The organism is Limnobaculum eriocheiris (assembly GCF_021010575.1).
GTDB lineage: Bacteria > Pseudomonadota > Gammaproteobacteria > Enterobacterales > Enterobacteriaceae > Limnobaculum > Limnobaculum eriocheiris.
Genome location: NZ_JAJNAG010000003.1, coordinates 1 through 57,671, shown reverse-complemented (window position 1 = coordinate 57,671; position 57,671 = coordinate 1). Strand labels below are relative to the sequence as shown.

42 protein-coding genes and 1 pseudogene (1 of these 43 running past the window's edge) are annotated in these 57,671 nt (G+C 46.4%); 21 read left to right on the top strand and 22 right to left on the bottom strand.

Going from position 1 to position 57,671, the window contains the following annotated elements; all coding sequences use genetic code 11:
* Positions 1-447, bottom strand: partial view of a rod shape-determining protein MreB gene (gene mreB, locus LPW36_RS02430; RefSeq protein ID WP_108900499.1) — the 5' portion only. It extends 597 nt beyond the left edge of the window; 447 of the gene's 1,044 nt are visible here — the first part of the coding sequence; it begins with the start codon at positions 445-447; the stop codon falls past the left edge of the window.
* A 269-nt stretch (positions 448-716) separates the two neighbouring features.
* A complete protein-coding gene (gene csrD, locus LPW36_RS02425) occupies positions 717-2,654 on the bottom strand; it encodes an RNase E specificity factor CsrD (RefSeq protein WP_230608024.1) in 1,938 nt (645 codons plus the stop codon).
* Positions 2,655-3,023: 369 nt separating this feature from the next.
* Between csrD and acuI the strand changes: the two genes are divergently transcribed.
* The 13 genes from acuI (at position 3,024) to LPW36_RS02360 (ending at position 15,608) form a co-directional block, all read left to right on the top strand.
* Positions 3,024-4,001, top strand: a complete 978-nt coding sequence (acuI, locus tag LPW36_RS02420) for an acrylyl-CoA reductase (NADPH) (protein ID WP_230608023.1) — start codon at positions 3,024-3,026, stop codon at positions 3,999-4,001.
* Positions 4,002-4,175: 174 nt separating this feature from the next.
* Positions 4,176-5,177: a protein-methionine-sulfoxide reductase catalytic subunit MsrP gene (msrP, locus tag LPW36_RS02415; protein ID WP_230607906.1), complete on the top strand. Its 1,002-nt coding sequence runs from the start codon at positions 4,176-4,178 to the stop codon at positions 5,175-5,177.
* Positions 5,177-5,791: a protein-methionine-sulfoxide reductase heme-binding subunit MsrQ gene (gene msrQ, locus LPW36_RS02410; RefSeq protein ID WP_230607905.1), complete on the top strand. Its 615-nt coding sequence runs from the start codon at positions 5,177-5,179 to the stop codon at positions 5,789-5,791. Before msrP ends, msrQ begins: the two co-directional genes overlap by 1 nt.
* Before the next feature lie 220 nt (positions 5,792-6,011).
* A complete protein-coding gene (aroQ, locus tag LPW36_RS02405) occupies positions 6,012-6,455 on the top strand; it encodes a type II 3-dehydroquinate dehydratase (protein ID WP_230607904.1) in 444 nt (147 codons plus the stop codon).
* A gap of 40 nt (positions 6,456-6,495) precedes the next feature.
* Complete coding sequence (gene accB / locus LPW36_RS02400; protein WP_230607903.1) at positions 6,496-6,954, top strand: acetyl-CoA carboxylase biotin carboxyl carrier protein; 459 nt, start codon at positions 6,496-6,498, stop codon at positions 6,952-6,954.
* 23 nt (positions 6,955-6,977) lie between these two features.
* Positions 6,978-8,333, top strand: coding sequence for an acetyl-CoA carboxylase biotin carboxylase subunit (gene accC / locus LPW36_RS02395; protein ID WP_230608022.1), 1,356 nt, complete (start codon positions 6,978-6,980; stop codon positions 8,331-8,333).
* Positions 8,334-8,533: 200 nt separating this feature from the next.
* Entirely contained in the window at positions 8,534-8,779 is a 246-nt protein-coding gene (locus tag LPW36_RS02390) for a YhdT family protein (RefSeq protein WP_230607902.1), read from the top strand.
* Positions 8,769-10,217 carry a sodium/pantothenate symporter gene (gene panF / locus LPW36_RS02385; RefSeq protein ID WP_230607901.1) on the top strand — a complete coding sequence of 483 codons (1,449 nt, stop codon included), beginning with the start codon at positions 8,769-8,771 and terminating at the stop codon, positions 10,215-10,217. The genes LPW36_RS02390 and panF overlap by 11 nt, the downstream gene beginning before the upstream one ends.
* Before the next feature lie 47 nt (positions 10,218-10,264).
* Entirely contained in the window at positions 10,265-11,155 is an 891-nt protein-coding gene (gene prmA / locus LPW36_RS02380) for a 50S ribosomal protein L11 methyltransferase (RefSeq protein WP_230607900.1), read from the top strand.
* Between the two features lie 343 nt (positions 11,156-11,498).
* Positions 11,499-12,506 carry a tRNA dihydrouridine synthase DusB gene (gene dusB / locus LPW36_RS02375; protein WP_230608021.1) on the top strand — a complete coding sequence of 336 codons (1,008 nt, stop codon included), beginning with the start codon at positions 11,499-11,501 and terminating at the stop codon, positions 12,504-12,506.
* A complete protein-coding gene (gene fis, locus LPW36_RS02370) occupies positions 12,488-12,784 on the top strand; it encodes a DNA-binding transcriptional regulator Fis (protein ID WP_029096993.1) in 297 nt (98 codons plus the stop codon). Before dusB ends, fis begins: the two co-directional genes overlap by 19 nt.
* A gap of 1,063 nt (positions 12,785-13,847) precedes the next feature.
* Positions 13,848-14,783 carry a LysR family transcriptional regulator gene (locus LPW36_RS02365; RefSeq protein ID WP_230607899.1) on the top strand — a complete coding sequence of 312 codons (936 nt, stop codon included), beginning with the start codon at positions 13,848-13,850 and terminating at the stop codon, positions 14,781-14,783.
* A 291-nt stretch (positions 14,784-15,074) separates the two neighbouring features.
* Positions 15,075-15,608, top strand: a complete 534-nt coding sequence (locus LPW36_RS02360) for a hypothetical protein (protein WP_230607898.1) — start codon at positions 15,075-15,077, stop codon at positions 15,606-15,608.
* Positions 15,609-15,732: 124 nt separating this feature from the next.
* On the opposite strand, the gene LPW36_RS02355 is transcribed toward LPW36_RS02360, so the two are convergent.
* The 10 genes from LPW36_RS02355 to LPW36_RS02310 form a co-directional block, all read right to left on the bottom strand.
* Positions 15,733-17,718, bottom strand: a complete 1,986-nt coding sequence (locus tag LPW36_RS02355) for a BCCT family transporter (RefSeq protein WP_230607897.1) — start codon at positions 17,716-17,718, stop codon at positions 15,733-15,735.
* Between the two features lie 333 nt (positions 17,719-18,051).
* Positions 18,052-18,339, bottom strand: a complete 288-nt coding sequence (locus tag LPW36_RS02350) for a transposase-like zinc-binding domain-containing protein (protein ID WP_230607896.1) — start codon at positions 18,337-18,339, stop codon at positions 18,052-18,054.
* 103 nt (positions 18,340-18,442) lie between these two features.
* Positions 18,443-20,614 (bottom strand): TolC family protein, encoded by a 2,172-nt coding sequence (locus LPW36_RS02345; RefSeq protein ID WP_230607895.1) that lies wholly within the window; start codon positions 20,612-20,614, stop codon positions 18,443-18,445.
* Positions 20,615-20,624: 10 nt separating this feature from the next.
* A complete protein-coding gene (locus LPW36_RS02340; protein ID WP_230607894.1) occupies positions 20,625-21,881 on the bottom strand; it encodes an HlyD family type I secretion periplasmic adaptor subunit in 1,257 nt (418 codons plus the stop codon).
* A 102-nt stretch (positions 21,882-21,983) separates the two neighbouring features.
* Positions 21,984-24,146 carry a type I secretion system permease/ATPase gene (locus LPW36_RS02335; RefSeq protein WP_230607893.1) on the bottom strand — a complete coding sequence of 721 codons (2,163 nt, stop codon included), beginning with the start codon at positions 24,144-24,146 and terminating at the stop codon, positions 21,984-21,986.
* 432 nt (positions 24,147-24,578) lie between these two features.
* Positions 24,579-25,556, bottom strand: a complete 978-nt coding sequence (locus LPW36_RS02330; protein ID WP_230607892.1) for an OmpA family protein — start codon at positions 25,554-25,556, stop codon at positions 24,579-24,581.
* Between the two features lie 83 nt (positions 25,557-25,639).
* Complete coding sequence (locus LPW36_RS02325) at positions 25,640-38,035, bottom strand: Ig-like domain-containing protein (protein WP_230607891.1); 12,396 nt, start codon at positions 38,033-38,035, stop codon at positions 25,640-25,642.
* A 908-nt stretch (positions 38,036-38,943) separates the two neighbouring features.
* A complete protein-coding gene (locus LPW36_RS02320; RefSeq protein WP_230607890.1) occupies positions 38,944-40,593 on the bottom strand; it encodes a Na+/H+ antiporter in 1,650 nt (549 codons plus the stop codon).
* Positions 40,594-40,836: 243 nt separating this feature from the next.
* Positions 40,837-42,180 carry an NCS2 family permease gene (locus LPW36_RS02315; RefSeq protein WP_230608020.1) on the bottom strand — a complete coding sequence of 448 codons (1,344 nt, stop codon included), beginning with the start codon at positions 42,178-42,180 and terminating at the stop codon, positions 40,837-40,839.
* 241 nt (positions 42,181-42,421) lie between these two features.
* A complete protein-coding gene (locus LPW36_RS02310) occupies positions 42,422-42,748 on the bottom strand; it encodes a 1,4-dihydroxy-2-naphthoate prenyltransferase (RefSeq protein WP_230607889.1) in 327 nt (108 codons plus the stop codon).
* Between the two features lie 320 nt (positions 42,749-43,068).
* Here LPW36_RS02310 and LPW36_RS02305 point away from each other — a divergent pair.
* Positions 43,069-43,608 (top strand): annotated as a pseudogene (locus LPW36_RS02305) (potassium-transporting ATPase subunit KdpA); the annotation flags it as partial.
* A 4-nt stretch (positions 43,609-43,612) separates the two neighbouring features.
* Here the strand turns inward: LPW36_RS02305 and LPW36_RS02300 are convergent.
* The gene (locus LPW36_RS02300) at positions 43,613-45,076 is read right to left on the bottom strand and encodes an aminotransferase-like domain-containing protein (protein ID WP_230607888.1); all 1,464 of its coding nucleotides are present in this window, start codon (positions 45,074-45,076) and stop codon (positions 43,613-43,615) included.
* Between the two features lie 145 nt (positions 45,077-45,221).
* On the opposite strand from LPW36_RS02300, the gene LPW36_RS02295 reads away from it, so the two are divergent.
* Entirely contained in the window at positions 45,222-45,836 is a 615-nt protein-coding gene (locus LPW36_RS02295; RefSeq protein ID WP_230607887.1) for a LysE family translocator, read from the top strand.
* Here LPW36_RS02295 and LPW36_RS02290 read toward each other — a convergent pair whose 3' ends face one another.
* Positions 45,837-46,610 carry an AraC family transcriptional regulator gene (locus LPW36_RS02290; protein ID WP_230607886.1) on the bottom strand — a complete coding sequence of 258 codons (774 nt, stop codon included), beginning with the start codon at positions 46,608-46,610 and terminating at the stop codon, positions 45,837-45,839. It lies immediately after the preceding gene.
* Between the two features lie 130 nt (positions 46,611-46,740).
* Between LPW36_RS02290 and LPW36_RS02285 the strand changes: the two genes are divergently transcribed.
* Together LPW36_RS02285 and LPW36_RS02280 are read left to right on the top strand one after the other, a co-directional pair.
* Positions 46,741-47,652, top strand: a complete 912-nt coding sequence (locus LPW36_RS02285) for a DMT family transporter (protein ID WP_230607885.1) — start codon at positions 46,741-46,743, stop codon at positions 47,650-47,652.
* Positions 47,653-47,772: 120 nt separating this feature from the next.
* Complete coding sequence (locus LPW36_RS02280; RefSeq protein WP_230607884.1) at positions 47,773-48,102, top strand: hypothetical protein; 330 nt, start codon at positions 47,773-47,775, stop codon at positions 48,100-48,102.
* A gap of 58 nt (positions 48,103-48,160) precedes the next feature.
* On the opposite strand, the gene LPW36_RS02275 is transcribed toward LPW36_RS02280, so the two are convergent.
* From LPW36_RS02275 to LPW36_RS02255, 6 genes are all read right to left on the bottom strand, one after another.
* A complete protein-coding gene (locus LPW36_RS02275) occupies positions 48,161-48,670 on the bottom strand; it encodes a deoxycytidylate deaminase (protein WP_218467812.1) in 510 nt (169 codons plus the stop codon).
* Between the two features lie 71 nt (positions 48,671-48,741).
* Positions 48,742-48,876 (bottom strand): hypothetical protein, encoded by a 135-nt coding sequence (locus LPW36_RS17740; protein ID WP_268991454.1) that lies wholly within the window; start codon positions 48,874-48,876, stop codon positions 48,742-48,744.
* Between the two features lie 172 nt (positions 48,877-49,048).
* Positions 49,049-49,351: a type II toxin-antitoxin system RelE/ParE family toxin gene (locus tag LPW36_RS02270; RefSeq protein WP_230607883.1), complete on the bottom strand. Its 303-nt coding sequence runs from the start codon at positions 49,349-49,351 to the stop codon at positions 49,049-49,051.
* Complete coding sequence (locus tag LPW36_RS02265; RefSeq protein ID WP_230607882.1) at positions 49,339-49,596, bottom strand: type II toxin-antitoxin system Phd/YefM family antitoxin; 258 nt, start codon at positions 49,594-49,596, stop codon at positions 49,339-49,341. Before LPW36_RS02265 ends, LPW36_RS02270 begins: the two co-directional genes overlap by 13 nt.
* Positions 49,597-49,792: 196 nt before the next feature.
* Entirely contained in the window at positions 49,793-50,299 is a 507-nt protein-coding gene (locus tag LPW36_RS02260) for a single-stranded DNA-binding protein (RefSeq protein ID WP_130592791.1), read from the bottom strand.
* Between the two features lie 182 nt (positions 50,300-50,481).
* Complete coding sequence (locus LPW36_RS02255; RefSeq protein ID WP_230607881.1) at positions 50,482-51,132, bottom strand: tellurite resistance TerB family protein; 651 nt, start codon at positions 51,130-51,132, stop codon at positions 50,482-50,484.
* Between the two features lie 319 nt (positions 51,133-51,451).
* Between LPW36_RS02255 and uvrA the strand changes: the two genes are divergently transcribed.
* The 3 genes from uvrA (at position 51,452) to LPW36_RS02240 (ending at position 55,991) form a co-directional block, all read left to right on the top strand.
* Positions 51,452-54,283: an excinuclease ABC subunit UvrA gene (gene uvrA / locus LPW36_RS02250; RefSeq protein WP_230607880.1), complete on the top strand. Its 2,832-nt coding sequence runs from the start codon at positions 51,452-51,454 to the stop codon at positions 54,281-54,283.
* 191 nt (positions 54,284-54,474) lie between these two features.
* Positions 54,475-55,092: a LemA family protein gene (locus LPW36_RS02245; RefSeq protein ID WP_230607879.1), complete on the top strand. Its 618-nt coding sequence runs from the start codon at positions 54,475-54,477 to the stop codon at positions 55,090-55,092.
* 2 nt (positions 55,093-55,094) lie between these two features.
* Positions 55,095-55,991: a TPM domain-containing protein gene (locus tag LPW36_RS02240; protein WP_230607878.1), complete on the top strand. Its 897-nt coding sequence runs from the start codon at positions 55,095-55,097 to the stop codon at positions 55,989-55,991.
* Positions 55,992-56,151: 160 nt separating this feature from the next.
* Here the strand turns inward: LPW36_RS02240 and LPW36_RS02235 are convergent, their stop codons facing one another.
* Entirely contained in the window at positions 56,152-56,697 is a 546-nt protein-coding gene (locus LPW36_RS02235) for a bactofilin family protein (protein ID WP_230607877.1), read from the bottom strand.
* A 481-nt stretch (positions 56,698-57,178) separates the two neighbouring features.
* Positions 57,179-57,517, bottom strand: coding sequence for an MmcQ/YjbR family DNA-binding protein (locus LPW36_RS02230; protein ID WP_230607876.1), 339 nt, complete (start codon positions 57,515-57,517; stop codon positions 57,179-57,181).
* 81 nt (positions 57,518-57,598) lie between these two features.
* Between LPW36_RS02230 and LPW36_RS02225 the strand changes: the two genes are divergently transcribed.
* Positions 57,599-57,671, top strand: a 73-nt coding sequence (locus tag LPW36_RS02225) for an IS1 family transposase (protein WP_338085959.1), incomplete at its 3' end; no start/stop codon positions are given.

Genomic DNA, 57,671 nt, shown 5'->3' with positions numbered 1-57,671 from the left:
GATAGCAGCAGCCATTGGCTCTTCAATCAGGAATACTTCACGGGCACCAGCCCCTTGAGCGGATTCACGAATTGCACGGCGCTCAACCTGAGTAGCACCTACCGGCACACACACCAGCACACGCGGACTTGGGCGTAAAATGCTATTGCTGTGAACCTGACGAATAAAGTGCTGTAGCATCTTCTCGGTTACAAAGAAGTCTGCAATTACACCATCTTTCATTGGGCGAATCGCAGAGATATATCCAGGAGTACGACCTAACATCTGCTTGGCCTCATGGCCTACAGCAGCAACACTCTTTTGCGAGCCAACTCTATCCTGACGAATGGCAACCACAGAAGGTTCATTCAATACGATTCCTTGTCCTTTTACATAGATCAGGGTATTTGCGGTACCAAGGTCAATGGACAGGTCATTAGAAAACATGCCACGAAATTTCTTAAACATTCTAGAAAGTAATCCTGAAAGCTGAGACGGTATATTAATCCGCCTACTTTACCAACCACGAAGGACGGCTACAAGGCACAAAAAAGCGTCCATTTAATGAACGCATCCAACGTGAGCTCAATGCGCAGGTTTGACTCAACTTCAACCAAACACACGCCACATAAACTTTTCCACTCGATTTAATGATTTACGCGCACTGTTAATACAGGCAAACAGAAACCAATAAGTAGGAAACGCTATTCTACGTGAAAATCATCAACATTTCAGAGTTAATAATGATGATTTTTACTACTATTTTTCTCTTTAGGAGGTGGAATCAATACTAGCGAGGCAAAAAACTCTCCCTGACCGCCACCAATTCCGCGAAAACGCAGGGTTTCCCATTCGAGATGTGTTCTTACGCTCACGGCCATCACCACCACATTTGTTCCTTCGCAGGCGCTGATAAGACTGTCAACGAATAGCTGATTTTCCGGGCGCCGATCGATATTACGTACCAGACCCGGATGAAGTTTGATCACTTCAATCGGCATGGTTTTAATATAAATGGTACTCACTACCGTCAATCCTGCCTGAATAATGCCTAAACGGCAGCCTAACAAATGCAATAATCGAATCACCGGACGTAAGCGATCGCTATATTGACAAACATCTGCCTCTGCAAGTTCAAATATAATTCGCTTTCGATACGATTTTTCTTTTTCCAACAGGTTATCCCGCAGCCACACTTGAAAAGAGTGTTTCAGCAGGGAATCGACGGTAACCGATACCGCAATGGTATCATTTGGCCAACAGTCAAGCAGAGGTAAGGTTTTACTCAATACCAAACGGTCAAAACGTTCGGTTAAACCAAATTGTTGTATCAACGGCATAAACTCTGCCGGCTGTAGCTCATCATTACCATCGTGGATACGTAGTAATATCTCCCGATGGTTCAATTCACCTTTTACCGTTACTGCCGGTTTGTAATAAATATCCGGCCCGCCCTTATCCAACATCTGTTCTAACAGAGTTCGCCAGCGAACGCTGCCTCGGGCGGCGCTGGTCACCTGATTATCATAAATAAACCAACCGTTGCCGCCCTGTAATACTGCGGTGCGGGCTGCCTGTTCGGCATTATCCATAATCTGTTCTGGCGTCTGCCCTACATGATACAAGCAGATACCAATATGAATCAGGGACTCTTTTTCAATGCCGGATGATACCGGCAGCATATCCACCGCATTCACCAATTGAGCGGCAATAGCATCGGCTTCTTTTAATGAACGGTGAGGTAACATAACGCTGAAGTCATTATCAAAATAGCGAGCCAGTAATGCCGCCGGATGGCGCATAATAAAGGTCGATAGCATATTCACCAGCGTATACAGCAAATCGTCAATCACATCTTTGCCGTGCTCACTCGCCATCAACTCTAATTCAGGCAGGCGAATCATCATGATGACGCCATGAGCATTCGGCTCTTCAAGCTGAGTCGCCAGTTGATTATCAAAAAACAGGCGGTTATTAAGCCCGGTTTGTGCATCCTGAGCGGCAAACGAGCGAATCAATTTATCTACCCTGACGCGTTCATTGCTCATATTACTCAGTTCAGACAACAATCGGTTAATGGCTGCGCTGGTATTTACAGGCCACTCTTTTTCATCCGCAACTTCAGCGCCCTCTCTCTCACCGGCTAAAATTCGTTGGGAACGCTCTTCCAGTAACAGCAAGCCTTTGAACTGCTGTTTAAGCCAGTGAATCCACCAGAACATGATCAAACCAATAAAAACAATGACGGTGATAATGGCTAACAGAATTGGTAATGAAAAGAGTGTGCTGAGAATCGGATTAACATAAAGGATCTGCATGCGATAACCGGGATGCTGAGGTAGTTCCAGATCGATATCGCTAAGGGTGTGAACTTTTTCCCAGAAACCGAGGCGGTTATCACTACTATGGGTATAAATAGTTGTATCTTTTTCGTCTTTAATCGTCAGATGGCGCACCCCCGTTGCATACATCACAACCGGAAGCCAGCGGTCATAAGCGCTTGGCGATTGATAAATCAACGCCTGATCTACCGTAGTGGCAAGCGCATACCAATGCTTCTCCATTTTTTCCTCGCCTACAAAATAGACACTTAACATACTGGTCATCAGTGCCAAAATCATGGTGAGAAAAACTAATAAAGAAATAAAAATAGATAATCTGGCGGTAAATCTCATTCCCATAGTAAATTATTCTAATATGCTGGAAAGCAATACAAAGTTTGCAGAACGGATGTTCTACATCGCAACCTAATTCACCGACATTTTAGCAGACTTTATCAAAACGAGGGGCTTAACGTCATATTTTAATAAGATTTAGACACTCTTTTATCTACAAAAGGTGATAGTCATTTTCTGAACAATAGAGCAATATGCTCAATAACAACTTTGCTTTATTTCAGTAACCATCACAAAAATGTCAGCCCCTTATCGATTGCCCCGGGAACAACAAAAGAGAATAATAACGACAATAATTCCGTTGCTCTGAATGAAGTAATGGTTATTTCATTCACCCCCTTTCACTTTCAGATAAGAGTAAAAACAATGATTAAAGCTCTGGTTCTTGAACAACAAGATGGACAAACACTGGCATCCGTAAAGGGTGTCACCCTTGAACAGTTGCCTGAGGGCAATGTCACCGTTGATATCAATTGGTCCGGCATCAACTATAAAGATGCTTTGGCGATTACCGGCAAAGGCAAAATTATTCGTAATTTTCCTATGGTACCCGGTATTGATTTTGCCGGTACCGTTCATAGTAGTGATGACCCACGCTTCACCCCGGGACAAAATGTATTACTCACGGGTTGGGGGGTTGGTGAAACCCATTGGGGCGGATTAGCAGAACAGGCACGCGTTAATGGTGACTGGCTGGTTGCCATGCCTGAAGGGTTGGATCAACGTAAAGCAATGATCATCGGTACCGCTGGCCTGACCGCAATGCTGTGTGTGATGGCATTAGAAGAAGGCGGTGTTCTGCCTGAAAGCGGCGAAGTATTGGTTACCGGTGCCAGCGGTGGTGTCGGCAGTACTGCCGTTGCGCTACTGCATCAACTGGGCTATCAGGTTTCTGCCGTCAGTGGTCGTCAACATAATGCTGAATATCTGTTATCACTTGGCGCAAAAAACGTACTGGAAAGAGAGAGTTTTAGCGAAACGGCTAAACCGCTGGAAAAACAGCGTTGGGCAGGCGCAGTGGACGTTGCCGGTGGAGAACTGCTGGCAAAAGTTATCGCCCAAATGAATTATAACGGTACTGTTGCTGCCTGCGGTCTGGCTGGCGGATACCAACTGCCAACCACCGTTATGCCATTTATTCTGCGCAATGTACGTTTACAGGGTGTGGATTCCGTTATGATCCCGGCAGAGCGTCGGGCCGAAGCCTGGAAACGACTGGCTAAACTGCTGCCGGAAAACTTCTATCAGCTAGCCACCAGCGAAATTGCCCTCAAAGATGTTCCTGTCACGGCGGAAAACCTACTGTCAGGTAAAGTAACCGGTCGGGTTCTGGTAAACATCGCCTGATGGCGCAACGTCATGATGATACCCCACGTTTTTTCTCCGTGGGGTAAATCTGAACGACGCCCTTCTGCACTTCTGTATCGCAATATTCTCCATCTAATTTCTGGCAAAACAGGACAATCGGGACAATGATTTGTCTAATCATCCATAATACTTTCTGCTGTCAGAGTCACTATCATGGTCAGAAAAACACGCTTAACTGAAAACGCAATAACGCCTGAGACACTGTTTTATCAACGCCGCAAAATTTTACAGGCGTTGGGTATCAGTGCCGCGGCATTAGCGCTTCCTCATCACGCTCAGGCAGAACTACTCTCATGGCTGACCGGGGGTGATAAACCTAAAACGCCCGCCGGTAAAGCACTCACTTTTACCCCTTCGGCCAACTACCATCCTAATCTACCTTTGACTCCGGAGGAAAAAGTCACCGGATACAATAACTTTTATGAGTTTGGTCTGGACAAAGCCGACCCCGCAGCCAATGCCGGAACGCTAAAAACCGAAGGATGGAAAATTCGAATCAGCGGGGAAGTAGCAAAACCGATCACACTGGATATGGATCAGCTCCTTAAACGCTTCCCTCTGGAAGAACGTATTTATCGCCTGCGCTGTGTGGAAGCCTGGTCGATGGTGATCCCCTGGCTTGGTTTTGAACTGAATAAACTGCTCAAACTGGCTGAACCAACCAGTAAAGCGCGCTATGTGGCCTTCCAGACCCTTTACGATCCGGAAAACATGCCGGGACAAAATAGCCGCTATATTGGCGGGGGGCTGGACTATCCTTACGTTGAAGGCTTACGTATGGACGAAGCAATGCATCCGCTAACTCTGCTAACGCTTGGAGTGTACGGCAAAACGCTGCCAAACCAGAATGGTGCTCCTGTCAGACTGATTGTCCCCTGGAAATATGGTTTTAAAAGCATTAAATCCCTTGTTGAAATTAAACTGGTGGAACAGCAGCCACCCACCACCTGGAATTTAAGCGCACCGGATGAATACGGTTTTTATGCTAACGTAAACCCTCAGGTGGACCACCCTCGCTGGTCACAGGCAACAGAACGCGTCATTGGCAGTAGTGGTCTGTTGGATGTCAAACGCCAACCCACACTCTTGTTTAACGGATATGGCGATCAGGTGGCCTCGCTCTATCAGGGATTAGATTTGCGGAGCAACTTTTAGTGAAAATCAGGTCAGAGAATATTAAATGGTTCAAGCTACTGCTCCATCTGCTGGCATTTACTCCTCTGCTATGGCTCATTCTCTCCATTAATCAGGGGTGGTTGAGTGCCGATGCGGCAAAAGACATTCAGCATTACACCGGCAGAATGGCTCTTAAGCTATTACTGGCCACCCTGCTGGTAACGCCATTGGCCCAGATGCTCCATCAACCTATACTGATTCGCTGTCGGCGATTGCTTGGATTATGGTGTTTTGCCTGGGCAACTTTACATCTGATTTGTTACAGCGTTTTAGAGTTAGGTTTAGACATCTCTTTGCTGTTGCAGGAACTGATTAAACGCAACTACCTTATTCTGGGTATTATCAGTTGGCTTATATTATTGATAATGGCATTAACCTCAACACAGAACTTCCAGCGAAAACTGGGTTCTAACTGGCAAACTATCCATAACTTTATCTATGCAGTAGCGATACTGGCGCCAGTACATGCTCTGTTATCCACTAAAGTGCTGTCTCCAGAGCTGGCAGTCTATGCAGTAATCTCACTATTACTGCTGACATATCGCTACAAAAAGCTGCGAAAGTGGTGGGAAAAGAAAAAAAGAGGCCGATGATTTTATCTGTCAAACGCTTACCCGCCAAGGCTTGGCCCTATATGGTCTAAACCATCTTCGCTGATAAGACCAGTAAACAGCTGCTAATTTCGGCGAAATAGATATAATGGCGCACTTTAATTTGATCCGTTCGTACAATTTCACAAGAAGAAGAGTGACAATTGGCTGACATCGAGTTATTTTTACCGATTATTGTTTGATTGCCGGAGATGTCAGCACAATGACGAAGAAAGCGCACATTTTGCTGTTAAATGGCCCTAACCTGAATCTATTAGGGGCGCGTGAACCTGATAAATATGGACATACGACCCTGACTGACATCGTGACCAAATTAGAGAATGAAGCTCTGCGCTCAGGCGTGGCGTTTTCTCATCTGCAATCAAACGCCGAGTACGAGATTATTGATGCGATTCATCAGGCTCGTGGCTCAGTTGACTTTATTCTGATTAACCCGGCAGCATTCACCCATACCAGCGTAGCAATTCGGGATGCGCTGCTGGCCGTCAATATTCCATTTATTGAAATCCACCTGTCTAACGTCCATGCTCGTGAGCCATTCAGACACCACTCTTATCTCTCTGATATCGCAGTAGGTGTGATTTGTGGCCTCGGTGTTGACGGTTATGACTTTGCTCTGCAAGCTGCCCTGCGCCGTTTGCAATAATTATTTATTCCACGTAACAAGAGAATACGGAATCACACCTATGGATATTCGTAAAATTAAAAAACTGATCGAACTGGTTGAAGAGTCTGGCATCAATGAGCTGGAAATCTCTGAAGGCGAAGAGTCAGTACGTATCAGCCGCGGCCCTGTTGCCGGTAGTTATGCAGCGCCAATGCAGCAATATGCTCTGCCTCAGGCACCGGTTGCGCAACCTGCTCCTGTCGCAGCTGCGCCAGTTGAAACGGCTGTTCCAGCGGCTATCAGTGGTCACATCGTTCGTTCGCCAATGGTAGGGACTTTCTACCGCACGCCGAGCCCGGACGCGAAAGCCTTTATTGAAGTGGGTCAAACCGTTTCTGTTGGCGATACCTTATGTATCGTTGAAGCCATGAAAATGATGAACCAAATTGAAGCTGATAAATCAGGCGTGGTAAAAGCGATCCTGTTAGAAAGCGGGCAGCCGGTAGAATTTGACGAGCCGCTAGTCATCATTGAATAACGAGGCGAGCTATGTCTAAAAAAATGGACAAAATCGAGAAAGTTGTTATCGCGAACCGGGGTGAAATCGCCCTGCGTATTTTGCGTGCCTGTAAAGAGTTGGGCATTAAAACGGTAGCGGTTCACTCCAGCGCCGATCGCGATTTAAAACATGTACTGCTGGCAGATGAGACCGTTTGTATCGGCCCTGCTCAGTCAGTCAAAAGTTATCTGAATATCCCTGCGTTAATTGCCGCTGCCGAAATTACCGGTGCCGATGCAATTCACCCGGGATATGGTTTTCTGTCTGAAAACGCAGACTTTGCTGAACAGGTAGAACGTTCAGGTTTTATCTTTATCGGCCCTAAAGCCGATACCATTCGTATGATGGGTGATAAAGTTTCCGCTATCCACGCCATGAAGAAAGCCGGGGTTCCTTGTGTTCCTGGTTCTGATGGCCCACTGGATGATGATATGGTGAGAAACCGTGAGCTGGCTAAACGCATCGGTTATCCGGTTATCATCAAAGCTTCCGGTGGCGGTGGCGGTCGCGGCATGCGCGTAGTACGCAACGACAAAGATCTGGAAGAGTCCATTATCATGACCCGTGCGGAAGCCAAAGCAGCTTTCAATAACGACATGGTATACATGGAAAAATTCCTGGAAAACCCACGCCATATCGAAATTCAGATTATGGCGGATGGTCAGGGCAATGCGGTATATCTGGCAGAACGTGACTGTTCGATGCAACGTCGCCACCAGAAAGTGGTTGAAGAAGCACCAGCACCGGGTATCACTGAAGAGTTGCGTCGCAGCATCGGTGAACGTTGTACCAAAGCCTGTGTGGAAATCGGCTACCGTGGTGCAGGTACCTTTGAATTCCTGTACGAAAACGGCGAGTTCTATTTTATCGAAATGAACACCCGTATTCAGGTAGAACACCCGGTTACCGAAATGATTACCGGCGTTGACCTGATTAAAGAACAGCTACGTGTGGCAGACGGTCAAAAACTGTCTGTCAAACAGCAAGATGTTCAGGTACATGGTCATGCCATTGAGTGCCGTATCAACGCAGAAGATCCGGGTAACTTCCTGCCTTCTCCGGGCAAGATTACCCGTTTCCATGCTCCGGGCGGTTTTGGTATTCGCTGGGAATCTCATATCTATGCCGGCTATAGCGTACCACCATACTATGACTCCATGATTGGTAAACTGATTGCTTACGGTGAAACCCGTGAAGTCGCTATTTCCCGCATGAAGAATGCGCTGGCTGAACTGATCATTGATGGCATCAAAACCAACGTTAGCCTGCAACTGCGGATTATGAATGACAAAGGGTTTGAGAAAGGCGGAACCAACATTCACTATCTGGAAAAAATGCTGGGTATTCAGGAGAAATAATCCTCCCGAAACGACCGATCCGGAAAGGCCGATAATTATCGGCCTTTTTTCTACCTGAAGCATATCGCCCATCCCTGTCACTGGCCTGAACGGTGGGTTTGCCTCGCAACACAAAAAAGTCCTAGGCAAACGTGTTCGTTTCCGTACAATTCTACCCTTTGGCCTATAACCTCTGACTGTTTAACGTGATGGAGTACATATTGGATCCTCGTTTTCTTCAGGCTCATAAAGAAGCGCGCTGGGCGGTATGGCTAACCATAGCCTATCTGATAGCCTGGACGCTGGCGGCCTATCTGCCAGATTCACAACAGGGAATAACCGGGTTACCTCACTGGTTTGAGATGGCCTGTTTACTGGTTCCGCTGGTTTTTATTCTCTTATGCTGGTTTATGGTGCGCTTTGTCTTCCGGGATATTCCGCTGGAGGATAATAACGATGCATCTTGATATCGTACTGCCGCTGGCGGCCTATCTGATACTGGTTTTTGGGCTGTCGATATACGCCTATACCAAGCGGCAGAAAGGAAATTTCTTAAATGACTATTTCCTTGGCGATCGCTCCATGGGTGGCTTTATTCTGGCGATGACCCTGACAGCCACCTATATCAGCGCCAGCTCATTTATCGGTGGTCCCGGCGCTGCCTATAAGTACGGATTGGGCTGGGTACTGTTAGCCATGATTCAACTGCCAGCGGTCTGGCTGTCACTCGGCGTATTGGGTAAAAAGTTTGCCATTTTAGCCCGACGTTACAATGCCGTAACCCTGAATGATGTTCTGTATGCCCGCTACCAAAGCAAAACGCTGGTCTGGTTCGCCAGTATCAGTTTGCTGCTGGCCTTTATTGGTGCAATGACGGTGCAATTTATCGGTGGTGCCCGTCTGCTGGAAACCGCCGCAGGCGTACCTTACGACATAGGCTTGCTGATATTTGGCGTCACCATTGCGCTGTATACTGCTTTTGGTGGCTTTCGCGCCAGCGTACTAAACGATGCCCTGCAAGGGATGGTGATGTTGATTGGCGCCATTTTGCTGCTGGTTGCCGTTATCTATGCCGCCGGGGGATTGGGCCATGCCGTAGATAAACTACAGCAAATCGACCCTAAACTGCTCTCACCAACCGGTGCCGATGACTTTTTGTCCCTGCCGTTTATGGCTTCCTTCTGGATACTGGTGTGTTTTGGTGTCATTGGCCTGCCGCACACGGCAGTGCGCTGTATCGCCTATAAAGACAGCAAAGCCGTGCATCGCGGTATTATTATTGGCACCATCATTGTAGCTATCCTGATGTTCAGCATGCATCTGGCCGGTGCTTTGGGGCGGGCAATTATGCCTGACCTGACAATTCCTGACCTGGTGATCCCAACCCTGATGATTAAGGTTCTGCCGCCAATGGCCGCCGGTATCTTTCTGGCAGCGCCGCTGGCGGCGATTATGTCCACCATTAATGCCCAGTTGCTTCAGTCATCGGCTACGTTAATCAAAGATCTCTACCTCAGTCTGAAACCCGAACAGGCCCGCAATGAGCGTCGTCTGGCTCGTATATCCAGCTGTGTAACCTTTATTCTCGGGCTGCTGTTGATTCTGGCGGCCTGGCGTCCACCAGAAATGATTATCTGGTGGAACCTGTTAGCCTTTGGTGGGTTAGAAGCCGTGTTTCTGTGGCCGTTAGTATTAGGATTATATTGGGAGCGGGCTAATGCTCAGGGAGCGCTATGCTCAATGATATGTGGAGCAGTGTGCTACGCGGTGCTGGCTACCCTGAAAATACAGATTTTTAACCTTCACCCTATTGTTCCTGCTTTAAGCGTAGGCATTATTACCTTCCTGATAGGTAATAAACTGGGTGAACGTGCCGTCAATGCACCGGTAATACCGGCAAAATAAACATTACACAACCGGGATAATCCGTTTATCCCTTAAAGAGAATTGCTATGCCCTGGATACAGTTAAAATTAAATACCACCGGTGATAAAGCGGAAGAGATTGGTGATGCACTGATTGAGAGCGGTGCAGTATCTGTCACTTTTCAGGATACCCATGATGTACCGGTGTTTGAACCCCTACCGGGAGAGACGCGTCTGTGGGGGGATACCGATGTTATCGGCCTGTACGATGCTGAAACGGATATGAAGCAGGTGGTTGCCGTGCTGGAATATAACCCACTGCTGGGCAGCCATTTTGTACATAAAATCGAGCAACTGGAAGATAAAGACTGGGAGCGGGAATGGATGGATAACTTCCACCCAATGCGCTTTGGTGAACGGCTGTGGATTTGCCCAAGCTGGCGTGAAGTTCCTGATGTAAATGCCGTTAACGTTATGCTCGATCCGGGTTTAGCCTTTGGTACCGGCACTCACCCCACCACGGCACTTTGCCTGCAATGGCTGGATGGACTGGACCTGACCGGAAAAACGGTTATCGATTTCGGCTGTGGTTCCGGTATTTTAGCCATCGCCGCCCTTAAGTTAGGGGCAGCAAAAGCTATTGGCATTGATATCGATCCACAGGCTATTCTGGCCAGCCGCGATAATGCGCAACGTAATGGCGTCTCAGAGCGTTTGTCACTCTATCTGTCCAAAGACCAGCCTCAGGACCTGCAGGCCGATGTGGTGGTTGCTAACATCCTTGCTGGCCCATTAAGAGAACTGGCCCCCATTATCAGTCAGCTACCGGTCGTTGGCGGGCATTTGGGTCTGTCAGGCGTGTTAGCCACTCAGGCTGAAGGAGTGGCTCAGGCCTATCAGGAGATGTTCCTGCTCGATCCGGTCGCAGAAAAAGAAGAGTGGTGCCGCATCACCGGCGTAAAAGCAAAAACCAACTAATTTGGTTAAAAAGTTAGCATAAGCAAGGGGTTGTCTGGTAATACAGACAGCCCCTTCTGCTTTTACGCTTGCTCAAACACTAACTCACAGTTGCCCGCCAGTGCACGCCAATAACCAGCGAAAGCGTTTTTCCGTTAACCTATAGTGCGGAATTTTTGTAAATGCCCCTCAAAAAGCCAATTACAATAACTCTTTGTTAAATATGATGAATAAAGCCTGAATCACTTCAGCAGTTTTATTTCTTTGATTTTAGTCGTCGATTGTTCAAAGTTTGTCCTTTCATCTGATTCAAAAAATGCGTAATATACGCGCCCTTGCAGACATATTATGGTCTTCGTTGTCGATGCGCATTGGTAACCTTCAGCTAACAAATCGTTTAATTGCCGCTCCAATGGCGGGAATAACAGATCGTCCTTTCAGAACGATGTGTTATGCGATGGGAGCTGGAATGACCGTTTCGGAGATGCTCTCTTCCAACCCGGAAGTCTGGCGTACCGATAAGTCGAGATTGCGTATGGTACACCTTGATGAGCTCGGTATTCGGGCTGTCCAAATCGCCGGATGCGATCCGGAAGATATGGCAGCAGCGGCGCGCATTAATGTGGAAAATGGAGCACAGCTTATTGATATCAATATGGGCTGTCCGGCCAAAAAAGTTAACCGCAAGCTGGCAGGATCTGCACTGTTGCAGTATCCGGAGTTAGTTGGGAAGATTCTTAATGCTGTCGTGAACGCCGTTGACGTTCCGGTCACATTAAAGATCCGTACCGGCTGGGATCCGGAAAACCGTAACTGTGTTGAAATTGCCCAACTGGCAGAACGCAGTGGTATTCAGGCCATTACTATACATGGACGTACTCGTCGTTGTTTATTCAACGGTGAGGCTGAATATGACAGCATTCGATCGGTTAAACAGAACGTAGATATTCCGGTTATCGCTAACGGGGATATCACCGACCCGCATAAAGCCAGAACCGTTTTGGACTATACCGGAGCCGATGCTCTGATGATAGGACGAGCGGCTCAGGGAAGACCTTGGATCTTCCGGGAAATCCAGCATTATCTGGACACTGGGGAGCTGTTACCACCAATGCCACTCGGCGAAGTGGAACGCTTGTTAACCTCGCATGTGAGAGAATTGCACGACTTTTACGGTCAGGGCAAAGGACTCCGCATCGCACGTAAGCACGTCTCCTGGTATTTACAGGAACATGCCCCAAATGACCAGTTTCGGCGCACCTTCAATGCAATCGAGAATGCCAATGAGCAACTGGATGCACTGGGGGCATATTTTGAAATTTTGCCTAAACAGATAGAAGAGCTAACAGAACTATGTTCGAACAACGCGTAAATTCTGACGTACTAACAGTCGCTACCGTAAATTCACAAGACCAGGTCACTCAAAAACCTCTGCGTGATTCGGTTAAACAGGCATTAAAGAACTACTTTGCTCAGCTTAACGGTCAAGACGTTAACGATCTTTATGAACTGGTACTGGCCGAAGTTGAACAACCTCTGTTGGATATGGTTATGCAGTACACTCGCGGTAACCAGACCCGTGCTGCAACCATGATGGGTATCAACCGTGGTACTCTGCGCAAGAAACTGAAAAAATACGGTATGAACTGATACCAGTCAGTTAACTGATTTCAGAAGGCGCTTATGCTGTTTGGGTAAGTGCCTTTTTTATTATTTATTAAGCATACCATGCTATTAATACCGCATTAGAATACCGACAAGCCATATTATGACTCAGAGGTAGCAAACGCATTATCAATCCTGAACCTAAATACAAAGCAGTTGAGTAATTTATCAGTTTTATACTCTTACAACTGCTTTGGTAACTATTATCTATTTCACACGCCAGCAATATTGTTCATTCATAATTCAGTACTGACATTAAAATCAACTGAATCCATATCAATAGAACAATAAATTAGCATACATATAATCACTCAAAAATAATAAGTTAGAAAGTATCGGATCACCACTATCTTTTGAATGCCATAATAAAATTCAAATACTTCATTTTTGTTAATTGTAGAAGTCATATCGAAAAATCAACCCATAAATCAAAATGATATATTCCTTTATTAACAATCAATTAATGAATTAAATTTATATCTATATCTGAATTTTTACACGTTAGAACTTATAATACGCAGTATTAATTACTATAATAATTGTTATCATTATAAATAATTATTATTATTTATAATTATCCTGTATCTTATATACCTGTTATATAATAACCACACAAAAACTGGATTATTTCAATGGACTTAATTTATATAATGAAATTGTTTTTCAATAGTAAAATTTCACTACAATATTAATAAACCAAAGACATAAATTTATTAATATGAATTCTTTATAACTCTTTAGATAATGATCTAAACAATAATTAGCTTAACCTAAAAATCAAAAGATCTGTTAGTGAGCCTAATTAAAAACATCAAAAAACCTTAAAATAAGATCAGAGCTCAGCCTTTAATCCAACTAATAATAAAAATTATTTCGAAAAAATGACACGCATCGAACATAAGAAACAGTGTCATAAGTTAAACACACAGTGATTCTTTAGAAAAGATAATTGTTCTATCGTGAAAATTTCTGGAGAATAATAGTTTAAGAATACGCTTATAATGAATATAGCATTCTTTATATAATAAATTCTAAAAGGTGCCTCATCATGCAACAAAGTAGCCTTTCACGCATAATAAGAAGCGACATTAACCTGTTGGTCACACTTTATTTTTTACTTAAAACTAAACAAGTTAGCAAGGCTGCACGGCAGATGCATCTTGGTCAACCAGCAATAAGTCACCAGTTAGCTCGCTTGCGAGAATTATTTGACGACCAATTGCTTGTGCGTAGTGCAAACGGAATGAAACTCACCCCATTTGCAGAACGACTGTACCCTGAATTAGAGATTGTTTTGGCAAACCTGGAAGTGTTACTTGATAAACGCAGGGAAGTTAAACCATGCTCACCACAAAAAGAGGTTTACCGGGTATGTGTGCCTGAAGATATCTATATTAATGATGTGTCGGTACTTTTTTATAATTTTGTAAAACGTGAATGTATAGAACAAGCAGTGACTTTTGAGGTCTTTACACGTTATAACCAATGCATAACCGATCTGAAAAATGGAAATATTGATTTTTTCTTTGGGCAATGTAACGCATTGTCAGATGATATTTGCCAAAGTGAGCTGATTGAGATGGAGTATTTTCTGGCGGTAAGACAAGGTCATCCACTGGCAGAAAAAGTTGTGGATTTCAATGAGATAGCTCAATTTCCGTGGATAGAAGTATTATTTCGTGAGCAAATACAAGTTTTAGCGGAAAAGCTCTGGGGTGAAGCCATCTTAAACATGAAATCTGTGTTGAAAACATCTTCAACCAGCGCTGCTGTGACACTTTTGCGCCAATCGGATGCGGTATGTTTGTTTACAGAAGACCTGGTAAATAAAGAGAATTTGTCAAAAATCAAAGTAAAAGGAGAAAAACTTACAATGATGAGTTATATGTACTGGCACAAGGCAATGAATAATGACAGTTTTCATAAATACATACGGGAGCATATTATTCATAGATATATATCCGAACATGTCCTGCCAAAATAATATATAACTGATTATTAGGTAGCATCATATGCTGAATGTTTTATATATTTTTTGAAAAAATAATAAAAATCATAATAAGATATTTAATCTTAATTATTAAACCCAAATTAATACAGGTGAAGCTTATTCATTGATGAGCATCTTCATCAAAATTAACATATCAATTTAGAACATTAAACAATTACTAACCAATATATAAATAACCAAATTAATCAATAAGATAACAAGAGTCAAATCTACAATATTAATCACATAGGGATATGTGGTTAATTGTTAAAAAGGCATTACATCATGAATATTAATAAATTAATTCATACACTATCTAATGTATTTTCAATTTTCTATGATAATAAATATAAAAGAATAATTCTATTACTGATTTTCAGTTCTTTCTTCATGCTTCAATACACAGTATTTGCAGAAGAATATAATCATCATTCTCCTCTTCATGCGACTAAAAACACTAATAAAAACAAAACACTTGCCTCAACTACAACAGATCAAAATGGAATAAGGATCATGCCTCCGACTATTTATGCTCAGTCATTTTCAGAAATATCTGATGAGGATTTTGATCTGTTGTACGCCGCAATAAAACAACACTATCAATTATTTGAATCAACAGTGTCTGAGGTCATTATCGATGGTTACAGAATCATTGAGTTAAGGATAGCAATACCCGTAGATGGTTCGAAAATTATACATGCTATGATTTTTACTAAATTAAATGGAAAATTAGCTACAGTATCCTTTACAACAGCAGAGGATACGGCAGATCAGGACTTTTCTGATAAAAGAGCATCGCTAAAGAAGATGTTTAATTAGAATTATTTATTGTTCAAACATCCCAAAAATCATTTAAACCAAACAATATCAGACTTTTTATTAGTATAATACCCGCCTGTTATGCTTAACTGGCGGGTATTAGTGTAACAAATGGAGTTAATTTTTAACGAACAAGATGTAAGAAATGAAGATGCTTTTCATACTGATCTAAAATATCGTGAATGATCTGCTCTTGATTCCATCCCATAAGATCATAATCCTGCCCTCCTTCTTTCAAATATACATCCGCCCGGAAATATCGATGTTGTTCAGTCTGAAGCTCATCATTTTCCAATCCTGACATAGCGAAAGTTGGGGGGTTATATCCACGCAATCGAACTTCATAAATAAAATTGAGTTCATTTCCGAGATCGACTTCGAAACTAATTCTGTCGTCCTTAGTCATATCAATAACGCTTCGAGTATTTTGTTTTACCAGTTCAGTTTCAACTAATGCCATAGAAGGTTGAACAACTTCATCAATAAATCGTTTTACTTGTGAGCGTTTTGGATGATAAGCAATATTACGTAACCGGCGTTGCCATGATATCGGATTTCTGGCTGCGGTAGGTGCTATAGTGGCCATTGTTTGGCTATCGCGTTTAGTAATATCAACTCGCAATGCTTTTAAAAGCCCGTATATTGAAATCAATAATATTATTGAAAATGGAAAAGCACTGGCTATCGTCACCGTCTGTAATGCGCTTAATCCACCGGCAAGAAGAAGGGTAATCGCCACTACGCCCATTAACCCTGCCCAAAAGATTCGTTGCCAGACCGGGGTTTTATCTGAGCTTCCTGATGCCAGAATATCGACAACCATCGCGCCGGAATCAGCTGAAGTAACAAAAAAGACCACGACCATTACTATGGCAATAAATGATAAAATCGTAGACAGAGGAAAATGTTCAAGGAAATTAAAAAGGGCCAGTGCCGTATCTTGCTGCACTATTGCAGCCAGATCATTAGCGTTTTGATACATAATCATGTTTATCGCACTATTTCCGAAGACCGTCATCCATATAAGCGTAAAGCCCGTAGGAACAAATAATACCCCTGTGACAAACTCTCTTATAGTACGTCCACGTGAAACTCTGGCAATAAACATTCCAACAAACGGTGACCAGGATAACCACCATCCCCAATAAAGTAATGTCCATCCCCCTAACCAATTACTGGATTTAGGTTCATAAGCATACAAATTGAAAGTTTTACTAACGATTTCAGATAAGTATCCTCCGGTATTTTCAACAAAAGATTTCAACAATAAGACCGTAGGACCTAATATTGCAACCAGCACCAAAAGAAGCACGGCCAACCCAAGATTAAGTTCCGAAAGTATCCGAATGCCCTTATTTAAACCTGAAACAACAGAGATCGTTGCAAGCGCTGTAATGGCAATAATTAAAATAACCTGCACAGTTTCATTGATGGGTAAACCAAAAAGATGATTCAAACCGGCATTTACTTGTAGAACACCATATCCAAGTGAAGTAGCAACACCAAGAACAGTACCAATTACAGCGAAAATATCTACAGCATGCCCTAAAGGCCCATAAATTCGGTCGCCTATAATAGGAAATAGGGCAGATCTTAGGGTAAGAGGTAAACCATGACGATAGCTAAAATAGGCCAGAATTAATGCAACAATGGCATAAATAGCCCACGCATGAAGCCCCCAGTGAAAGAAAGTGAGGCGCATGGCCTCTTTAGCAGCCTGAACTGTCTCAGGCGTTCCAACAGGTGGTGACAGATAGTGCATTACCGGTTCGGCAACACCGAAAAACATCAGTCCAATTCCCATACCAGCCGAGAAAAGCATCGCAAACCAGGAATGATAGCTAAAGTCTGGTTGGGCATGATCCGGACCCAGTTTGATACTGCCATAACGTGAAAGTCCGAGAAAGGTTACGCTTAATAAGATCAAAGCTACCGCCAGAATATAAAACCAGCTGGCATTAGTAAAAATCTGTTGTTGTAACGCCTTAAATTGTTGGTTCGCCACGTCGGGAAAAACGACGGAAAAAGTAACCAGACAAAATATCAGAGCCGCTGATATATAAAAAACGGGAGGGTTAATATGACTTGGCTTGGCTTTGTTTTGACTCATAATTTTCCTACTTAACTATTGGTCCTGAACGCTAAAGGATATTTAACCCATGGATAGAATGGTGCTCTTTTACTCGTTACGTATGCCTGACGTTTCTTAATCTCTTGTCATTTGGTTCGGATTTGCTGTTAACCCAATGAAATAACTCAATGATAGTGCACATTGTATGAAAAATTCGGAAACAGCGCGGTAATGCGCTAAATCCTTTTGTTCCTGACATATGGGTTTAATAAACGCCTATGAATTGAAAAAATTAACAGCATCACCGGTAGATTAAAGCGTTTGTTTTAATGAATCCAAAACATACATATCAATATTTCTATTGGATTTTCATCAATTGGTATTTTCTAACTCTTTAATATGGGCCTTCACTCTCGATAAACGGACCTGCATTTCAAAGCTGATCTGTTCTGGGGTATGATTTTGCTCCCACAAACGTTCTATCTGAACAGCAATATTTTGTTCTTTTCCTTTATATATATAAGTGGTCTGAAAAGTTTTACGGCAATTCACGCAATAATAACGCTGAAGCCCAGCCTTACCTACGCCATGCTTTTTAGTGCAATCGTTACCACCACAATAGTGGCAAATAGGTGCTATTTTCTTTAAGCAATTATTCATATTCAGCTCCAAACTTACTTATAAGAAGATTCCTTTTAATTCATTGATATAAATTAATTAAACGTCGCTATTATCAATCGTTACAACATCAAAAGCCGCTGGCTCAATAAACCGGCATATTCAACCAACCCAGCAGCATTGCGGACTCCGCCATAATGTTGATATTGGCGGTATAACCATCGAACTCATTGTTGATAGCCGATATCTGATTGTTAAAATGTTCATTTTCTGCCGTCAGTACATCCAGTAATGACCGCTTACCCAGGTAATACCATTGTTCATAGAACATGGTTCTTACCCGATCCGTCTCTGACGATAAATCCCGATACTCTTTCGCCCTTTCAAAAGCTGAGTCTCGTACCTGGATCATGCTGCGGATTTTGTATTTCAGCTCCAATACGGTGGTTTCAAACTGCATTTGTGTGGCCTGTGCACGCTGTACAGCCGCCTGCTGAGAAGCCGACGCAGAACCACCAGTAAACAAATCCCACTCCACATTTATTCCCGTGTACCAGGACTGCTCATCACCATAGATATCTTTGGCCGTGCTTTTTGACACCACCCAGTTAATGTTGGGATAAGAAGAAGATTTGATAGCATCAGCCTTATGCAGACTGGCCTGCACTTCTGCTTTAGCACGTTGAATTTGTGGATGGTTATCCAATGAAGCCAGAATGCTACCTGAACTAATATTGGACTCATCCCAAACCAAACTTTCTGGTAAATGCACTTCACGCCCCAGCAAACGAGTCATTTTGATTTGGGTATCCCGCCAGTTACTTTCCAGTTGCTGCACGTTAGTCTGAGCCTGTAAGAGCTTAGAGCGCGCCTGTACCAGTTCACTACCACGGCCTTTGTCTGTCTGGGTGATTTGTGACAGCATATTCACCAGATCGGACATCCGCTTTTCATAAGTTTTCGCTACTTTGATGTCTTTCTGGTACTTATCCAGTGTCAGTAGTCCTTCAATGACTTGATACGCGATTTGATTGCGGGTCAGCTTCACCATCTGTAAAGTTGATTTGGATAACTCCTCCGCACTTTGAATACCACTGCCGGTTTTACCAAAATCATAAACAGTCGTAGTCACTGACACCGAACCGCTAGTATCGTTAATACCCGAAGAGTTACTGTTGTAAGTACCGCTACCAAAGTTGGATACCGGCGAGTTAGTACCCACTTTTACCTGCGGCCAGCGAGTACCTTTGATTTCATCTACATCATATTTTGCCGCCGTGAATGAAGCCTGAGCGTTACGAATTTCCGGACTGAAATTCAGTGCCTGGCGTACCGTACTTTTTACAAACTCAATGGATGGAATCCCTTCGCTGGCAACCGGAGGCTTATTGGCATAGCCCTGCGCTTTAGACGAAATGACTATATTTTGTCTGCTGCCCGGTGTCGTCGACGAGATATCACTGGCATCCCAGTTGAGGATATCCTGCTGAACCTTTTCATCTGCTTTAGTCAAAGTGCTATCAGTTTTACTTACAGAGGCAGGCCGGGTATCCGTCGGTAAGGTTACCTGCTTACCTTCATCTGGTTTTATCGGCGTTGATACCGTCATCGGTTCGGTATCCGATAAAATGGCAGTAAAGATCAGTTGTTCTGCATCAGGCTTCTGAGGAGCTGCTACCATTTTATTTTCAGGCACTGCTGCCAATGGCTTAATTTCCGGCACAGACTCAACAATAGCAATGGGTTCCTGTACTACCGGTTTCGGATTCTGTGCACTTATGATTCGTTGAGGCTCTCCGCCAGTATCTGGAGCGCCGACAGCCATTGCATGAGAAACAGAATCGAGCTCTTCAATATCCATAAGCTCAGGTCCCTGTGAATCAGGAACAGATTTCACAACGGGTAGTATCGACTGACGTGCAGGTTTTGGTTGAACAGAGCGGTCTTGTACCCACCCCTGATTGTTTGTTACTGGCTTTTCTACTACCGGCCAATCGTTACCATCACGACCTACGGTTGCTACCGGTGCCGGTGGCGGCACAATAATCGCAGGGGTAACATCACGGGCCGGTGACGCAGAACGCGGGAGCGGAGTAATAATCACTGCTTCAGCTTCAGCCTGCACCAAATCCTGATTATCACCAGAGGCTGGTACAACCGTTTTAGATTTTTCAGCCGATGGTGGCTGATTAACTACGCCCGCGCGTCGACCCGGCTGTAGCGCCTGTAACAGCTTTTCATCCACCTGGGCTGACATGGCGGCAGTAATCGTCACGGATAAAGATAATGTCAGCAGGGCAAGTTGTTTGATCTTCATAATATAAACCTTACCGTTCCCGGAACGCTTCTCTGGCCTTTAAGACCGGTTTCAGGATGTAATCCAGTATGGTTTTCTCTCCCGTTCTGATTTCAACCGTAGCTATCATTCCCGGCATAATCGGGAATACCTTACCTTTAACAGTCAGTGCCGCTTTGTTAGTACGTACTAACACCCGGTAATACGTGTTATCACCACGACCCTGACGCATTTTGTCTTCATCTTTCAGCGTGTCAGCACTGATATGTTCCAGCGTGCCGTCCAGACCACCGTAAATCGCATAGTCATAAGCTGTAATTTTTACCGTCGCGGGTAAACCCGGATGTAAGAAAGCCACATCTGAGGGCTTAATCTTTGCCTCTACCAATAATTGATCTTCCAGTGGGATAATCGCCATAATTTCGCCCCCCTGCTGAATAACGCCGCCGACGGTGGTCACTTTGATGTTATTCACCGTGCCCCTTACCGGCGCCACAATGGTAGTACGGTTCATCACGTCTTCTCGTGCCGCTACGTTCTCTAAGCTCTGGGCCAGCTCACTCTCAAATTTGTTTAATTCGGCGTTAGCTTCAGAACGGAATCGGTTCTGACGTTCGGAGATTTGCAGGCGAAACTCGTTAGCCTGACGGCGCATTCTCAACAGCTCGACTTCTGACATCAGGCCCTTTTTCATTAATGGTTCGGACAGATTAATTTCGTCTTCTGCCAGCTTCAGGCTGATTCTCAAGGTTTTCACACTCTCATCCAGCGTTTGCTTACGAGAGTTATAAGCCTGAGTTTCATCTTTCAATACCGACGGTACAGCCATCACATCTGGCGGAAATTCCAGCGGCGTATCATAAGCTTCGGCACGCAGGCGGGCTATAGTGGCTCTCAGGCCTATCACTTTAGAAACACCCTCGCGGTAAATCGCGCCAACCCGCGTAGGGTCAATTTTCAGCAACACCTGACCTTTTTCTACAATGTCACCTTCACGCACGTTGAGTTCTTCCAGAATCCCACCTTCCAGACTCTGGATAATCTGCTCACGGCTGGCAGGAATAATCCGGCCTTCTCCCAGAGTGATTTCCTCCACCCGTGCAAACTTCGCCCAGACAATGGCAATAATCAGGATCGCGCCAATCAGATACAGCATGATCAAACTGAACGGCGTTTTCTGCTCAATCAGCGCTTCCTGCAGGTCACGCATAAAAGGCAGATCGCTGTTTTTTACTTTTCCTGTTGGTGTCGGCAGCCCGCCACCTATTTTTTGTATCTTGTCTGTCATTGAGCTTGTATTCCCCGGCGCTCACGGCGCTATCTATTGCTACCTGCTATACACGTCCCTGCAGGCCCGTTTCACTCTACGCGTCCGATTCAAAGATGAGTGTTATTGCGCTTTACCATTGGCTTTTAGTGCAGCGATAACCTCATCTTTTGGCCCATCAGCAACCACCTTACCTTCATCCAGCACAATCAACCGATCCACCAGCTCCAGCAGAGAGAAACGGTGAGTCACCAGTACCACCGTCTGGTCAGTAATGGAGGTTTTTAACTTGTTGATAAACAGCAATTCCGTCATGGCATCCATTGAACTGGTCGGTTCATCCATCAGCAGAATTTTTGGCTTCAGCAACAGGCAACGCGCCAGTGACACCAGTTGCTTCTGGCCGCCAGAAATCCCCTGTCCCATTTCACCAATAGGCATTTCAAAACCCAGTGGATGACGCATAGCCACTTTATCCAGACCGGTCATATGGGCTACCTGTAACAATTCCTCGGTGGAAACTGACGGCTTACCGATACTGACGTTTTCTCTCAGAGTGCCAAAGAACAGACGACTGTCCTGCCCCACATAGCCCACCGACGTGCGCCAGTCAGCCGGGTCTACCTGAGTGGCATCCACGTTATCAATCATTAACTGGCCTGCACCCGGCTGAAACAGTCGCGCCATCACTTTCAGTAAAGTGGATTTACCGCTACCAATACTGCCAAGAATTGCGACACGCTCCCCTCGGCTAATAGATATATTGATTTTCTGCAACACGACTGGCGATGCCATCATGCCGCCACTTGGATAACTGAAATTGATGTTTTTTAAACGCAGATTGCCGGTAAAATTGGGTGCCGACAGGTAGTGAATTTTTTCGTCACGTTCTGTAGGCATTTTCATCAATTGATTTAACGAACTTAATGCGGCTTTTGCCTGTTGAAAGCGCAAAGTCAGACCAACCACCGATGCCAGTGGCGACAAGGTTCTACCCGATAAGATCACGGCACCGATCATAGAACCCATAGTCAATTCACCAGCATGGATCAGATATACCCCCCAGATAACGATGGCTACTGTAGTCAGTTGTTGCATAAAGCTGACGAAGGTGGTGGTGGTACTGGATAATGCTTTAGATTTCATCGAGGTTGCTGCGGCTAATGCGCTGAAATCTTCCCAGCGTTTTTGCATTACCCCTTCACCCTGAGCCGCTTTCAGCGATTCCAGACCATCGATAGTTTCAATCAGCAGCCCCTGCTTAAGGGAGATTTCCCGCAGGTTTTCTTTCATGTTTTTCGCCAGTGGCCACTGCACGCACAGGCTGACAATCAGGATAATCGGTACCGCACACAGTGGTACCAGCACCAGCGGTCCCGCCACCAGATAGATAATAAACAGGAACAGGGCACAAAACGGCAGATCCGATAACGTAGACAGCGTTGCTGAGGTAACAAAATCACGTACTGATTCAAATTCGCGCAGCTGGTTGGCAAAGGCGCCGGAGGATTGTGGTTTGCTCTCCATACGAATGCCCAGAACCTGACGAAACAACATAGTGCCTAACAGGAGGTCAGCCTTTTTACCAGCAATATCAAACAAGTGAGCTCTCACTAACCGTGAGACAAACTCGAAGATGATGGCAATAAACACGCCGATACCCAGAGACCACAGAGTGACATAAGCCTGGGTAGGAACCACCCGGTCATATACGTTCATGGTAAAGAAGGTGGAGGCCAGAGTCAGTATGTTAGCCAATAACGCAGCTAACGCCGCACTTGAAAAGTAATGGCGATAGCGCCACAGGGTAGAGAACAACCAGTGGCCTTCTTTATTTGGCTCTGGCAGGCAGTCATTACTACGCTCATCCAGCTTTGGTTTAGGGTTACATAATAGGGCATAACCGGAGTACATCTCTCCCAACGCACGAGTCGACAGCGTTACTTCACCACTGTTCTCCGGCAGGATTACGCGATAAGCCGTAGCTGCGCCTTTACCGCTGCTACGTTCAATAACGATGCAGTGACTACCGTCTTTACGGGTAAGAACTACCGGAAACAGATAGGAGAATAACTGATCCAAGTCCCGTTCCACCCATGCGGCCCCCATACCAATTTGATCCAACATACGCAGGGCTAGTTGGGAAGTCAGTTTCTGCTCTTTTGGCAAACCGGCATACAGCACGGCAACGCTGGCTGGTTTGTTGTAGTAAGCGGCCAGCCACTGAACGGACCAAAGCAAGCTATCATGTTCGGCGCCTGTTACGGGGGCGAAATCCTGGCTCATAATTATAGTTATTCCTGTTGTTGTTACTTTCTCTGTTGATATGGGTAGAGGACTTGTTGAAAATCCACTGCCCATATCATTACGTTACTTCTCTAAATTAACTTTTGTAGGTATTCCGGCCGTAAAAGCGATATTGCTCATATCTCTTTGATACCCGGCCGGAAGACCGTCTGTACTTTTCCCCGGAGAGCGCCGGGCCTGGATTCCCCAGAGCAGTTATGAAACACCTTGCGGTGTTTCACCCTGCGTGCCAGCACTTGCGCCAGATCGACTCCAACGGACAACGCTTGTGTTGCCCCGAAGGACAGGCGTTAACCTGTAAATCTCTCCCTCCAATTGACTTCTTTAAATTCAAAGCCAATTATTTTTCTCACTACCAAACCGGTTAGTACAAACTCAGGTACTGAGCCGGTATGACTTACTTCATTACTCTTAGTAACCGGTACCCCTATCAGTTTGGATCATGGTATCGACGCGGCGGTTAGCCCGGTTACAAACGTTGCGTTCGTTGTTTGGCAGCCCCGAGCAGTCAACCGTTAGATCTCTGTCTCCCTGACCGCTGACTGACAATACTGATGGAGATACGCCATAGGAGAGCAACATTTTCTTCACGATTTCCGCACGTTGTACCGACAGCTTCTGGTTAAACGATGAGTTACCTACCGGGTCAGCATGACCAATAATATTCACACGCGAGCCAGCAGGCAGGTCCTTAATGTGGCTTGCCATGTTTTGTACGATTTCGGTGCCACCCGCTTCGATATCCGATACGTTTTTACCGGCGAAGCTGAACAGCACGTTACCTAATGGTGAGCCGCCCACGTAGTCACAGGCACGTACCGCTGAAGCGCGATTGATGGTCGCTCCGCCTTTGTAGCCAAACAGTTTGCTTTCTGCCTGAGTACGGGCCACTGCGATAGGTGTACCTACGCCCGGTACGCGGTTAGTTTCAATAAAGTAGGTTTTACCGCCGTTAAGACGGGCAATGGTTTTTGGTGCTTCTTTGCCACTGTAGTTTGGCGCATCGTCCGCATAGGCTTCGATAATATGTTTGCCGGGTTCCACGCAAAATACGGTGAATTCACCGTTTCTTAACGCGCCCTGAAACTCACGATCGACGTAGACGTTAGAGACCCCCACACCCATATCACCAGCCGGGCGGTAAAGCACCACCTGAACCAGATTTTCACTTACTCTGGATACGGGAACGTATTGTGTACCGGTATGGGTCAGTACCACCGGAGCCGCCGCCGTGGCTTCTTCCGTTGAGCTGATTTCCATCACATCATTTGCCAGTGCACCAGCAGCGGTTACATTAAAGGCCAGTAAAGCAGGAACCAGTCCCATCGCAGAAATACGCAGTAGTGTTGCCAGCTTATTCACTTCAGACTTCTCATTTTCCCTAAACATGTTTACTCCTGGGTTATTCAATTATTGGTAAATTAAGCAGTGTCCCGAAAGGACTGCCTTGCGGCAGTCCTTCGGTTAAGCCATTACAGGATGACCGGGTTCACCGTGTTCTCGACCAGCACCTCGACTCCTGAGGTGCCCATAGTCCAGACGTTATAGGTGTTACCCTGATACTGATAATTGCTTTGCGACATAGTCCACTGACCGTCAGCACTGTTTAGCTGTAAAGTGCTACCGGCATCACCGTTGACCACAATCGCTTTGTTACCACCGTTAATTGCCAGCTCCTCTGACCCCAGGCGCAGGACATCCTCCAGCGATACGTTCAGGGTATTGCTACCATGCCCCATATCGAAGATTTCCACTGAGCTCAGTTTGTCTTTCAGCGCACTCAGGTCGAATAGATCGCCTTTGGTATCCAGAACCAGAGTATCGATACCCGCGTCACCTGAAATTGAGGAAAAGTCTGTAGAGATAACTTTGATGATGTCGTTACCGTCACCGCCCTTGACCTGATCCCCTTTACCCATACCGATAAAGGTATCGTCGCCAAGACCACCCAGCAGAATGTCTTCCTGCCCGGTACCAAACATGATGTCATGACCCTCAGTAAACATCTGGGTAATCGACAATAGTGACTTCGTCGTTGATGACTTGGTCGTCAAGCTATCATCACCCACTTCGATCTGGTTGTTGGCCAGCAATGTCTCCAGATCGATATTCACACCTTTCAGCGTGATTAACTGCTGGAAGCCATAAGCACCACCTTTACCATCACGGTCAATGCTGATTACAGTATCGCTACCCACTTGCTCTACTTTTAAATAGTCCAGTATGCCCAGTGAGGCGTAATCCAGCGTCATCTTGCCGCCATCCACAAAGCAGGATAGTGGACCGGAATAATTCAGCAGATCGCTCAGGTCAATCAGATCTGCATTTTTATCAGTCAATAGATTACCTACTTTGAAGCTATAGATAGTATCCTTACCGGTGCCTCCGGTTCCGTCACCTTCCTTACCTGCATGGACTCTATACACCAGTCTGTCGTTACCACCATTAGTCAGGTAGAAAGTGTCATCACCACCACCGCCTTCAAAATGGTTGTTAGCTGCGTTATCAGTGAAAGTATCTCCATAAGCCGTACCAACTAAGCCTTCAATACTGACCAGAGTGTCAGTACCGTGTCCTGTTGCGGCACCCGTTCTCAGGTTAGCAGTCACCGCTGAAGTAGCATGTCTATAGTCAACAATATCCAACCCACCGGTTTCGCTCCATACGGCCTTTCCGCTCACAATCAGGTCCCAACCACCACTACCAGAGTAAGTGTCGTTACCCGCGGAACTGAAGAAAGTATCGTTATAACCGGTACCGATAATACCACCCGCTCCTACTGTATCATTAACAGCATCGGTATTTTCTGCCGTTAATACATAGGAATCGTGAGACTTATTCGTTGTCAGACCACCCCAAGTTGCATTCACTGTACCGTTGGTATAACCACCGATGCTGGAGGTTGCGCCAACGTGGTTTTCTACACCGTTGGTAATACGCAGCAATTGTACTGAGTACACTTCGTTTGGATCTAATCCAAAGAAGCTAACCAGCCCCATACTGTTACTGGAACCAGATGCCTGAGGATTAATCAGCTGTGTCGCCACCAGTTCACCAGCAGAGTTGTACAGCTTGACAGTATTACTGTAGAAGGTGTTGATACCGAAACCGTCAACAATACGGACCTGCAGGCTGGAACCATCCGCCGCGATGTTGGTATTTTTCACCAGCAATGTTGGTGCAGCACTGGCGCTACTCACCACATTGGAAAGCGAACCACCGCGATACAGCACTAGGTCCATTGAACCATCCCAGTCATAATCAAGCGCTACTGCACCGGTCAGGTTGCTGAATGTCTTAGTGCCTGTCAGGCTAACTGAGTTAGCCCCCCAGGTACCAGTACCGTTGTTGGTATACAACATTGGACTGCCGTTTACACCAGAACGTGGAACTTCGATAATGTCGATCTTGCCATCATGGTTCCAGTCCACCGCCAGTGAAGTACCGCCGTCAATACTATCGCCAAACCACAGAGCCTGAGCATCTGCTGTTTTCAGCTTACCGGTACCATCATTCAGGTAGATGCGGTTTTCATTACTGTTAACCGAGTTTTTCGAACCACGGCTCAGGAATAGATCCAACCAACCATCGCCGTTATAGTCCGCATAAGTCATGGAAATCGACAGATTACCAGCATCCTGATGTCCATCATCTCTAAACACGTTGGCATAGTAACCAACACTACCAAAATTAGTTTTGCTGGTACCTGTTGTCTGGTTGTACAAAATACCCAGACCACGAGAAAGGTTACCTACGCCAACACCCGCTCCGTTGTAGTTAATGTGTGCAGTAATATCAATTGTACCGTTGTTATCGATATCCACTGCACCCACTTCGTGCATCACACTCAGGTTGATTGGAAGAGCACCGCCCGGGTGACCATTATAGAAACCAGCCACATACTCGTAACTCAACGCTCCACCTTCATTTTTCAGGAAGGATATGGAGTCTGCCTCGGAATCCGCCAGCACAAAGTCCAGATAACCATCACCATGGCGATCGTAAGCCACTAATCCACCTAAGTGGTTGAGAGATCCCTGATTTACTGATCTTGCCGTATAACTACCATCTGCATTCTGCATCCAGTAAGCAGTAAGCCCACCATTCCCATAAGAACTGACCTGTGACATCACATCGCTATAACCATCGCGGTTAATATCAGCAAATACTGCCGAGTTAATGTAACGTTCATAACTAGCATCAGTAACGTTACTTGGTTGAGCCAGATAGGTAGATTCATAGTTTTCACGGGTGGTTGCTGTATACACCCGACCAGCATTCGCTGTAGTCGCACCAGAAGTACCAGCAGCGGCCTGGAAGAATGACCATGACCCATTCTGACTAATGGTCACTGCAGCAGAGTTAAGCCCAAGCCCAGGATTCACTGTTCCTCCCCAGCTCTGCTCAACTAACAGAGAACCCGCTCCGTCAGTCACACCAACGCTGGTGGTTTTACTCAGGCTGGAGTGGTTACCTGCATTATCCCATACCATAAATGCCAGGTTATGTGCGCCGGCCGGCAATGTAGTATTTAGTGACCAGGTGCCATCAGCATTGGCTTTGGCAAAGCCTAATACCTGGTCCAGCCCCTCCTGATAAGTACCGTTACTGTTTACATCACTTATCAGCGAAACAATGGCTCCTGCTTCTACTGCACCGTAACGACTACTGTCGAAAGTGAAGCTATCCTTAGAGTTAACGACCTCAGCGACATCCGGTGCTTCCCGAATGCTATCCGGTATCGTCAAATCAATGGTCACTTTATAATCGTTAGTGAATCCAGTGTTAATACCCACATTACCAACATTATCAATCGCCTGAAGTTTGATGTTATATGTCGTGTTAGCCGAGACTTCCGGTAACTCATAACTCCAGGTGTTACCAGCCATGGCAACGTTGTGCCATGTAGAACCATTATCCAGTGAGATTTGTAGATATTCGCCAGATTTCAACGCAGCACTCAGCGTACCACTAAGCGTCACATTACGGTCACGGGTGACCATGTCATCGTTAGTTAACGTCGCACTTTGGCTGAACAGCTGACCACTCACCAATCCATTGCTGGTATCCGTAGAGAGCTTCATCGTCGTATTCAGACCTTCCATATCACGACCTACCGTAACGACAGTCATGTCATGAGAGGCTTTATTACCAATGTTGCCAACATCATCCACTACACGAGCCTGAATAGTATAATTACCATCAGGTAGTACTGTGCCTTGCAGATCAACGGTCCAGTTAGTACCGGTTACTGATGCTGCTCGTGTCCAGGTATTACCTCCATCCAGCGTGATTTCTACCCACTCATCTGCCAGCAACGTTTTATCTAACGTACCGTTTATCAACAGGGTGTTATCGTTGGTAATAAAGTCGGAGTTAACACTTCCGCTATCTTCAGAAATCCCCGTAATAGTGATTTTCGCATCAGATACTGAGGTATCTACCGTAACGATAAATTCATTACTTGGTGCCGTGGCATTACCCACAGCATCTACCTCAACCACAGTAAATTTGTAGGTACCATCAGCCAGCGCACTGGACAGAATCAACTCATGGCTCCAGACATTATTGGCACCTACTGTCGTACTACCCACTTGACGTTTAACACCGAGTTCATCTTCCGCATAGATAATAATGGTATTGCCAATTTCATGGCCGACACCTTTCAGCTCCGGACGGCTATCATCGGTTTTTCCACCAGAAGCCAGATCGCCAGTGATGATGCCAACGTTATCGATGATTTTGTCGATCTTCAGTTCACCACCCATTGGTCCCTGAGTGTCAATCGTCAACGTAAAGTCAGATGTTGGGTTACTCTTATTACCTGCAGCATCGGAGGCAATAACATAATAATCATGACGACCGTCTGCTTGCACCGGTAGCTCATAGACCCATTTACCCTGGTCATTCACCACCACGCTACCCAGCGGTTTATCATTCTCATCATAGATAGTGATAATGCTGCCTTTCTCAGCGTTGCCGTACAGAGTTGGTGTGTTATCGTCTGTACTATCGCCAGTTTTCAGATCACCAGTGATAGTACCAACGTTATCCACGGCCTTCTCAATAGTCGGAACACTCGGAGGAATGCTGTCGATAGTGAAGGCAAACTCCGGACTCATTGGCGTTACATTGCCTGCGGCATCTTTCGCCGTGATCGTAACTTTATGATCGCCCTGTCCCAAATCGGTAGTTGGCGTAAAGCTCCAGCTACCATCAGCTTTCACCGTTGCAGTGCCCTGATTCACACCATCAATATATACCGTAATGATGCTGCCGGGCTTGCTGCTGGTACCCACGATTTCCGGACGTAAATCATCAGTAATACCGTTGGCCTGGATATCACCGGTCACCGTTCCCGTATCATCAATCAGTTTACTAATATCAGCACTCAACGTGCTGGTATCTATAGTGATATTGACAACAGCCGTTGGATCACCAATATTGCCCGCTTTATCGGTAACTGTAGTAGTGAACTTATAGTTGCCGTCTGGTAAATCGGTACTCGGAGTAAACGACCAGGTTCCACCTTCACTAACAGCCGCAGAGCCAATAGCGACTCCATTGTTGTAGATGGTTACAACGCTGCCAGCTTCCGCCTTGCCACTGAAGGTTGGAGTACTATCATCAGTAGTATCGCCGTTACTCAGAGGCCCCTGATAACCACCGACATTATCGGTAATTAACAAGCTTTCTACTGGGCTTGGTACCTTAGTATCTACTTCCAGTACAAACACACTACTTGGATCACTGACCTGACCGATTGGTGAAGTGGCAGTGAATGTAATGTTGTGTGTACCATCTTTCAGTGCCGTTGATGGTTCAAAAGTCCACTTACCGCTGGCATCTGTCATCGTGCTGCCCAACAGAGTGGCACCGTCATATATCCTGATCGTGCAGCCTGCCGATGCTGTACCTTCAAAGACGGGCTTAGTATCATCAGTGACATCACCGCTCTTCAGATTTCCGGTAACAATACCCACATCATCGATAACTTTATCCAGCGTTGGAACAACCACCGGAGTACCATCCACAGTAATGGTATACGCGTTACTAGGTCCAGCTTCATTACCTACCGGATCGCGCTCATAAGCAGTAAATTTATTGCTGCCCTCTTTCAGAGCATCTTCAGGGCGCAGGCTCCAGGTGCCGTTATCTTTAACGATTGCCGTACCTATCAGTACATTCGCACCGGAATCATGGGATACATAAACATAGACCTTGTCACCCGAGGTACCAGTACCCTGGATAGTTGGACGAGTATCGTCAGTAAACTCACCATCTTTAACATTACCTGTCATCGCACCAACCTGGTCATCCACGCCGGTGATGGACAGCTTGCTGCTATCCGGGCCGGTGAAGTCCATAATCAGCACAAAGTCTGACGATGGCAGGCTGACGTTGCCCGCTGCATCCGTGGAGGTGACGTGGAACTTGTGCACCCCTTCCTGCAGCGGTGAGGTTGGGGTAAAGGTCCACTGGCCGGTGGTGGCATCGGCCACCACGGAGCCCAGCAGCGCATCGCCGTCGTACACCTTCACAATGCTGCCCTTCTCCGCCTTACCGGTCAGGGTCGGTGTCGGATCGTCGGTCGCCGCGCCGTTTAGCAGGTCATTCTGAATGGAGCCCACGTCGTCTTTTGCCGACTCGATGGTTGGCTGAGCCGGTGCCACCGTGTCGACGGTAAACTCAAACGCCGAGGTCGGATCGCTGGTGTTGCCGGACAGGTCGGTGGCGGTGGCGGTAATGCTGTGCTTGCCCTGACCTAAATCGGTGGTCGGGGTGAAACTCCAGCTCTTGTCCGCATTCACCGTAGTGGAGCCCAGCAGGGTGGCGCCATCATACACTTTGATAATGCTGCCCGCTTTACCGGTACCGGTGATTTCCGGGCGGGTATCGTCCGTCACGCCGTTTGGTGTGACCTTGCCGACAATGTCGCCCACGTTATCCACCAGCGTATCCAGGCTGACGGTAACGCTTTCGGTGTTGATAGTAATGTTCACCACCGGTGTGGCTGCGCCGGTGTTCCCCGCCTTATCCGTCACCGTGGTGGTAAACTTATAGCTGCCGTCCGGTAGCGGCGTGCTTGGGGTAAAGCTCCAGCTGCCGTCTGCCGCCACTTTGGCGGTACCCAGCAGGTTGCCGTCGCTGTAGACCGACACGATGCCGCCCGCTTCCGCCTTACCGCTGAAGGTCGGGGTATTATCGTCGGTGGTATCGCTGTCTTTCAGCGCCCCCTGATAAGCCCCCACGTTATCGCTGATCAGCAGGTTCTCCACCGCGCCCGGAGGTGTGGTATCGACGGTAAAGTCAAAGATACCGGTCTTCTCACTGGTCTGGCCCACGGTATTGGTGGCATCGGCCGTAATGTTGTACTTACCGTCCGCCAGCGCGCTCTCCGGAGTAAAGCTCCAGTTACCGTCTTTATCAACCCGGGCCGTGCCTATCTTCACATCGTTGTTATAGATGGTGACGATACCGTTTGGTACCGCGGTACCCTTCAGGGTCGGCGTATTATCATCGGTCACATCGCCTTTTTGCAGCGGTGCGGTGATGGTGCCCACGTTATCTTCCACCGTTTCAATCACCGGCGGCTGTGGCTTACTAAAATCAATGTTAACGGTATAAGAGGCGCTTGGATCGGTGGAGTTACCCACCGGATCGACTTCCACCGCGGTGAACTCATTGGTGCCCTTGACCAGCGGGGAAGCCGGACGCAGGGTCCACTTGCCTTCACTGTTCACGGTGGTGCGGCCAATTTCATGATTACCGGTACTGTCTTTAACGTAGACAATGATGGTATCCCCGGCCGTACCGGTACCGCTGATGGTCGGCTGGGTATCGTCGGTGGTCTCACCCGGCTTCACGTTACCGGTATATACCCCCACCTGATCGTCCACGCCGGTGATGGACAGCTTGCTGCTATCCGGACGAGTATAGTCAGTAATAATGATAAAATCGGCCGATGGCTTACTCGTATTACCTGCGGCATCGGTAGCGGTAACATGGAACTTGTGTTCACCTTCACTAATTGGGGTAGCTGGCGTGAAGTTCCATGCTCCTGTGGAGCTATCCGCAATCACTGTTCCCAACATCACGTTACCGTCATATACGGTCACAACGCTGCCTTTCTCCGCAGAGCCTTTCAGGGTTGGTGTAGAATCATCGGTTATGCTGCCACTGGCTAATGAACTTTGCTTACTACCTACGTCATCAATTGCGGAGTCGATAACTGGCATGGCTGGTGCGATAGTATCAACAGTAAAGTCAAACGCTGCCGTTGGCCCTGTCAGGTTACCGGCTTTATCGGTCATAGTGACTGTAATGCTGTGTGTTCCATCCTTCAGTGCATCGGATGGCGTGAAGCTCCAGTTACCATTGGCTTTAACTGTGGTTTCGCCCAATAACGTACTACCATCGTATACCTTGATGGTGGCGCCGGGCTTACCCTGACCAATGATTTCTGGTTTAGTATCATCAGTGACACCATTAGCACTGATATTGCCGGTAATAGTACCAAAATCATCGATTAATGTAGTAATACTGACCGAATAGTTAGACGTATCAATAGTAATTGACAGACTAGGACCGTCTGGATTGACGTTACCCGCTTTATCAGTCACGGTGGTGGTGAACTTATAATCCCCGTCAGCCAGTGCCGAATCCGGTGTAAAAGTCCACTTACCTTCATTATCAACTTTCGCCGTACCCAGCACTTTACCATCCGCATAGATAGTAACGGTGCTGCCTACTTCCGCCTTACCACTGAACGTTGGGGTGTTGTCATCACTGGTATCACCGTTTTTCAGCACTCCCTGATAATCACCGACGTTGTCAGTTACCACCAGATTTTCAACAGCGTTCGGTGCTTTAGTATCTATTTCAAAGTCGAAGATACCGGTCTTATCACTGGTTTGACCGACAGGGCTGGTGGCCGTTGCGGTAATACCGTGCTTGCCGTCTGCCAGTGCAGTATTCGGGGTGAATGTCCAGACCCCCTTATTGTCAGCAATTGTCGAACCTAACAGAGTTACCCCATCGTAAATACGTATGGTATAACCTGCTTCCGCGGTACCCGTAATAGCTGGTTTGTTATCATCAGTCACATCGCCTTTTTGCAATGGACCAATTATGTCTCCTGCGTTATCCAGCACGTTAACAATCACTGGCTCACTTGGGCGAGAAACATCCAGTGTCACGGTGTACTGATTACTTGGATCAGTTTTATTGCCAGCCGTATCCACTTCCACCACAGTGAACTGGTTGCTGCCAGGTAGTAATGGGGTTGCTGGTTGGATATTCCATTTACCGTTAGCGTCAACGATGCCCCGGCCAATTTCATGATTGCCGGTGCCATCATTCACATACAGAATAATAGTGTCACCCGCGGTACCAGTGCCCTGAATAGTCGGACGGCTATCATCCGTAGCACCGCCATTGGTGATGTTACCGGTGATTTCACCATAGTTATCAAGTACACCTGTGATAGATAAATTTGCTGAGTCTGGTGCCGTAGTATCCACCACAAACTCAAAACCATCAGAAGGCTCACTGGTATTGCCCGCTTTATCGGTTTCAGTCACAGTAATATTGTGTTTGCCTTCTTCCAGTGGAGTTTCTGGTGTAAAGGTCCATGCACCATTCTCATCAATGATGGCGGTACCAATAACTTTGCCGCCGTCGATAACCGTGATGATATTTCCCGGCTCTCCTTCGCCAGAAAAAGTTGGTGTTGTGTCATCGGTTTCACTGCCGTTAGAAATTGAACCAGTGATATCTCCCTGATTGTCGATAACGCTATCAATGCCAGGTTTAGCCGGTGGCGTGGTATCCACCACAAAGTCAATGGATTCAGACGGTTCGCTGGTGTTGCCCGCTTCATCGGTTTCGGTGATCACCAGACTGTGATCGCCTTCGCCCAGCTCTTCGTCCGGGGTAAAGGTCCAGTTGCCTTTTTCATCCACGATGACGGTACCAATCACTTCGCCGTTATCGGTGATGGTGATGGTGCTGCCCGGCTCACCCTTACCGTTAATCTCCGGCTTCGTTTCGTCAGTAATGCCACCGTCGGTGATAGAGCCGGTCTTGTCACCGGTCTTATCAATAATGTCGCCAATGCCAGGTTTAGCCGGCGGCGTGGTATCCACCACAAAGTCAATAGGGTCAGACGGTTCGCTGGTGTTACCCGCTTCATCGGTTTCGGTGATCACCAGACTGTGATCGCCTTCGCCCAGCTCTTCGTCCGGGGTAAAGGTCCAGTTGCCTTTTTCATCCACGATGACAGTACCAATCACTTCGCCGTTATCGGTAATGGTGATGGTGCTGCCCGGCTCACCCTTACCGTTAATCTCCGGTTTCGTTTCGTCAGTAATGCCGCCGTCGGTGATAGAGCCGGTCTTGTCACCGGTCTTATCAATAATGTCGCCAATACCAGGTTTAGCCGGCGGCGTGGTATCCACCACAAAGTCAATAGGGTCAGACGGTTCGCTGGTGTTACCCGCTTCATCGGTTTCGGTGATCACCAGACTGTGATCGCCTTCGCCCAGCTCTTCGTCCGGGGTAAAGGTCCAGTTGCCTTTTTCATCCACGATGACAGTACCAATCACTTCGCCGTTATCGGTAATGGTGATGGTGCTACCCGGTTCACCCTTACCGTTAATCTCCGGTTTCGTTTCGTCAGTAATGCCGCCGTCGGTGATAGAGCCGGTCTTGTCACCGGTCTTATCAATAATGTCGCCAATACCAGGTTTAGCCGGCGGCGTGGTATCCACCACAAAGTCAATAGGGTCAGACGGTTCGCTGGTGTTACCCGCTTCATCGGTTTCGGTGATCACCAGGCTGTGATCGCCTTCGCCCAGCTCTTCGTCCGGGGTAAAGGTCCAGTTGCCTTTTTCATCCACGATGACGGTACCAATCACTTCGCCGTTATCGGTAATGGTGATGGTGCTGCCCGGATCACCCTTACCGTTAATCTCCGGCTTCGTTTCGTCAGTACTGCCGCCGTCGGTAATAGAGCCGGTCTTGTCACCGGTCTTATCAATAATGTCGCCAATACCAGGTTTAGCCGGCGGCGTGGTATCCACCACAAAGTCAATAGGGTCAGACGGTTCGCTGGTGTTACCCGCTTCATCGGTTTCGGTGATCACCAGGCTGTGATCGCCTTCGCCCAGCTCTTCGTCCGGGGTAAAGGTCCAGTTGCCTTTTTCATCCACAATGACGGTACCAATCACTTCGCCGTTATCGGTAATGGTGATGGTGCTGCCCGGCTCACCCTTACCGTTAATCTCCGGTTTCGTTTCGTCAGTAATGCCACCGTCGGTGATAGAGCCGGTGTTGTCACCGGTCTTATCAATAATGTCACCAATGCCAGGTTTCGCTGGTGGTGTTGTATCAACAACAAAGTCGCGCGAATCGGAAAGCGCACTCACGCCACCCGCTTTATCCGTTTGAGTATAAGTAATGCTATGATTGCCTTGGGCTAAATCAAAATCAGGTGTCCAACTCCAGGTACCGTCAGCATTAACCGTTGTACGGCCAAGCTCTTTTTCACCAGAACCATCACTATTATCATAAATAATGACAATGTTACCGACTTCACCCCAACCCTTAAATTCTGGACGAGCGTCATCTGTCTTACTACCATTCTCAATAAGGCCAACCCGAATCCCTACATCATCGTAGGCCTCAAGACGTGGTGGCTTATCTGGCGCAGAAACATCCACATTGAAATCAAAAGTCGGAGAAGTCGCGCTGGTATTGCCCGCGATATCCGTTTCCGTTACGGTAATCTGATAATGACCATCTGCCAGATCGGCAGTTGGCGTCCAGCTCCAGGTGCCATCCTCACCAACAGCAGTTTTACCTGCTTCTTTACCATCAATAAAAATAGTAATAGTGCTACCAGCTTCACCTTTGCCAGTGATCTCAGGGCGAGCATCATCTGTCGTGGCTCCGTTAGCGATAGTGCCGGTAATAGCTCCGACATCATCTGATACCTCAAAAAGAGGTTTATTTGGCGCTACAGAATCTACAATAAAAGTGAAATCATTAGACTGTTCGCTGGTTTGACCATCAGGGTTGGTTTGGGTAATAGTAATTTCATGAGAACCATCACTTAACGCAGTTTCTGGCGAGAAACTCCAGTTACCGTCAGAACCAACAACGGCAGAGCCAATTGCTATGCCGTTATCATAGATAGTGATGATATTACCGGCTTCGCCGGTACCGTATATAGTCGGCTTGGTTTCATCAGTAACAGAACCATAAGTGATTGGGCCGGTAATATTGCCAGTCACATCCGTTGCACCACTGAGTGTTGGTACCGAAGCAGGTTGTGGTGACGGTGATGAATCATTATCTTTGTTATGCTCATAGATAGCATTACCAACAATTCCACCGATAACAGCGGCTCCCAAAAACCATGGCCATAATGCTAACAGGCCAGAATCATTGGTTTCAGTATTCTCAAACAGATAAGCACCATCGCCCATTGGCATACCACCAAGTGCAACGGGGGCAAAGCTGCCGTCGTTAAACAGATAACCATCGCCCAAACCGGAGCCATCAGTCACCACATAGGCATAAATCTGACCATCTTCCGCCATACCTAATAATGGCGTGTTATCACCGGATAGATAGTAATCCTCAATAACTATTGCCGGGCTGGTATCACCTTCCAGAATTACATACAGATCGTCCCCGTTACGCTGAAGCGTAACGTTTTCCGGAGCAAAATTGTCGCTCTGATTTTTAAGAAGATATTTTGTACCTGCCTGAATTTTTATCTTGATGGGTTTTCCCGCATTCAGAGATACTATCTGAGAAGGACCACTTCCTGAATTAACCAACAAACTAGCATTCGCATTCATATTTAAATAACTCCTTGAATCCCTAATTTCCCCTAAGAGAAGCGTTTCGTCAGATACATATCAACCAACTCAAACAAATCCTTCCCCAAAAGACGAATACAACACAAAAAAACCACACATGAAGACTTGATAAAACCCTATCTCAATCCATCGGTGGATATTGGCCAGATTTACCAGGTCAATAAAAATTATTAAGACCTTACAAAAATTAGATTTTTTAAGTTACCTTGATAAAAAAACAAGTTAACATAAGAATAAATAAGCTCATGAAAAAACAATGAGATAAAAAAATTGGAAAATAAAGGAAATATTAATAAATAGCGGGATAATAACCCTTGAAAACTATATGATTCCATAATATTTATATTAAAATCCAACATGTTTATAACTCTTAATAACTATATACACATCAATAAAAACCACCATTTAAGTAGTAGTTACATATAACAAAAATTTAACAAGCTATAATGATTCATTGAAAAATATCAAATTTCATAAAATCTCAGCCATTATTTAATTCATTATAAATTACTCTTTTATATTATTGTTATTATAATATTTAATATTGCTTATTAATTTAATTAATAAAACTCATTGAATTTATATTCAATTAAATAATAAAAATGGATTTGTTGCGGCAATTAATACCACTCACAATGCAATATATCTTTTTGAAAAACCATATGACTATCAGATGTCATTTACACCCGATCGCGAAGGGAAATCTAAGCTGTAATACTTTCAGTAATAGAGTCTAATACTACATTAGTCACTTCTTACTACGGTGGCTCGACCCGCGCTTAGTGTAGTTGCGTAACCAGCATTGCAGGGAAATACGATGAGAGGGGCTAAAAAACCCCCTTTTTTCTGTTCAAACAAAATGTAATATCACCAGTGATACAAATAGATCAATGCACCTTATCCACCAACAACGTCTCCAGCAGATCCAGGTCATACAGTACCTTCTGTAGCGTCTCATTACTGATTTTACGGGTTGCCCGCAGGTGGTAAAGTTCGCCGCGTTCGGCCCTTAGCGCCGTTAAGCGAAAGCGCCGTTCTAACTGCTCATCTTCCAGCGCTCGGGCGCGCTCATCATTGGTATAGATGCGCTTACGTAAGGTACCGATAACTCTTGAACTCACTTCGGTTAGCATATGGGGATCAACGTTCTCTTCACTGCTGGCCTCAATGCGATCGCGTAGTTTCTCCAGGCTAACAATCCCCACTTCCGCCATGGATGCCCATGCTACTCGTACCTCTTCCTCCAGTCTGGCCTTATCGGTAACGACCAACCCTCTGAGCAGCAGAGGCAAGGTAATGACCCCCATCATCAGAGAAAACAAAATGACGCCAGTGGCTAAAAACACCAACTGATAACGGGCAGGGAAAGGAAGCCCGCTGGTTAACAACAATGGTATTGAGAGCACACCCGCCAACGTAATGGCGCCGCGAACCCCGGCAAAAGTGGCAATAAAGATTTCACGTGCGCCATAAGTAGCAAACAGCAGAGGATGTTTTTTAAGGAAACGCTTACTGTAGACTTTCATCAGCCAGATCCACAGAAAACGCATAATCATCAGTGCAAAATAGATCCAGACGATATCCATAAACAGATGCCAGACTTCAACATTCGGATCGCTTTCTGCCTGAAGTATTGAGGCTGAGAGAATATCCGGCAGTTGCAACCCCAACATAATGAATACCATGCCGTTAAACACAAACTCCAGCATCGCCCAAACGCTATTGCCTCTTAAGCGCATGGTTAAAGGTGCATTGCGAATAACGCCGGACTGACTAATGGTCATACCCGCCGCTACCGATGCTAAAATGCCCGAGAAACCAAGATGTTCCGCCACCAGATAGGAAGCAAAAGGCAGCAGCAGCATCAATACGATTTGCGTTGCCGGATCGTCACTGCTCCAGCGACTAAGCAGGCGTAAAGACTTACTGTACAGCCAGGTAATAGCAATACCTGACAGCACACCGCCAATGGCAACGATTAAAAAGTCTACCGTTGCACCATAAACCGTAAATTCCATAACACCCATGGAGACGGCAACCGCCAGCTTGAGAGAAACCAGACCGGAAGCATCGTTCATTAATGCTTCCCCCTCCAGAACCCCCATAATGGATTTAGGGATCTTCCCCTCCCCCACAATACCGCCCAATGCGACCGCATCCGTAGGTGATAATACCGCTGCCAGAGCAAATGCTGCTACCAGCGGAATACTTGGAATAATCAGATGAATCAGATAACCAACACCGATTACCGTCAGCACCACCAGCACTAACGCTAACCCTAATATTTCCCGCCCATGATGTAAAAACTCACGTAACGGAGTACGCCAACCGTCAGCAAACAGTAAAGGAGGAATAAACAGAACCAAAAACAGCTCAGGATCAAAGTTGACATGTAGCCCAAAGGTTGGCCAGGCCAACAGCGCACCACAGGCTATTTGCATCAAAGGGAGAGGGATCTGGAAAGGCAACATTCGGGTAACAACCCCGGAAAGAGAAACGACCAAAATTAAAATCAGAATGGTAAAAAATATTTCCATAAATCCCTCATAACTAACGGACAAAAACGCCCTTGCCACCCATCAAAAAGCGGTAGTCATAAAATAGCACCATACCTTTTATAGCTAAAAGTAAAACGTGCCTTTTACAACGCATTTATCTGATTAAGTCGGCAGGTCAAAAGCAACGAGGAAAGCAGAAAAAAGAGGGGAAGTCAGTGTATAAATAACTCCGCTGATTTACCCCAAATACGATAAAACAGCGAAGCCAGTTAAAAAATAGCGTTAGATAGCCCAACCGCCAACGTAGAAAGTCACCAACGCGGCAGCGATCAGCACAATACTGATATTCAGCTTTCTCCACTCACCTGAGCAGACACGACCAATCACCAGAGAGGCAAAGCCTAACATAATGCCGGTTACGATATTGCTGGTTAATACGATAAATACCGCACAAATCAGCCCTGCCATCGCATCAACGAAATCGTCAAAGTCCAGGCGAGCCACATTGCTCAACATCAATAAACCAACATACATTAACGCAGGCGCCGTCGCGTAACCCGGAACCAGACCGGCTAATGGGGAGAAGAACAGCAGCAGCAGGAACAGTACGCCAACCACCAGTGCGGTTAATCCGGTGCGTCCACCCGCAGCGGTACCGGCAGCAGATTCAATATAAACGGCAGCAGGCGATGCCCCAACCAGACCAGATAACATGCTGCTGACGGAGTCCGTGGTCAGTGCACGACCGCCGTTGATGATTTGCCCCTCGTTATCCAGCAGATTTGCCTGTCCGGCCACCGCACGAATAGTACCGGTGGCGTCAAACACCGCCGTCATTACTAACGCCAGAATGCTTGGCAACACCGCCAGTTGAAGGGCTCCCATAATATCCAGACTGAAAATCAGAGAGGTGCCATCTTTTGCCACCAGCGATGGCATGGAACTCATACCTTTATAAGTAACCGCCGGATCGAAGATCAAACCTAATGCGGAGATAGCAACAATCACCAGCAGAATGCCACCCGGCACTTTCAGGCGCTCTAAACCGATAATCACCGCCAGACCGATAAAGGCTATCATCACAGGAAATGAGGTGAAATCACCAAACTGTACCGGTAAGCCCGCCCCCGGGTTTTTCACAACTGCACCAATACCGCTGGTCGCAATCATCAGCAGAAACAGTCCGATACCAATACCGGTACCGTGAGCAATACCAATAGGAATATTACGCAGAATCCATGCGCGAATTCCGGTAGCAGAGATCAGCGTAAACAGTACCCCCATCAGGAATACCGCCCCCAATACCACAGGAATAGACAGCCCCTGCCCCAACACCAGACTAAATGCGGTAAATGCGGTGAGAGAAATAGCACAACCTACCGCCATAGGTAAGTTAGCCCACAGGCCCATAGCTAAAGAACCCAGCCCCGCAACCAGACAAGTGGCAACAAACACGGTTTCAACCGGAAAACCCGCCTGCCCTAACAAACTCGGGACCACTACGATGGAGTAAACCATCGCCAGAAAAGTTGTCAGGCCAGCCAAAACTTCCTGACGGACGCTACTGCCCCGAGCAGAAATCTTAAAATAACGGTCAAGAGAACCTTTCTGATCGGAAGAACTCATGTCCCGATCGTTAACATTCGACATTGGTGATGTCCTCAAAAGGAGTAAAAATCAGTATAAACAGTTAAGGCAAACGATTATCTGAGCTTATATACCCCCATTTCAACTTTTATTATCAAATTTTGAGAGATTTTTACCAGAGGGAAGCATTGAGAAAACAAAAACCGCCTATTGTTGCGTTATTCAGTAAGAAAACAACAATAAGCGGACGAATAAAATACGCTGAACGTTTAGCCCAAAATTAGTGCATCATCGACACGCCCATAAAGAACAGACAGGCTAACAGAGGCAGTCCCAAAAGCACCAGCTCAATAATTCTGACTACCGGATTAAACTCTTCGCCTTCAGGCAAGCGATACAGCGAAATGGCATTCACCAGTAAAGCGATAAACGCAATAAAACCGGCGACAAAAACATCAACCAGTACCACGCTTAACGTCCAACCCAACTCATCACCCGCCAGACCAGACGCGAGCAATTTTTGATGCTGCGACCACGGCCATAGATACAAAGCAAAGGGTATCAGCAGAGATAATGCCCCTAAAATCCAGGAAATGCGCCTTAGCATGATAAAAAACCTTAAATTAGAATAAAAAAATGAAATTAGCCCAAAAGAGATAAATGAATAACTGCTTAAAATCGGCCCTGTTATCCTGGCTCTAAATTCTATTGCGAGAACCCGGTTACTATAGCAATTAATCGCTTTGGGGAAATCCCCTGAAAGGAGAAATTAACCAACCTGTGCCGCCAGATAACGTCCTGTATGCCGTCACCCCATCGCTATCACTCCATTTTTATATTATTTTTACGCTTTTCCACTGTCTTTTATCAACATCTTTGCACCCTGACCGCTACGCTTCCCCTCAATCCGGAGAAGATGACTAATCTATCATGGCAGCCATCGTGGTTTTTTATGCGGAGTTGAATGGCCCCGATTACCTGACAGCTTCAGGGTTAAACAGTCAAATTAATATGGAGGGTAAAGAGAGCCGCTTTGGTTTAATTGCCTCAGTATTATACGCCGTGGTCACCACCGCGGCTTCATGTGGGGCCGTAAACGCCATGCATGACTCCTTTACAGCCCTTGGGGGGATGATTCCGCTCTGGCTGATGCAAATTGGTGAAGTGATATTTGGCGGTGTTGGCGCAGGCCTTTACGGTATGTTGCTGTTTGTATTGCTAACGGTGTTTGTCTCCGGATTAATGATTGGCCGCAGCCCCGAATACCTAGGGAAAAAGATCGAAAGTGTTGAAATAAAAATGACTGCTTTAGCAATACTGGTTACACCAACCCTGGTGCTACTAGGTACTGCGCTGGCGGTGAGCGTCGACGCGGGTAAAATCGCCATTCTCAATCCTGGTGCTCATGGCTTTACTGAAATTTTGTATGCCCTTTCCTCCGCCGCCAACAATATCGGAGTCGGCTATCGCTTTATGCCCTGATTTCTTCAGCCTCAGGAGGCTTTAGCGCCATTTCACAGGCTAACTCCCCGACGCGCTTAATCGCTGCAATATAGTGCTCATTAAACGTATAGCAATAAGAGAGACGAAACGCATTAGCATAGCGCCCGCTGGGTGAAAACAGCATTCCCGGCGTCAGGCTGATATGTTCTGCCAGTGCAGCATGAAACAACTTTACGCCATCAACGTTTAACGGAAGCTCTATCCAGAGAACAAATCCACCTGAGGGCTGGGTTGCACGAGTTCCTTCGGGGAAATAGCGGGCTATCAGGCTACGAGCTTCCTGCATCTGGAAGGCATAGCGTTTTCTTAAGCCGCGCAAATGATGATCGTATCCGCCGGTAGTGAGAAACTGCCCCAGAGTTTCCGCCAAAATCGCTGGTTCAGACATGGATGAAAGTGCCTTTAACCGGCGTAATTTTTCGGTAAAACGTCCACCCGACATCCAGCCAATATGAAAGTCCGCCGCCAGCGTTTTGGTAAAGCTGGTGCAAAAGATCACCCAACCATCTTTATCAAAAGCTTTTACCGCAGGCAGCAGGTCGCCAGAAAACTGTAATTCGGAGTAAAGCCCATCCTCAATCATGGGAACCTGATATTGATTGAGCAGCTTTGCTAAACGCTGTCGCTCCTCGATTGGCATACTGCAACCCAGTGGGTTTTGTACGCTGGGCATCAACATCAGAGCGTCAATTTTCTTCTCTTTCAACAGCACCTCAACGGCATCAACCGAGATGCCCTGCTGTGAGTCGGTTGGAATTTCTACCGCTTTCAGCCCCAGCATCGCCACCATGGAGATCATATAGAAATAGGTGGGTGACTCCAGCCCTACACAGTCTCCCGGTTTAGTCACCGCACGCAGCGCCAGTTGTAGCGCTTCCAGACAGCCGTGGGTTAAAATTATGTCATCAGCACTAAGAGACATTCCCAGCAAAGGCGTTCTGCGGGCGATCTGCTGCCGCAATCTCAGGCTACCCGGCGGCAGGCTATAGGTACCAATCATATTGGGTCGGGAACGTACTAATTGATTTAAAAGACGGGACAGCTTCTTTACCGGATAAAACTCTTCACCAACCGGGCAGGCTAAAGAGATATCGGTAAATTTGGGGTTCTGCTGTGCAGCAAAAACCATATCGATTAAATCCAGCACTTCCAGCTTAGGGGAAGAGACCGGGGTCACCGGCATCACCACCTTATTCACTTCCGGCAAACGCGCCCTGACGTAATAGCCGGACTGGGGGCGAGCCTCAATAACTCCGCGATCTTCCAGATTACGATAGGCCGCCAGTACCGTATTAATACTCACATTACGATTACGGGCCGCATGTCGGACAGAAGGGAGTCGATCCCCCGCCTGCAAAACACCGCGATGAATTGATTCAATAACACCATCAGCGACCTGTAGATATAACGATAAGTCATGACTCTCTGACATGCATGAACCCCGGAAGAAAGCAAAGATGACAACATACGCTATCACAACTGTATCCATTAAAATATCAGTTTTCTGTATCTGTTACCTTCAATTCTTCCCCCCTATTATATCCTGACCAACCGTGATAATTAGCGCAGAGACAGCCATGATAGATTTAGCCTTGATTAGTTATATTGTCGTAATGAGTATTACCCCAGGTCCAAATAATCTGATGCTGGCAACATCGGGCGTTAACTTCGGCCTGCGTCGCACCATACCTCATTTGGTTGGCATTAGCCTTAGCTGTGGCGTGTTATGCCTCTGCATTACCCTGTCGTTCAGCATGATTCTGAATAATATTTCATCCATTCGTCTGCCATTGGCGATCTTTGGCTGTACTTATTTACTGTGGCTATCCTGGAAGATTTGGCTGGCCGGAAGCCCCGAGGGAAAAGCTCATGCCCATCCTATGTCGCTGGTGGGGGCTATGCTGTTTCAGTGGGTTAATCCAAAAGCCTGGTTAATGCTGGTCAATGCCGCCATTTTGTTTAGCTCGCGGGAAATGGATATCACTATGAGTGCCCTGTTACTTTCCGCTGCCTTTACCATTGTCGGTTTCCCCTGCGTTTATGTCTGGGCACTGATGGGTGACAAACTGCGGGAAACCCTGCAAATTGGCTGGCGCTTACGACTGTTTAACGGCGTGATGGCAGGCTCGCTGGCATTAACCGCTTTTTGGCTGCTGTGGGATGAATGGAGAACCTTTCAGGCGCTGGTGTAATTACCCACGTCGATAACGCTCTGGCGTAGTTCCGGCATTATGTTGAAACATTGCAATAAATGCCGATGCGGAACTGTATCCAACCTCCAGCGCCACCTCCTGTACGGTTTTCCCCTGTTCCAACAGGGAAATGCCATACAGAAAACGCAGGCGTTGCCGCCATTCACTAAATGACATTCCCAGCTCCTGATTGCAACGACGGGCCAGTGTGCGTTCGGTGGTATAGACGCGTCTCGCCCACTGAGCCAGTGAGGTGTTATCGGATGGATTGGCTTCCAGCGCCTGAAGAACCGGAGACAGATATTTGTCATCGCTGCCGGGCAACCAGGTGTGTTGAACCGGCGCTACCGATAGTTGATCTACCAGAACCCGGCAAAGGCGAGGGTCTGCGTGGTCTATTGGTACCATCACATTGCGCTCAAAACAGGATTCAACAATTGCACTGCATATGGCCCCCATATTCAATACACAGGGTTGCTCCTGCATTCCACCACAAAAACGGGCGGTAATGTTGATGGAACGAAATCGGGTCGGCCTGCGATTGTAGCTTGAATGTTCCATACCTGCGGGGATCCAGATAGCGAACCCACAGGGGGCTAAAAATCGCTGTCCACCAATATTCAGAGCAAACACGCCCGACTTTACGCAGATAACTTGCCCCCAACCGTGAGAATGAGCGAGAAACTCCGTATTGGCATTCACCTCTTCACTACGAAAAAACAGAATGCTATCAGGATGCGATTCTGTAGATGCAAAACGCTGTTCTCCGGGCATAGCTCTCCATCGGGTTTAATCCGGATTGTCTGAAAGACGTGATGAATTGTCTGATTTGAAGTATATCTATCAAACAGGACAGATGTACACTCTGCAACCTGATAATTTCTGTTTATGAGTGATGTACCGTATGGCCTACCTGTTTCCCCTGCTTGCCGTTCTTATTTGGGCGATTAATGCCATTGTTAATAAGCTGTCGGCTGGCGCTATTGAACCTGCGGCAATTTCGTTTTACCGCTGGGCATTGGCCTTACTTATCATGACACCGTTTATTTTACCGGGCGTTATTCGTCGCAGAAAAAGTATCTACCCCTACTGGTGGAAGCTGCTTATTCTCGGTTTTCTGGGAATGGCGCTGTATCAAAGTCTGGCATACTATGCAGCCTATACCATCAGCGCGCTGACTATCGGTATCTTTGTCTCGTTAATCCCATTGCTGACGGTACTATTAAGCATTGTTATTCTGAAGACCCCGCCAACGCTGGGGGTGGTTATTGGTGGCCTGCTCTCTTTTTGCGGTCTGGTATGGCTGATTAGCGGAGGTAATCCTGCTGGTTTGCTATCTATCGGCGTTGGTAAAGGCGAGCTAATGATGCTAACTGCCGCCACCGCCTATGCGCTATATGGTGTGTTAACTAAGCTCTGGTCAATTCCACTGTCAAACTGGCAGTCGGTATATATTCAGTCCTTCTTTGGCATGTTGTTACTGTTACCCGATTTTCTGATGACCGATGATATTTCGCTAAACGCCCATAATATTCCATTGGTACTGTATGCCGGTATTCCAGCTTCAGTCATTGCGCCTTTTGTCTGGATTCAGGGAGTAATGAAACTGGGAGCCAGTAAAGCGGCACTGTTTATGAACCTGACGCCCGTGATCACCGCCATCATCGCCATTATTTTTCTGCGCGAACCGTTACACAGCTACCATCTTGTTGGCGGCACCATCTCACTTATCGGCGTTATTCTGGCGCAGCGGCTGCATATTCCTTTAGGAAAGCGCAAGCCCAAAGTCTCTATTGTCGAGGTGGAGAGAAAATAGGTTAGATTTCAGCATTGTTTGCTGCGGCTGAAATCTGGTTATGTTCTGTGAATCCGTGGCACAACACATTACAATAAGCACACTTACTCACGCTTGTTAATCAACAGAGACTGATAGCCAATGAATTTTAAACTGATGGTTGATGGTGAGGTGTTGCCGGAAGTCAGTGTGCAGGTGCTGAAAAATGCCGTGACCAGCATCTATGACGATGTTGGTAGTTTTATCGTGCTGGAACCACAAACACCGCTGGAGAGTTCTATCTATCTTCAGGCTGCATTAAACGATAACAGCTATATGATTGAAACCCGGCTAGTCTTTGGCGAAGAATTTTCGCATTACCGCTATACCACCAGTGATGTGAATGAAGTAACGAATTTCTTTGTTGCCTATTATCGGGATAACAAAATACCGGATTTAAAACGCTGGGATAATGTGACGGATGAATTCTAAATAATGTATTAAGGGGCAACATTACCGCCCCTTAATATTATATAAACGAAGAGATCAATCAGGAACCTGACAGCGTTACGCCGTTAGCCCAGTCAGCTTCCGGATCTTCCATCGCTACCTGATGTACCCCACCCGGAAACTGTGATTGCAGCAGTTCATATTGTTCCTGCAACTCCCCAATCGGATGCTTCCAGTCGTGAAGGTAGTAAATCGCCTGAACCTTAGCCTGCAACATAGACTTAGTGCAGTCAAAGCAAGGGCGCAGCGTGGAATAGACAACCGAACCTTCAACCGGATTACCAAATCGGGCTGCGGAAATAATGGCATTTTGCTCTGCATGCACACAGATACAAACATCATAACCAACGCTGGCTTTATAGGCGGCACGGTCACGACAGCGAACACAGCCGCCATCGGTACAGTTTTTTATCCCTTCCGGCGTTCCGTTATAACCGGTGGAGATGATTCGGTTATCTTTGACCATCACACCCCCAACCTTACGCCCAAGGCAGTTGGCCTTTTTACGTACGGCAATGGCAATATTCATATAATACTCGTGTCGTTCCATACGCTTTCTCCTGATGGTGTGAGTGGTTACAGCCAGAATTCCCATGGCTACCGGCAATCATGATGAATAAATTATGAATAGGTAGCAATATACCAGTGAGCATTCAGTTTTTCTAATGTATCCCCATCCAGCGGATGGGTGCCGTCTTCAATCACCAACAGTGGGTTTAGCTGATTCAGTTTCGACAAAAAAGAAGGCAGTACCATTCAACATCCATTGAGCGTAATGATTAGAGTGGGGTTAATCATCCTCTATGATGATGGGTTCTGAGATAATGAAAAGCTCTGTCGAAGACAGGGCTTTGGGAATTACATGGCTGAATCGGTTTTGTTATCAGATTAAATCTTCTACCAGGCAACCCTATATATCTTACTTAATTTATTTTCGGCTCAACAGAAATTTTCTTAAGTCTCTTTCTTCACGCATAACAAATAATATGAATACTTGTTCATCTTCTTGCTTATAGAAGATGCGGCATGGGCTTACGATGATTTCACGGTAGTTCAGATGTGTCAGCTCCGGAGGTATACGACCCGATTCAGAAAAAAGTTCAAGCCTCTCAACTTTAAAAAAAACCGATTGAATCAGATATTTCGCTGCAACAATATTTTCGATGGAAATATATTCGGCGATATCGTTAAGGTCGGATAATGCAGTTTCAGTCCAAATTATTTCAGCCATTTTGACATATTATCTTTGGCTTTTTGGTGGCTAACTACTTTACCTTCAGACAATGCTCGTTCACCACGAGCGATCCCTTCCAGGATAGATAAACGTTGCTGCATAAACTCATAGTCCTCAACATCAACTAAATACGCTGATGGCTTCCCGTGCTCCGTGATTAAAACCGGCTCCTTTGAATCATGCAAATCGGCAAGGATCTTAGTTGCTTGCCTTTTTAATGAGGTCACCAGCTCAACTTTCATTTTTGAGTCACTCCGTGAGTGATAAATAAGTGATACTATTCTATCACTTTTAGTGTAGCAAACACCATAATGGGCGGCACAATCCAGAACTTAAACAATGCTTAAGTTGATTATTTGCTACCAATCGTTAAACAAAAAGCCCTGTAAAAACAGGGCTTTTTATCACTTATGTTATAACGATAATCTCAGGTAAACCTTAGAACGGAATATCGTCATCAAAATCCATTGGTGGTTCATTTTGCTGCATTGGTGCACTTTGTTGCTGAGCCGGGCGAGATGCCTGAGCCTGTGATTGCTGCGGCTGCTGTGGTTGACCCCAGCTACCCTGAGCGGATTGGCCTTCACCACCGCCCTGACGACCACCTAACATTTGCATTACGCCGCCAATGTTAACCACGACTTCAGTGGTGTAGCGATCCTGACCGCTCTGGTCTTGCCACTTACGCGTTTGCAGAGAACCTTCGATATAAACCTGTGAACCTTTACGCAGGTACTCACCCGCGATTTCGGCTAATTTGCCAAAAATCACTACGCGGTGCCATTCGGTTTTTTCTTTTTGCTCACCGGTTTGTTTATCACGCCAGCTCTCAGAAGTCGCAATGGTAATATTCGCCACCGCACCACCATTAGGCATATAACGAATTTCCGGGTCCTGCCCCAGATTTCCGACTAGAATTACTTTGTTGATGCCTCTGCTGGCCATGTCGATTCTCCTGATGAGTAAAGATATACAATTCTGATCCCTCGATTGTAGCATGGCAACAGGCGAAGGACACAAGCGTTAAAAAATGGAATTGAGTCCACAAACTTTATTACAACAGCAATGAAATTACATTAGCTATTGCATAACGTTTCCCGGTCAACGGCTTATCTGTCATAGTAAAATCAGACATTCTGGCTGCCGTGCAACTCCTGAGCTATCCCTTGTTTAACATCATCAGGAATTTTTAACGCCCGAGCCAGCTCATCCAAATAGCTGCGCTCCATAAAGTGGTCAACATCAATAACCGCACAACTCAGCAGGTACACTTCCAGCGCCTCTTCTTCATTATTGATGCCGCGGGCTAAAACTTGTGGATCCAGAGGCTGTTCAATGGCCTGTTGTACCCACTGTTCAGCTTGCTCACCAATGCCTAACTGATGAATCTGATTATTAATGGCCTGCTGTTCCTGCTCATCAATATGACCATCGCTTTTGGCGGCAAACACCAGCGCCTGCACCAGACGACGAGCCCGCAAGTCCACCGGCGTTTGCTGAGAAGTAAACTGTTCATCCTGTTGCTGCGTCTCTTTGACTCGCTGCTTGTATTTATTCCAGAGCACCGCGCCTAATACTGCACCTCCGCCAATCACCAGTGCATTTTTACCGGCTTTCCCTACCATCTTGCGCGAGGATTTATTGGTTAACAGCAAACCCGCCAGACCACCTAATACACCCGGCATTAATAAATCGTTTAATCCGCCGGACTCACGGTTTTCTCCGTTACCTTTTTGTCCAAGTATCGATTGAATCTGTTGTAGCCAGTTGTTCATCATTTATCTCCACCCTATGTTGATATTACGTCGCGAGGGAACCTTGCCCGAGTATAAGAGAAAAAATGTCAAGATATGTATAACACATCAAATGTCAGGCAAACGATTTACTTCCAGTTTTATTAGCCCATATTCCGGTAACTTTCCGATACATATGAGTGAGAAGCAGCCAATTGCTTGAAATTATTAGCGCTAATATGCTGCCTTCCGATTAGAACGTTTTTTGTTCTGAACCACATCATAACACTGTATATCCATTCAGTTTATTTTGTGCGATAATTCGCAGTTCCGCGTCAGAGTTAACACTGTAAGGCTTGTTGAAATGGATAAGATTGAAGTCCGGGGCGCCCGCACCCATAACTTAAAAAACATCAACCTGGTCATGCCGCGCAACAAGCTGATTGTTGTTACCGGGCTGTCGGGTTCAGGTAAGTCATCACTGGCGTTTGATACCTTATACGCTGAAGGGCAGCGCCGCTACGTTGAATCTTTATCTGCCTATGCCCGTCAGTTTTTGTCACTGATGGAAAAACCGGATGTAGACCATATTGAAGGCCTTTCCCCGGCGATTTCTATTGAACAGAAATCAACCTCCCATAACCCACGCTCGACTGTGGGGACTATTACTGAAATTCACGATTACCTGCGTCTGCTGTTTGCTCGCGTGGGTGAACCCCGTTGTCCGACCCATAATATTACTCTGGCGGCTCAAACGGTTAGCCAGATGGTGGACAACGTACTGACCTTGCCGGAAGGCACCCGCCTGATGTTGCTGGCGCCGGTGATCAAAGACCGTAAAGGCGAACATATTAAGACGCTGGAGAATCTGGCGTCTCAGGGCTATATCCGCGCACGAATTGATGGCGAAGTTTGCGACCTTTCCGATCCACCAAAGCTGGAATTGCAGAAAAAGCACACCATTGAAGTCGTGGTGGATCGCTTTAAAGTGCGTGATGATATGGCACAACGGCTGGCGGAATCATTTGAAACGGCATTAGCGCTCTCTGGCGGCAGCGCGGTAGTTGCAGATATGGACGATAACAAAGCGGAAGAGCTGGTGTTCTCCGCTAATTTTGCCTGTCCGATATGTGGTTACAGCATGCGTGAACTGGAACCCCGCCTGTTTTCATTCAATAACCCGGCCGGTGCCTGCCCAACCTGTGATGGTCTGGGGGTTCAACAATATTTTGATCCGGAACGCGTAGTACAAAACGATGAGCTGTCTCTGGCCGGTGGCACCATTCGCGGCTGGGATCGTCGCAGCTTCTACTATTTCCAAATGATTCGTTCACTGTCTGAGCACTATAAATTTGATGTGGAAGCACCGTTTAACAGCCTGCCGGAAAACGTCAGAAAAGTGATACTCAATGGCTCAGGCAAAGAGAACATTGAGTTTAAATACGTTAACGATCGCGGTGATACCACGGTACGTAAACACCCATTTGAGGGTGTGTTGAATAATATGGAGCGCCGTTATAAAGAGACGGAATCCACCGCCGTGCGTGAAGAGCTGGCCAAGTTTATCAGCAATCGCTCCTGTACTTCCTGCGGCGGTACTCGCCTGAAAGAGGAAGCGCGCCACGTATTCGTCGAGAACACAACTCTGCCGGAAATTTCTGAACTCAGTATTGGCGATGCAATGAAATTCTTTGGCGCGCTGTCATTACAGGGCCAACGGGCACAAATCGCTGAAAAGATTCTGAAAGAAATCGGTGAACGTCTGAGCTTCTTAGTTAACGTTGGTTTGAACTATCTTTCCCTCTCCCGCTCAGCAGAAACCCTGTCCGGCGGTGAGGCTCAACGGATCCGCCTTGCCAGCCAAATTGGTGCTGGTCTGGTTGGGGTCATGTATGTGCTGGACGAACCCTCTATCGGTTTACACCAGCGCGATAACCAGCGCCTGTTGGATACCCTGATTCATCTGCGAAATCTGGGTAATACCGTGATCGTAGTTGAACATGATGAAGATGCCATTCGTGAAGCGGACCATGTCATTGATATCGGCCCTGGTGCCGGCGTTCACGGCGGTAACGTGGTGGCAGAAGGCACCATGGAAGACATCATGAAGGTTCCGGAGTCGCTGACCGGTCAGTTTCTGTCGGGTAAACGTAAAATTGAGATCCCTAAACAACGGGTAGCGGCAGATGCCAGTAAAGTGCTAAAAGTGATTGGCGCTACAGGCAATAACCTGAAAAACGTGACGCTAACGGTTCCCGTCGGTCTGTTTACCTGTATCACCGGTGTTTCCGGCTCAGGAAAATCTACGCTGATTAACGATACGCTGTATCCCATTGCTCAACGTCAGCTTAACGGGGCTACCGGTGATGAAGTCGCGCCATACAAAGAGATTACCGGTCTGGAGCACTTTGATAAGGTTATTGATATTGACCAGAGCCCTATCGGACGTACCCCTCGCTCTAACCCGGCAACCTACACCGGCATTTTTACCCCGATTCGTGAACTGTTTGCCGGTGTGCCTGAGTCCCGTGCCCGTGGCTATAACCCGGGTCGTTTCAGTTTTAACGTTCGCGGTGGCCGCTGTGAGGCCTGTCAGGGCGATGGGGTAATCAAAGTTGAAATGCACTTCCTGCCGGATGTTTATGTTCCTTGCGATCAGTGCAAAGGTAAACGCTATAACCGCGAAACTCTGGAAGTAAAATATAAGGGCAAAAACATCAACGAAGTGCTGGAGATGACGGTTGAAGATGCCAGAGAGTTCTTTGACGTAGTGCCTGCTTTGTCACGTAAGCTACAAACGCTGATGGACGTTGGTCTTTCCTATATTCGTTTAGGTCAGTCCGCTACGACCCTGTCCGGCGGTGAGGCTCAACGGGTTAAACTGGCAAAAGAGCTTTCCAAACGTGGAACAGGTCAAACGCTGTATATTTTAGATGAACCCACCACCGGTTTGCATTTCGCCGACATTGAGCAACTGCTGACAGTACTCCATCAGCTACGAGATCAGGGCAATACTATTGTGGTCATCGAGCATAATCTGGACGTTATTAAGACCGCCGACTGGATCGTCGATCTGGGTCCGGAAGGGGGTAGTGGCGGAGGTCAAATTCTGGTTTCCGGTACGCCAGAAACCGTAGCAGAATGCGCCGAATCGCATACCGCCCGCTTCCTGAAGCCAATTCTGGAAAAGGGTTAATCTCTTCACTGAAGGGGAAGCTTATACCGGCTTCCCCTTTTATTTATCGCTTTTCCCGGACGATTCTGTTTAAAGGTACCTGCCTGCATCCACCATTAAAAAGCATAATAGTATTCAAAGTCATTTATAATCGTCGTATATTGCCTGCCTTTACAGGGGTGTTATTTTTGGTATTTAAGGAATAAATAATTATGTCGTTTTCTTCCCATTTCCGCTGGCTGGCCATGTCGTTACTGGCGCTGATGTTAACCGGATGTAATTACAACGAAATCCAGACTCAGGATGAAAATGTGACTGCAAGCTGGTCTGAAGTTTTAAACCAATATCAACGTCGCGCTGACCTGATCCCTAATCTGGTCTCTACCGCCAAAGGCTATGCCGCCCACGAAGCTGATGTGTTTAAACAAGTTTCCGATGCGCGTTCAAGAATTGGATCCACAGAACAGAATATGACAGCACCGGACAGCGAAGAGGCCATGCGTGCTTTCCAACAGTCACAGGCACAACTGGGTAGCGCGCTATCCCGCCTGCTGGTTATCAGAGAGAGCTATCCTGACCTGAAAGCCAATGAAATGTTCTCTAACCTGATGGTTCAACTGGAAGGTACCGAGAACCGTATCGCGGTTGCCCGTCAGCGCTATATTAAAGCGGTTCAGGATTACAACCTGGAGATCCGCCGCTTTCCCGGGCTGATTACCGCTAAACTATTAGGATATAAAACCAAGCAAAACTTCCTGCCGGAAAACAGTGAGCAAATATCAACGGCACCCAGCGTTGATTTCTCATCTTCAGGCAGCGATCGGAGATAGTTATGCGCCGTCTGGTACTGTTTGGACTGTTTTTCCTGTCACTGCTGGCAAATGCGGCACCGGTTGCTGTGCCGCCATTACAGCAACAGGTAACAGACCTGACGGCTACGCTGTCAGCGGACAGCGTTCGCACCCTAACACAGCAAGCGGCAAGTCTGGAGAAAACCACAGGCCATCAGCTTGCGGTACTGATTGTTGACACTACTGGTGATGAAACCATTGAACAGTTCGCCACCCGAGTTTTTGACCAGTGGCAACTGGGTAAGAAAAACGTCGATGATGGCATCTTACTTCTGGTGGCTAAGTCTGACCGAACGGTGCGAATTGAAGTGGGTTACGGGCTGGAAGGCGATTTGACTGACCTTCAGTCCAGCCAGATTATTAACCGGCTTATTATTCCAAGTTTTAAACAAAACGACTATAACCGGGGAATAGAGTTGGCTGTGGAAGCCATCATCTATCAGTTAGCGCCTGAACACAAAAATGAAGCCTCTCCTCAACAGGCGCATACTCAACCTGATGCCCCCCCGCTTGATGAAGGGCGCTCTATTTTGTGGTTAGCCGGTCTGGTTATATTCTCCAGTCTGTTTCGCAAACTTAATCTACTAAAGAAAATGTTTTTTACCGGTCTGACGCTAACCATTGGCGTACTGTTATTTCAACTGCTCGTTAATCATGCCATTGTCTGGCTGGAACTGTTACTGTCGTTTGGCCTGGGCGCTGTCGGTACGCTGGTTGCACCACTGTTAATGAATGCCTTACTCAGCGGCGGTGGTCGTGGTGGTGGAGGATTTGGTGGCGGCGGATTCGGCGGTGGCCGGGGTGGCGGTTTTGGCGGCGGCGGATTCGGTGGTGGTGGTGGTCGTTCCGGCGGCGGCGGTGCATCAGGTCGTTGGTAATAGATCTAAAAACAAACGGGTTGATGAACTGATATCATCAACCCGCTTAATCTTCATCGTTATTTTGCTGCTATTTGCCAGTTACCGAAGAAAGCAACATCTGTACGTTAAATCACGTTATCAGGACAGAATGTTTATGCCCCATCCAGAATATAACTTATTATAATTTCTCGTTTGTATCATCGTCTGATGTGATGATTAACTCATCCTGAACTTCCAGCTCTTCAATCACATCTTTAGTCACGCGAGTGAATGGGACTTCTTTTGGTGTCCACTCTTCAGACTGACCAACAAAAACACCACCGCGTTTAATGGCAATATTTTCGCAACAGCTGGTGCCGCGTAACATACCGTGTTCAAGAATATCAATATTCTCAGCATAACAGCTACCGTGAACCTGCCCATCAATAATGATTTCTGGCGCATTCAGTTGACCTTTGACATATCCGGTATTCATGATGCGGATAGAGCCTTCGGTAATATTGATATTGCCAATGATTTTGCCGTAGATTTGGATATCGCCGCTGTCTTCAATGTCACCAACAAACGAGGCATTTCTGGCGATAATCGTGCAACGATTGCGCACGTCAATAGTATCTGAGTAGACTTTTGATTCACTGCTGGAAACCGTACTTGAAACGTTACTGGTCAACGATTGTGATTGAGTGCCTGTCATCTCATATTTAGATGTTTTTTTCCCAAACATAGATATTACTTTCGTCCTTATATTAGTTAAATAACAAAAGAAAAACAGTATAGATAACGTTGATGAAATAACACCCAAGACCAAATAACCAGAGACGTACAAAACGAGGGCACTTATCCATAAGATCAGTACGCTGCATAGAAGAATGTCCCTGAGAGGCTGATTATGCCTGCTTCTAGCATTCATGGAACTACATTCCAGTAATAATTGATGGGTAACTATAGGTGTTAAGCTGTTACATAAAATACTCATACGAGTGTCGCCCCATTTTATGCTTATTCAGCTCAAAGTGCACCTGATGTATTGCTAATTATATAATCGCAAAGATGTCATTAATCGCGATATCTCTTTATTATATCGAGAATATTTCAGATATCGCCCTGCAGCAAATAAACAATTATTTACTAAAAACACCCGCTAATATCGCTTAAATTAACTAAACCTGTAATTAAAGTAGTCACGGCGGTTTGAAACCGGTGGCTTATTTTATTGCTTTGGGATTTTCCCCTGACACCATAGCCTTTTTTACATGAGCAGGTAACAAAGTGCTCACTTCCTGATAGGAAACATCAATCATACCCTTTATCAGGATCTCTTCCAATTTTCCGGTAAGAAACAGTGTATTCCATAACGCCTTATTCATATGGTAACCAGGAATAATATCCTGGTGCTCATCACGCAAACGTTCCGCCAGTGCCGGAGGGCATTTAAGTGTAATGCCCGGTCTGCCGTTCAAGTCTCCTATGATAGCAAATATTTTACCACCAACCTTAACGCGATCGGCATCCCAAAGCGGTTGATAATCATGAATGCTGCCCACCTTTGTTAAACAATATTCAATACAATCTTGGGTCGTGACGCATATTTAGTGTTGTGGTATTCTTCGCCCTTTGGATGATTGATGGCAAAGATTGATGTAGTTTGTCCCCGCTGTTCTGAAACGAGTGATGTGATCCGAAACGGTCATTCCACCT

Bases quoted from the DNA above. Each gene is read 5' to 3' on its own strand.
- LPW36_RS02330 (WP_230607892.1), bottom strand. From the start codon at position 25,556: ATGTTTAGGGAAAATGAGAAGTCTGAAGTGAATAAGCTGGCAACACTA.
- csrD (WP_230608024.1), bottom strand. From the start codon at position 2,654: ATGAGATTTACCGCCAGATTATCTATTTTTATTTCTTTATTAGTTTTT.
- LPW36_RS02345 (WP_230607895.1), bottom strand. From the start codon at position 20,614: ATGAAGATCAAACAACTTGCCCTGCTGACATTATCTTTATCCGTGACG.
- uvrA (WP_230607880.1), top strand. From the start codon at position 51,452: ATGGATAAGATTGAAGTCCGGGGCGCCCGCACCCATAACTTAAAAAAC.
- LPW36_RS02260 (WP_130592791.1), bottom strand. From the start codon at position 50,299: ATGGCCAGCAGAGGCATCAACAAAGTAATTCTAGTCGGAAATCTGGGG.
- LPW36_RS17740 (WP_268991454.1), bottom strand. From the start codon at position 48,876: ATGGTACTGCCTTCTTTTTTGTCGAAACTGAATCAGCTAAACCCACTG.
- aroQ (WP_230607904.1), top strand. From the start codon at position 6,012: ATGACGAAGAAAGCGCACATTTTGCTGTTAAATGGCCCTAACCTGAAT.
- LPW36_RS02300 (WP_230607888.1), bottom strand. From the start codon at position 45,076: ATGTCAGAGAGTCATGACTTATCGTTATATCTACAGGTCGCTGATGGT.
- LPW36_RS02265 (WP_230607882.1), bottom strand. From the start codon at position 49,596: ATGAAAGTTGAGCTGGTGACCTCATTAAAAAGGCAAGCAACTAAGATC.
- LPW36_RS02290 (WP_230607886.1), bottom strand. From the start codon at position 46,610: ATGCCCGGAGAACAGCGTTTTGCATCTACAGAATCGCATCCTGATAGC.
- LPW36_RS02355 (WP_230607897.1), bottom strand. From the start codon at position 17,718: ATGAGTCAAAACAAAGCCAAGCCAAGTCATATTAACCCTCCCGTTTTT.
- LPW36_RS02335 (WP_230607893.1), bottom strand. From the start codon at position 24,146: ATGAGCCAGGATTTCGCCCCCGTAACAGGCGCCGAACATGATAGCTTG.
- LPW36_RS02320 (WP_230607890.1), bottom strand. From the start codon at position 40,593: ATGGAAATATTTTTTACCATTCTGATTTTAATTTTGGTCGTTTCTCTT.
- LPW36_RS02240 (WP_230607878.1), top strand. From the start codon at position 55,095: ATGCGCCGTCTGGTACTGTTTGGACTGTTTTTCCTGTCACTGCTGGCA.
- fis (WP_029096993.1), top strand. From the start codon at position 12,488: ATGTTCGAACAACGCGTAAATTCTGACGTACTAACAGTCGCTACCGTA.
- msrP (WP_230607906.1), top strand. From the start codon at position 4,176: ATGGTCAGAAAAACACGCTTAACTGAAAACGCAATAACGCCTGAGACA.
- LPW36_RS02360 (WP_230607898.1), top strand. From the start codon at position 15,075: ATGAATATTAATAAATTAATTCATACACTATCTAATGTATTTTCAATT.
- dusB (WP_230608021.1), top strand. From the start codon at position 11,499: ATGCGCATTGGTAACCTTCAGCTAACAAATCGTTTAATTGCCGCTCCA.
- LPW36_RS02295 (WP_230607887.1), top strand. From the start codon at position 45,222: ATGATAGATTTAGCCTTGATTAGTTATATTGTCGTAATGAGTATTACC.
- LPW36_RS02340 (WP_230607894.1), bottom strand. From the start codon at position 21,881: ATGACAGACAAGATACAAAAAATAGGTGGCGGGCTGCCGACACCAACA.
- LPW36_RS02350 (WP_230607896.1), bottom strand. From the start codon at position 18,339: ATGAATAATTGCTTAAAGAAAATAGCACCTATTTGCCACTATTGTGGT.
- LPW36_RS02270 (WP_230607883.1), bottom strand. From the start codon at position 49,351: ATGGCTGAAATAATTTGGACTGAAACTGCATTATCCGACCTTAACGAT.
- LPW36_RS02285 (WP_230607885.1), top strand. From the start codon at position 46,741: ATGGCCTACCTGTTTCCCCTGCTTGCCGTTCTTATTTGGGCGATTAAT.
- LPW36_RS02235 (WP_230607877.1), bottom strand. From the start codon at position 56,697: ATGTTTGGGAAAAAAACATCTAAATATGAGATGACAGGCACTCAATCA.
- LPW36_RS02365 (WP_230607899.1), top strand. From the start codon at position 13,848: ATGCAACAAAGTAGCCTTTCACGCATAATAAGAAGCGACATTAACCTG.
- LPW36_RS02315 (WP_230608020.1), bottom strand. From the start codon at position 42,180: ATGAGTTCTTCCGATCAGAAAGGTTCTCTTGACCGTTATTTTAAGATT.
- LPW36_RS02255 (WP_230607881.1), bottom strand. From the start codon at position 51,132: ATGATGAACAACTGGCTACAACAGATTCAATCGATACTTGGACAAAAA.
- LPW36_RS02310 (WP_230607889.1), bottom strand. From the start codon at position 42,748: ATGCTAAGGCGCATTTCCTGGATTTTAGGGGCATTATCTCTGCTGATA.
- panF (WP_230607901.1), top strand. From the start codon at position 8,769: ATGCATCTTGATATCGTACTGCCGCTGGCGGCCTATCTGATACTGGTT.
- accB (WP_230607903.1), top strand. From the start codon at position 6,496: ATGGATATTCGTAAAATTAAAAAACTGATCGAACTGGTTGAAGAGTCT.
- LPW36_RS02325 (WP_230607891.1), bottom strand. From the start codon at position 38,035: ATGAATGCGAATGCTAGTTTGTTGGTTAATTCAGGAAGTGGTCCTTCT.
- accC (WP_230608022.1), top strand. From the start codon at position 6,978: ATGGACAAAATCGAGAAAGTTGTTATCGCGAACCGGGGTGAAATCGCC.
- LPW36_RS02245 (WP_230607879.1), top strand. From the start codon at position 54,475: ATGTCGTTTTCTTCCCATTTCCGCTGGCTGGCCATGTCGTTACTGGCG.
- LPW36_RS02275 (WP_218467812.1), bottom strand. From the start codon at position 48,670: ATGGAACGACACGAGTATTATATGAATATTGCCATTGCCGTACGTAAA.
- prmA (WP_230607900.1), top strand. From the start codon at position 10,265: ATGCCCTGGATACAGTTAAAATTAAATACCACCGGTGATAAAGCGGAA.
- LPW36_RS02280 (WP_230607884.1), top strand. From the start codon at position 47,773: ATGAATTTTAAACTGATGGTTGATGGTGAGGTGTTGCCGGAAGTCAGT.